This window comes from Paenibacillus mobilis (genome assembly GCF_058267595.1).
Map to the genome: position 1 here is coordinate 115,086 of NZ_JBZCMS010000007.1, position 57,671 is coordinate 172,756.

At 54.8% G+C, this 57,671-nt stretch carries 50 protein-coding genes and 1 pseudogene (2 of these 51 cut by a window edge); 35 read left to right on the forward strand and 16 right to left on the reverse strand.

The window, feature by feature from the left end; translation table 11 throughout:
* Both crcB and AC3ZPD_RS14495 read left to right on the forward strand, forming a co-directional pair.
* Nucleotides 1-188: the final stretch of a fluoride efflux transporter CrcB gene (gene crcB, locus AC3ZPD_RS14490; protein ID WP_490984991.1), read on the forward strand. Its footprint begins 211 nt before the window's first position; the window shows 188 of its 399 coding nt (coding positions 212-399); its start codon lies beyond the left edge, outside the window; it ends in the stop codon at nt 186-188.
* 1 nt (nt 189) lies between these two features.
* Nucleotides 190-552 (forward strand): fluoride efflux transporter FluC, encoded by a 363-nt coding sequence (locus AC3ZPD_RS14495; RefSeq protein ID WP_490984992.1) that lies wholly within the window; start codon nt 190-192, stop codon nt 550-552.
* 177 nt (nt 553-729) lie between these two features.
* Here AC3ZPD_RS14495 and AC3ZPD_RS14500 read toward each other — a convergent pair whose 3' ends face one another.
* The 4 genes and pseudogenes from AC3ZPD_RS14500 to AC3ZPD_RS14515 all read right to left on the reverse strand — a co-directional run bounded on the left by AC3ZPD_RS14500 (nt 730) and on the right by AC3ZPD_RS14515 (nt 7,057).
* A complete protein-coding gene (locus AC3ZPD_RS14500; RefSeq protein ID WP_490984993.1) occupies nt 730-3,954 on the reverse strand; it encodes a DEAD/DEAH box helicase in 3,225 nt (1,074 codons plus the stop codon).
* Nucleotides 3,951-5,831, reverse strand: a complete 1,881-nt coding sequence (locus tag AC3ZPD_RS14505; protein WP_490985165.1) for an SWIM zinc finger family protein — start codon at nt 5,829-5,831, stop codon at nt 3,951-3,953. The genes AC3ZPD_RS14500 and AC3ZPD_RS14505 overlap by 4 nt, the downstream gene beginning before the upstream one ends.
* Nucleotides 5,832-5,855: 24 nt before the next feature.
* A pseudogene (locus AC3ZPD_RS14510) lies at nt 5,856-6,228 on the reverse strand (MGMT family protein).
* A gap of 22 nt (nt 6,229-6,250) precedes the next feature.
* On the reverse strand, nt 6,251-7,057 hold the full coding sequence (locus AC3ZPD_RS14515; RefSeq protein ID WP_490984994.1) for a DUF6597 domain-containing transcriptional factor: 807 nt from the start codon (nt 7,055-7,057) through the stop codon (nt 6,251-6,253).
* Nucleotides 7,058-7,224: 167 nt separating this feature from the next.
* Here AC3ZPD_RS14515 and AC3ZPD_RS14520 point away from each other — a divergent pair, with 167 nt between their 5' ends.
* From AC3ZPD_RS14520 to AC3ZPD_RS14545, 6 genes are all read left to right on the forward strand, one after another.
* A complete protein-coding gene (locus tag AC3ZPD_RS14520; RefSeq protein WP_490984995.1) occupies nt 7,225-7,674 on the forward strand; it encodes an SRPBCC family protein in 450 nt (149 codons plus the stop codon).
* 250 nt (nt 7,675-7,924) lie between these two features.
* Nucleotides 7,925-8,599 carry a response regulator transcription factor gene (locus tag AC3ZPD_RS14525; protein WP_490984996.1) on the forward strand — a complete coding sequence of 225 codons (675 nt, stop codon included), beginning with the start codon at nt 7,925-7,927 and terminating at the stop codon, nt 8,597-8,599.
* Nucleotides 8,596-9,978 carry a sensor histidine kinase gene (locus tag AC3ZPD_RS14530; protein ID WP_490984997.1) on the forward strand — a complete coding sequence of 461 codons (1,383 nt, stop codon included), beginning with the start codon at nt 8,596-8,598 and terminating at the stop codon, nt 9,976-9,978. Before AC3ZPD_RS14525 ends, AC3ZPD_RS14530 begins: the two co-directional genes overlap by 4 nt.
* Nucleotides 9,979-10,178: 200 nt before the next feature.
* Entirely contained in the window at nt 10,179-10,658 is a 480-nt protein-coding gene (locus tag AC3ZPD_RS14535) for a MarR family winged helix-turn-helix transcriptional regulator (protein WP_490984998.1), read from the forward strand.
* A 168-nt stretch (nt 10,659-10,826) separates the two neighbouring features.
* Nucleotides 10,827-12,620 (forward strand): ABC transporter ATP-binding protein, encoded by a 1,794-nt coding sequence (locus AC3ZPD_RS14540; protein WP_490984999.1) that lies wholly within the window; start codon nt 10,827-10,829, stop codon nt 12,618-12,620.
* Nucleotides 12,617-14,524, forward strand: a complete 1,908-nt coding sequence (locus AC3ZPD_RS14545; protein ID WP_490985000.1) for an ABC transporter ATP-binding protein — start codon at nt 12,617-12,619, stop codon at nt 14,522-14,524. Before AC3ZPD_RS14540 ends, AC3ZPD_RS14545 begins: the two co-directional genes overlap by 4 nt.
* 91 nt (nt 14,525-14,615) lie before the next feature.
* Here the strand turns inward: AC3ZPD_RS14545 and AC3ZPD_RS14550 are convergent, their stop codons facing one another.
* From AC3ZPD_RS14550 to AC3ZPD_RS14560, 3 genes are all read right to left on the reverse strand, one after another.
* Nucleotides 14,616-15,320, reverse strand: coding sequence for a DNA-3-methyladenine glycosylase family protein (locus AC3ZPD_RS14550; protein WP_490985001.1), 705 nt, complete (start codon nt 15,318-15,320; stop codon nt 14,616-14,618).
* A gap of 14 nt (nt 15,321-15,334) precedes the next feature.
* Nucleotides 15,335-17,359: a ribosomal protection-like ABC-F family protein gene (abc-f, locus tag AC3ZPD_RS14555; RefSeq protein WP_490985002.1), complete on the reverse strand. Its 2,025-nt coding sequence runs from the start codon at nt 17,357-17,359 to the stop codon at nt 15,335-15,337.
* Between the two features lie 131 nt (nt 17,360-17,490).
* Nucleotides 17,491-17,640: an RAxF-45 family protein gene (locus AC3ZPD_RS14560; protein ID WP_490985003.1), complete on the reverse strand. Its 150-nt coding sequence runs from the start codon at nt 17,638-17,640 to the stop codon at nt 17,491-17,493.
* 269 nt (nt 17,641-17,909) lie between these two features.
* Between AC3ZPD_RS14560 and AC3ZPD_RS14565 the strand changes: the two genes are divergently transcribed.
* On the forward strand, nt 17,910-18,362 hold the full coding sequence (locus AC3ZPD_RS14565; RefSeq protein WP_490985004.1) for a hypothetical protein: 453 nt from the start codon (nt 17,910-17,912) through the stop codon (nt 18,360-18,362).
* A gap of 247 nt (nt 18,363-18,609) precedes the next feature.
* Here AC3ZPD_RS14565 and AC3ZPD_RS14570 read toward each other — a convergent pair whose 3' ends face one another.
* Nucleotides 18,610-20,166, reverse strand: coding sequence for an FAD-dependent oxidoreductase (locus AC3ZPD_RS14570; RefSeq protein WP_490985005.1), 1,557 nt, complete (start codon nt 20,164-20,166; stop codon nt 18,610-18,612).
* 198 nt (nt 20,167-20,364) lie between these two features.
* On the opposite strand from AC3ZPD_RS14570, the gene AC3ZPD_RS14575 reads away from it, so the two are divergent.
* The 11 genes from AC3ZPD_RS14575 (at nt 20,365) to AC3ZPD_RS14625 (ending at nt 30,787) form a co-directional block, all read left to right on the forward strand.
* The gene (locus AC3ZPD_RS14575; RefSeq protein WP_490985006.1) at nt 20,365-20,760 is read left to right on the forward strand and encodes a Fur family transcriptional regulator; all 396 of its coding nucleotides are present in this window, start codon (nt 20,365-20,367) and stop codon (nt 20,758-20,760) included.
* Nucleotides 20,736-21,509 carry a winged helix-turn-helix transcriptional regulator gene (locus tag AC3ZPD_RS14580; RefSeq protein ID WP_490985007.1) on the forward strand — a complete coding sequence of 258 codons (774 nt, stop codon included), beginning with the start codon at nt 20,736-20,738 and terminating at the stop codon, nt 21,507-21,509. Before AC3ZPD_RS14575 ends, AC3ZPD_RS14580 begins: the two co-directional genes overlap by 25 nt.
* Nucleotides 21,510-21,581: 72 nt before the next feature.
* Entirely contained in the window at nt 21,582-22,412 is an 831-nt protein-coding gene (locus AC3ZPD_RS14585; RefSeq protein ID WP_490985008.1) for a uroporphyrinogen-III synthase, read from the forward strand.
* Nucleotides 22,413-22,501: 89 nt separating this feature from the next.
* Complete coding sequence (locus AC3ZPD_RS14590) at nt 22,502-23,260, forward strand: cyclase family protein (RefSeq protein WP_490985009.1); 759 nt, start codon at nt 22,502-22,504, stop codon at nt 23,258-23,260.
* A gap of 241 nt (nt 23,261-23,501) precedes the next feature.
* Nucleotides 23,502-24,947 (forward strand): DEAD/DEAH box helicase, encoded by a 1,446-nt coding sequence (locus tag AC3ZPD_RS14595; RefSeq protein ID WP_490985010.1) that lies wholly within the window; start codon nt 23,502-23,504, stop codon nt 24,945-24,947.
* A 289-nt stretch (nt 24,948-25,236) separates the two neighbouring features.
* Nucleotides 25,237-26,196, forward strand: coding sequence for a M15 family metallopeptidase (locus AC3ZPD_RS14600; RefSeq protein WP_490985011.1), 960 nt, complete (start codon nt 25,237-25,239; stop codon nt 26,194-26,196).
* A 381-nt stretch (nt 26,197-26,577) separates the two neighbouring features.
* Nucleotides 26,578-26,862, forward strand: a complete 285-nt coding sequence (locus tag AC3ZPD_RS14605) for a YqxI family protein (protein WP_490985166.1) — start codon at nt 26,578-26,580, stop codon at nt 26,860-26,862.
* Between the two features lie 29 nt (nt 26,863-26,891).
* A complete protein-coding gene (locus tag AC3ZPD_RS14610; RefSeq protein ID WP_490985012.1) occupies nt 26,892-27,305 on the forward strand; it encodes a DUF1878 family protein in 414 nt (137 codons plus the stop codon).
* Between the two features lie 418 nt (nt 27,306-27,723).
* Nucleotides 27,724-28,062 (forward strand): DUF3243 domain-containing protein, encoded by a 339-nt coding sequence (locus AC3ZPD_RS14615; protein ID WP_490985013.1) that lies wholly within the window; start codon nt 27,724-27,726, stop codon nt 28,060-28,062.
* A 316-nt stretch (nt 28,063-28,378) separates the two neighbouring features.
* On the forward strand, nt 28,379-29,239 hold the full coding sequence (locus tag AC3ZPD_RS14620) for an ABC transporter ATP-binding protein (RefSeq protein ID WP_490985014.1): 861 nt from the start codon (nt 28,379-28,381) through the stop codon (nt 29,237-29,239).
* Nucleotides 29,240-29,527: 288 nt separating this feature from the next.
* Nucleotides 29,528-30,787, forward strand: coding sequence for a stalk domain-containing protein (locus AC3ZPD_RS14625; RefSeq protein WP_490985167.1), 1,260 nt, complete (start codon nt 29,528-29,530; stop codon nt 30,785-30,787).
* Nucleotides 30,788-30,844: 57 nt separating this feature from the next.
* Here AC3ZPD_RS14625 and AC3ZPD_RS14630 read toward each other — a convergent pair whose 3' ends face one another.
* Nucleotides 30,845-31,081 carry a DUF5316 family protein gene (locus AC3ZPD_RS14630; protein ID WP_490985015.1) on the reverse strand — a complete coding sequence of 79 codons (237 nt, stop codon included), beginning with the start codon at nt 31,079-31,081 and terminating at the stop codon, nt 30,845-30,847.
* A 361-nt stretch (nt 31,082-31,442) separates the two neighbouring features.
* Between AC3ZPD_RS14630 and AC3ZPD_RS14635 the strand changes: the two genes are divergently transcribed.
* The 10 genes from AC3ZPD_RS14635 to AC3ZPD_RS14680 all read left to right on the forward strand — a co-directional run bounded on the left by AC3ZPD_RS14635 (nt 31,443) and on the right by AC3ZPD_RS14680 (nt 42,782).
* A complete protein-coding gene (locus AC3ZPD_RS14635) occupies nt 31,443-32,801 on the forward strand; it encodes an FAD-dependent oxidoreductase (RefSeq protein ID WP_490985016.1) in 1,359 nt (452 codons plus the stop codon).
* Between the two features lie 139 nt (nt 32,802-32,940).
* Nucleotides 32,941-33,618, forward strand: coding sequence for a phosphatase PAP2 family protein (locus tag AC3ZPD_RS14640; protein WP_490985017.1), 678 nt, complete (start codon nt 32,941-32,943; stop codon nt 33,616-33,618).
* A 166-nt stretch (nt 33,619-33,784) separates the two neighbouring features.
* Nucleotides 33,785-34,609, forward strand: coding sequence for a formate/nitrite transporter family protein (locus AC3ZPD_RS14645; RefSeq protein ID WP_490985018.1), 825 nt, complete (start codon nt 33,785-33,787; stop codon nt 34,607-34,609).
* A 371-nt stretch (nt 34,610-34,980) separates the two neighbouring features.
* Nucleotides 34,981-37,053 (forward strand): molybdopterin-containing oxidoreductase family protein, encoded by a 2,073-nt coding sequence (locus AC3ZPD_RS14650; RefSeq protein ID WP_490985019.1) that lies wholly within the window; start codon nt 34,981-34,983, stop codon nt 37,051-37,053.
* 117 nt (nt 37,054-37,170) lie between these two features.
* On the forward strand, nt 37,171-38,391 hold the full coding sequence (locus AC3ZPD_RS14655; protein WP_490985020.1) for an MFS transporter: 1,221 nt from the start codon (nt 37,171-37,173) through the stop codon (nt 38,389-38,391).
* Between the two features lie 57 nt (nt 38,392-38,448).
* A complete protein-coding gene (locus AC3ZPD_RS14660) occupies nt 38,449-38,937 on the forward strand; it encodes a GNAT family N-acetyltransferase (RefSeq protein WP_490985021.1) in 489 nt (162 codons plus the stop codon).
* 50 nt (nt 38,938-38,987) lie between these two features.
* Nucleotides 38,988-39,779 (forward strand): SDR family oxidoreductase, encoded by a 792-nt coding sequence (locus AC3ZPD_RS14665; RefSeq protein ID WP_490985022.1) that lies wholly within the window; start codon nt 38,988-38,990, stop codon nt 39,777-39,779.
* Nucleotides 39,780-40,005: 226 nt separating this feature from the next.
* Nucleotides 40,006-41,700 carry a glutamine--tRNA ligase/YqeY domain fusion protein gene (locus tag AC3ZPD_RS14670; protein ID WP_490985023.1) on the forward strand — a complete coding sequence of 565 codons (1,695 nt, stop codon included), beginning with the start codon at nt 40,006-40,008 and terminating at the stop codon, nt 41,698-41,700.
* A gap of 37 nt (nt 41,701-41,737) precedes the next feature.
* A complete protein-coding gene (locus AC3ZPD_RS14675; protein ID WP_490985024.1) occupies nt 41,738-42,187 on the forward strand; it encodes a hypothetical protein in 450 nt (149 codons plus the stop codon).
* Nucleotides 42,188-42,272: 85 nt separating this feature from the next.
* Nucleotides 42,273-42,782 (forward strand): metallophosphoesterase family protein, encoded by a 510-nt coding sequence (locus AC3ZPD_RS14680; protein ID WP_490985025.1) that lies wholly within the window; start codon nt 42,273-42,275, stop codon nt 42,780-42,782.
* Between the two features lie 79 nt (nt 42,783-42,861).
* Here AC3ZPD_RS14680 and AC3ZPD_RS14685 read toward each other — a convergent pair whose 3' ends face one another.
* Nucleotides 42,862-44,076, reverse strand: coding sequence for an MFS transporter (locus tag AC3ZPD_RS14685; RefSeq protein WP_490985168.1), 1,215 nt, complete (start codon nt 44,074-44,076; stop codon nt 42,862-42,864).
* Nucleotides 44,077-44,226: 150 nt separating this feature from the next.
* Between AC3ZPD_RS14685 and mobA the strand changes: the two genes are divergently transcribed.
* On the forward strand, nt 44,227-44,856 hold the full coding sequence (gene mobA, locus AC3ZPD_RS14690; RefSeq protein WP_490985026.1) for a molybdenum cofactor guanylyltransferase: 630 nt from the start codon (nt 44,227-44,229) through the stop codon (nt 44,854-44,856).
* A 100-nt stretch (nt 44,857-44,956) separates the two neighbouring features.
* Here the strand turns inward: mobA and AC3ZPD_RS14695 are convergent, their stop codons facing one another.
* From AC3ZPD_RS14695 to AC3ZPD_RS14715, 5 genes are all read right to left on the reverse strand, one after another.
* Nucleotides 44,957-48,088, reverse strand: coding sequence for an efflux RND transporter permease subunit (locus AC3ZPD_RS14695; RefSeq protein ID WP_490985169.1), 3,132 nt, complete (start codon nt 48,086-48,088; stop codon nt 44,957-44,959).
* A 74-nt stretch (nt 48,089-48,162) separates the two neighbouring features.
* Complete coding sequence (locus AC3ZPD_RS14700) at nt 48,163-49,092, reverse strand: TetR/AcrR family transcriptional regulator (protein ID WP_490985027.1); 930 nt, start codon at nt 49,090-49,092, stop codon at nt 48,163-48,165.
* A 91-nt stretch (nt 49,093-49,183) separates the two neighbouring features.
* Nucleotides 49,184-49,498 (reverse strand): DMT family transporter, encoded by a 315-nt coding sequence (locus tag AC3ZPD_RS14705; protein ID WP_490985028.1) that lies wholly within the window; start codon nt 49,496-49,498, stop codon nt 49,184-49,186.
* On the reverse strand, nt 49,498-49,833 hold the full coding sequence (locus tag AC3ZPD_RS14710) for a DMT family transporter (RefSeq protein WP_490985029.1): 336 nt from the start codon (nt 49,831-49,833) through the stop codon (nt 49,498-49,500). The genes AC3ZPD_RS14705 and AC3ZPD_RS14710 overlap by 1 nt, the downstream gene beginning before the upstream one ends.
* Nucleotides 49,834-49,839: 6 nt before the next feature.
* Nucleotides 49,840-50,457, reverse strand: coding sequence for a TetR/AcrR family transcriptional regulator (locus AC3ZPD_RS14715; RefSeq protein ID WP_490985030.1), 618 nt, complete (start codon nt 50,455-50,457; stop codon nt 49,840-49,842).
* Nucleotides 50,458-50,654: 197 nt separating this feature from the next.
* On the opposite strand from AC3ZPD_RS14715, the gene cls reads away from it, so the two are divergent.
* Nucleotides 50,655-52,163 carry a cardiolipin synthase gene (gene cls / locus AC3ZPD_RS14720; protein WP_490985031.1) on the forward strand — a complete coding sequence of 503 codons (1,509 nt, stop codon included), beginning with the start codon at nt 50,655-50,657 and terminating at the stop codon, nt 52,161-52,163.
* A gap of 48 nt (nt 52,164-52,211) precedes the next feature.
* Here the strand turns inward: cls and AC3ZPD_RS14725 are convergent, their stop codons facing one another.
* Entirely contained in the window at nt 52,212-53,816 is a 1,605-nt protein-coding gene (locus AC3ZPD_RS14725) for a phospholipase D family protein (protein ID WP_490985032.1), read from the reverse strand.
* 348 nt (nt 53,817-54,164) lie between these two features.
* Between AC3ZPD_RS14725 and fni the strand changes: the two genes are divergently transcribed.
* The 3 genes from fni to AC3ZPD_RS14740 all read left to right on the forward strand — a co-directional run.
* Nucleotides 54,165-55,229 carry a type 2 isopentenyl-diphosphate Delta-isomerase gene (gene fni, locus AC3ZPD_RS14730; RefSeq protein WP_490985170.1) on the forward strand — a complete coding sequence of 355 codons (1,065 nt, stop codon included), beginning with the start codon at nt 54,165-54,167 and terminating at the stop codon, nt 55,227-55,229.
* 200 nt (nt 55,230-55,429) lie between these two features.
* The gene (gene ychF, locus AC3ZPD_RS14735) at nt 55,430-56,530 is read left to right on the forward strand and encodes a redox-regulated ATPase YchF (protein WP_490985033.1); all 1,101 of its coding nucleotides are present in this window, start codon (nt 55,430-55,432) and stop codon (nt 56,528-56,530) included.
* Nucleotides 56,531-56,722: 192 nt separating this feature from the next.
* Nucleotides 56,723-57,671: the 5' portion of a helix-turn-helix domain-containing protein gene (locus AC3ZPD_RS14740; protein ID WP_490985034.1), read on the forward strand. 491 nt of this gene lie beyond the right edge of the window; only the first 949 of its 1,440 coding nucleotides appear in the window; its start codon is at nt 56,723-56,725; its stop codon lies beyond the right edge, outside the window.

Consider the following 57,671-nt stretch of genomic DNA (forward strand, 5'->3'; position numbering starts at 1 on the left):
GGTTTATCGGCTCGTATACGACATTTTCGACGTTTTGCAAAGAAGCGGTCGTGTTGGCCAAAGACGGCCATATGGGCATCGTTCTGTCGTATATCGTGCTCAGTCTGGTCGGGGGTTATGCCTGTGCCTGGCTGGGCGTGCGGCTGGGAACCTTCAAATCGGCCCGAGCGGCAGGGGAGGGGAACTGATATGGCGGATTGGATTTGGGTAGGCATCGGAGGTTTTGCCGGGGCGATTTGCCGCTATGGTTCGGTAACTTATCTGGGAAAAAGATTTCCGAATCTCCTCATGCCCGTCGGAACGTTGTTTGTTAATCTGCTTGGCGCCTTCCTGCTGGGACTCCTGACCGGCGCGAATGCAAACGTGCAAATGATCCTGCTCATCGGCACGGGATTTATGGGCGCTTTTACGACCTTTTCGACTCTCCAGTATGAGCTCATACAGTTTAGTAAGCAGAAACGTTTCGGAGTTGCAAGCCGCTATTTGCTGTTAAGCCTGGTGCTGGGGCTGGGCTTGGCTTATGCGGGATTTGAGTTGGGGAGAATGATGTAGAAGATAAAAAATAGACCGCCCCGACGCAAGGGCACGGTCTATTTCGGATTACCATGTAAGCCGGCCGCTCTTATTGCGGATGTCACGATATATGAAAAACATATTGAGGGGGCCGTGTTGCAGCACGGTCCCTTATTTAGTTGAATAACTTCAACGCGGAAATGATCCCCGAGGCCCTTAACCGCCCCAATTCTTCCGCAGCGTAATCAAATCGCGGAGGTCCTCCGTGGACAACTCCGTAATCCAGCCTTCGGTGCTGGAGATCACATTGTCGCTGAGCTGCTGCTTGTTCTCGAGCATTTCGTCGATCCGCTCCTCCAGCGTGCCCAGACAGATGAATTTGTGCACTTGAACGTCTTTGGTTTGTCCCATCCGGTAGGCCCGGTCTGTCGCCTGATTCTCCACCGCCGGGTTCCACCAGCGGTCGAAATGAAAGACATGGTTGGCCGCCGTCAGGTTCAAGCCGACTCCACCCGCCTTCAGCGACAAAATAAACACGGCGGGGGATTTTGACCCGGAAGCTCCCGTGTCTGTATCCATCCCCGTATCTATATCCATCCCCGCAGGTTCCGCCGCATTCGGCAAAGCCGTGCCGTTCTGAAACTGCTCGACCATCCGGTCGCGCGCCGTTTTGGAGGTGCTGCCGTTCAAATACAGCACGGGCTCCTGAAGCTCGTGCTCCAGCACGGTTTTGAGCATGTTGCCCATGCCAATGTATTGCGTAAAGATCAGACAGCGCTCCCCTTCTTCGCGCAGCTCCTTCACCATCGCGAGCAGCCGCTCCAGCTTGGAGGAGCGTTCGACCAGCGCCGCAATGTCGGTATCTTCAACCGGTTCCCCGGCCATTCCGGGGTACGGTTCGCCGCTTGCCAGCAGCGGATGGTCGCACAGCTGCTTAAGCCCGGTCAGCGCGGACAAAATCGCCCCTTTGCGCTGGATGCCTTTGAGGTTGCCCATCTGTTTCATAAGCTGGTTAACGGCCTGATCGTACAAAGCGCCCTGCTCGGCCGTCAGATGGACGTAAGTTTTCATTTCGTTTTTCTCCGGCAGGGCCAGCTGGATGGCCGGGTCTTTTTTCTTCCGGCGCAGCAGGAACGGATGCACCAGCTTTTTGAGGTCGGAGGTGCGCCGTTCGTCATGCTCCTTCTCAATCGGAGTGGCAAACCGATGCTGGAACGATCTTGCCGAACCGAGATACCCCGGCGCGATGAAGTCATAGATCGACCAAAGCTCGGACAGGCGGTTTTCAATCGGCGTGCCCGTTAGCGCAATACGGTGTTTGGCCGGGAAACTCCGGACGGCGGACGACTGCTTCGTCTGCGCGTTTTTGATGTTCTGCGCTTCGTCGAGGCAGATGGATTCCCAGGTCACCGTCTGCAGCAGCTCCTGATCAAGCGCCGCCGTGGCATAGGAAGTCAGAACGACGTCCGCCTGCAGCGTTTCGATTTCGAAAGCTTCGCCGCTCAGCCGGCTGCTGCCGTAATGCAGCTTGACCGACAGGGAAGGCGCAAAGCGCTGCAGCTCCTTCTGCCAGTTGCCGAGCACGGATGTCGGACAGATGACCAGCGTCGGCGCATGTCGCCGGATCCGTCTGCCGGCAGGTCGCGCAGGCTCGCCGTTCCCCGGGGCCGAGATCGCCGCCGTCCCATTGCCGGACGCCGACCTGCTTTCCTTCACGAACAGCAGGTAAGCGATCAGCTGCACCGTTTTGCCGAGGCCCATGTCATCGGCCAAAATACCGCCAAGCCCATACCGGCGCAGAAACGCCAGCCAGGCAAAACCCTCGTGCTGATAGGTGCGCAGGGTGGCCTGCAAGGCCTGCGGCACGGGCTCCAGCGGCCAATCCTCCTTGCGGTTCAGCTGGCTGAACAGATGCGCCAGCTGGCCGTTCAGCTCTACCTCTATCCGGACGCGTTCCAAATCTTCCTCGTCCGCTTCGGCTTCCGCGCTGTCTGCATCGGCATCTTTATCGGCGCCTATGGCCTGAAGGCGCTCCTGCTTCCGCTGCTCCAGCAAATGCAGCTGCAGCACGTCCTGGAACGACAGCCCCTGCTCCGGGTCGATGCTTTCCATGGCCCGGCGAATTTGGGCGAGGAAGGCCGGATCGAGCGCCAGCCACTCTCCGCGAAAGCGGACAAGCCGCTCGTTCATGGCGATCAGCTCATGAAATTCGGTTTCGCTCAGATCGGCGTCCCCGATCGCGATCCGCCAGTCGAAATCGACGAGCGAATCAAAGCCGAAATAAGAAGGGCCGCGGGCGGCTTTCTCTTCCTCGGACGCCGCACGCACCTTGGCGCGCAGCCGAGGTTTGCGGCGGCTGGCGGATTCCCACCAGGCCGGGAGCAGCACCAGCCATCCGGCCTTCAAGAGCTGCTCGCTGTCCTGGCGCAGGAACTGCCAGGCCGCGTCGTTGTCCAGCGCGCGTCCCAGCACGTCCGGGCCCGGTATAAGCCGGCCCGGGGGCAGTCCAGCGCGCAGCCGGTCCAGCCAGCCGGCGCTGCGGTCGCGGACATGGGCCGTCCATTCGTCCGGCCACCGGCCCGCGGCTTCGCCGCTGTCCGAAAGCGTCACCGGATAAAGCGACGCCGCGTCGAGTTTATCCTGCAGATTAAGCTGAAGCCGCCACTCCGATTCAGCGTCTTCCGGCTCAAGCAGCTGGAGGATCGGCCGGAAAGGCGCCGTGTCGGCTTTCCAGCCCACGGCCACCAGCCAGGCCTGTTCGTTCATGCCCGCGAACCGGGCCGCTCCGCGCTCGAACAGCCGCGGGAACTCGCTGCGCAGATCGGCGGCTTCCTCTTCGGTGTTGTAGTAGCGCTGCGACACCGCCGCCGAAAAGGCCGCACGCAGCCCTTCCCGCAGATCGGCGTCCTCTTCCAGCGCCTCCAGCGCTTCGCGGATTTCGCCCGCTCGGACCTTCGCGGGGGCGTCCATGCTGCGCTTACGTGCTTCAGCGCCGCCGGTTTCTGCCTCCCCTTGCCCCGCGGCCATCGCCTGCTCCCTCAAAAAAGCTTCATCCCATACCCATTGCAGCTTTCCTTGCCGGAAAGCCTCCAGGCTCGGATGGAATTTCCGCTGATCGAGGCAGGCGGCAAGTCCTGACGCCAAAAGGAGGAGGGGGCGGTTTTCTTCGTCCCATGCCCATTCAACGTGCTGCAGCATGCCTGATGCGTCGGCCAGGTAAGGGATGACCTGCTCGGCAGGCAGCACGATGATGTCCGCTCCTTCGGCCTGCTGGATCTCCAGTTCGGTCCCGTAAAACGATTCCTCATGCCAGGCAAACAGCAGCTGTTTCAAATAAAGCCCCGGCTCATAGCCGTAGCCCTGCTTTTCCCCGAACAGCAGCGCATCCCCGTAAGGGGTGAGCCGCGCATGGACTTGTATGCTCTGTAGATGCTTGCTCATGAAATCAGATTTCCTTTCCGCAGCTCCTCCTGCAGCGCCCGCAGCCTGCTGTGGCGCGCCGCAAAAGCGCCCATAAACAATTCCCAGCGGTCCGTCTGCTTCTGCTTGACATACAGCTTGGCGAGCCGTTTCAGCAGCTTGACCGCTTTTTTATAGCTGTCGCGGTTTTTGTGCGTTATGTAACGCTCCACGGCCTGATGGTAGAAAGGGAGCAGCAGCCTCGGCTCCGCTTTCTCTAGCGTTTGCAGGTCCTTGACTTTGAAATCAAGCGGCTCCGCCCCTGCCGACAGCTGGTAATCCATCCATTCGCGCCACCGTCCGTGCTCAAACAGCTTTCGTTCATAGAAACGCTGGGCTGCAGGCAGCATTTCCTCCAGCGTCCGCCACATCAGCGATCCGGCAGCGGGATCATTCTCCGCAGCCGTTTCCCAATACCGGAAATACGGCTCCAGCTGATTGGTCCTGCTGTTCTGCAGCAGGGGAACCAGCTGCGTGAGCCAGGTGGTCAGCCGCGGCCAGTTGCCCGACTGCCGCACGGCAGCCAGCAGCAGATTCAGATCTTCCGGCCGCATTCCGGCCGCGGCAGGCTGCGAACTTCCGGCATCCAGCCATTCCCACGCCCGCTCGTCCTCGCCCAGCAGAACATGCATCCAGGTCAGAGACATCTTTAGCGCATAGGGCTGAACGCCTGGCGCCGTATTTCGAAGAGCGGAAACCGCTCCGGAGCCAGCCTCGTCCGCTGAGGTCTGTCCATTTGACGCCGGACCGTTCTCGTCCGTGTCCGGCTTTAGGATTAGCGTGACAGGATCCTGCCCTGCCCGGTCGGGATCCCGCCCGGTCGCCTGACCGCTTCCCGCTAAGGTCAGCTTTCTTATTTCCTCACGGCACAGCTCGTCTTTCGACGAAACCGGCACCAGCCAATCTCTTACGAACCGGTAATAATAATGTGTGAAATAATATCGTTCCTTGGGTTCGGCCAGCATTTCGCGGCGAATCCAGCCCAGGGACTCCAACAGCAGCGGCTTCACCGCCTCTATTTCTTCGCTCTGCATCCCGGAAAGGGAGTCATCCAGCGAAAGAAGAACGGCTTTGTCGATTTCCTGGACGGCAATATGCGTGAAGTAGCCGACATGGGAGGAATAAGCCGGCGTTGCCCCGGGTACCCGGACGGGCTGAAGCAGAGACTGCTGCACGAACAGATGGGCGTGCAGCCCGTAAAGCCGTTCAGCCGCCGGCGGCAGGCTGCGTTTCACCTGGAGAATCAGCTCCAGGGCTTTATCCGCATAGGCCGTGTTCCTTACTGCGTGGTCCAGATGAGCGACCGCTTTGACAAAACGCTTGTGCCATCCGGAGATGCCGTCACCGGGAGCGATAATTTCCCCGGCCGCGCTGTTTCTCCCGGTCTCGCCGGGGTCTCCGGGGGACGTAAAGCTGGCGGAGGCGGATGTCCCTTCCCTGACAAGGCCGCCCTCTGCGTTTTGTCCAGTCCGAATGAGTGGAGGGGCCGGTTTGGCGGCCGGTCTGGCGTTGGCCAGCATCTGTTTGGCTTTGGCGTTGGCCAGGCTGTTCACGGAACGCCCCTGTTCCTCAGCCAGCTTCATTAAAGAGGCCGCAATATGCTTGCACGGTTCATCCACCGGGCAGGTGCAGCTTGCCAGGGATAAGGTTTCGAGCGGAATTTCCACGGCATAAGGCTCGGCCGCGTGGCCCTTGACCAGAGCACGCACGGTGGCGGGATCGGGCATTTCCAGCTGCTCGACCCTTCCCTGCTTATAATAAAGAAACCCCCGGCTCAGCGTGACTTCGTCGAATTGACTGCCGGTATATTGGACCAGCCTGTTCCATGCGTCATCCTGGATCAGACCGTTTGGTTGCATCGTCACGATTCCGTCTCCCTTTTCCTAATCGGTATTGTCGTTAGGATTAGTATAACATTTCAGAAACGTTTGTTCCCCATTATGCCGAAAAATGTCCAGGTCAATCCGGTCCCCAAGCCCGAATTCGATCCCCTCCTGCTCCAGGTACATCCGCTGCATAAAGCGGGATTCGTCATCCTGCAGACCGATCTCTCCTTTGGCATTAACGACGCGGTGCCAGGGGAGCATATGCTTGCGGCTTGAGGAATGCAGAATCCGCACGACCTGCCGCGCGCCGCACGACCTGCCGCGCGGCGCGCGGACTTCCCGCCACGGCGGCGATTTGCCCGTAGGTCATGACCTTGCCTTCCGGGATCGCCTTAATGATAGCAATAACCCGCTCTGAAAAAGGCAGCATAACTGCGCTCCTTTCCTTGCTCTTATGTTTTGGAGCGGATATATTGCTCCGGCGTTACGCCGATTACCGCTTTGAAATCTTTAATAAAATGCGCCTGGTCATGGTAGCCGAGCTCCAAGGAGAGGTCCAGCAGACTGCGTTTTTGGCCGTCGTCCATCGCTTCGGCTGCGTTTTGCAGCCGGTACAGCCGGATCACCGTTTTGGGGCTGAGTCCGACGTATTGGCCGAACAACCGCTGCAGGGTCCGAATATTGATGTCAAATGAGGAGCAAAGCTGCTCAACCCGGGACAACTCCTGATGTTCGGCAATGTAAGCCACGATGCGGCCGATGAAACTGACCTGCGGATCTTCGGCCGGAAGCACGGACAGAAACAGCTTGTCCGCGGCTTCGATTTTTAGGTCATCCGGGTGTTCCGGATTCAGCAGCAAATGCTCCAGCTTCTGCCTGTCCAGGCCGAGAATGCCGGAAGGGGCAAGCGGCCGTCCTTGCAGCTCGGAAACGGGTCCGCGCAGAAACGGATAAAAACCTCCCGGATGGAACTTAACGCCAAACACCTGTCCCGAGCCTTCCAGATGGTGGGCATATTTTTGCGCGGACGGGCCATAGAAAAAGGTGTTTTCCCGCTCCACCACCAGGTTTACGCACGGGTTCGGCACGACCTCCTGATCGTAAGGGGCCAGCCCGTCTAAATTCCATTTCACGATCCAATAATGTTTAATGAAGGGCTGCAGCGCGGGGGCGGGCAATCTGCGGGCGAGACGGAATTTATCCGCTGCCTGCGCATGCCGCAGAATGCCCATCGCCGGCTTAATGGGTTCGTTGCTCATTGGCTTTCCTCCCGAACATTCGAATGGGTTAAGCTGTCGCCTTTTTACAATACATTCCACCCTGTAAGCTAATAAAATCATACTAGCATATTTGCTGTCCGGCATCATTCCGTTTGGTTGAACGGAGAGACGGGGGACAAGCCATTTTTTCGGAAGGAGCGAGCAGCATGGAATTGAAATATGAGTTTTATATCGGGGCGGAGCCGGAGCAGGTCTGGCAAACGCTGGTTTCGCCGGAGGGCACGAAGAACACTTTCTTTGGAAGCGTTTTAAATTCGGATTTAAAACCGGGAGCGTCTTTTGAATATGTAGGACCTGGCGCTGACGGAGACCGGACGGTGCACGTGTACGGCTCCATTTTGGCGGCCGAGGAAGGCAAAGTACTCAGCTATAAGGAGCATCCGGGCCCTTCCTACCGGGAGAATCATGCGGAGCTGGAATCGAGGGTTACTTTTACGATGGAAAAAGTGGGGGGCTGCACCAAGCTCACGCTGGTGAACGACGAGTGGACGCCCGGCCATCCGGCGCTTCAGCACACGGAAGGCCACTGGTGGATGATTTTAAGCAACATCAAGACCTACACAGAGACCGGAAAAACCCTGGATTTCGGCTGGTAATCCCGCCGTTTCCCCGGGCCGGAAATCCGGAGAGCCCGAACAGCCCGACTCGCCGACAGGCGGTTCGGGCTTTCGGGCGTTTGCCGGCTTCCTTATAACCTAAGTACATGATTTGTCATCCGAATAAGCAAGCTACCATTTATGGAGGATAGTGGTCGCAGGAGCCTCCTTTTTATCCAAGTTGTTCATATTCAGTTCATTTGGTTGATTTACAATAGGGATATACAGGCACGAGGGAAGGGGATCCGACATGACCCGAATTTTAATCGTCGACGACGATCCATATATTCAGGAGCTGATCAGCCATGTGCTGATTAAGGAAGGTTTTGAGGTTTCTGCGGCGGGGAACGGTTTGGAGGCGCTTGAGCTGCTTCAGGAAGTGAAGGCGGATCTGGTCATCCTGGATGTGATGATGCCGGAAATGGACGGCTGGGAGCTGTGCCGGGAGCTCGAGGCCCATTATGATATGCCGCTGCTTATGCTGACGGCTAAAGGGGATACCGCGCAAAAAGTAAAAGGCTTCGAGCTGGGCACGGACGATTACATGGTGAAGCCTTTTGAAGCGCCGGAGCTGATTGCCCGGGTCAAAGCGCTTCTGAAGCGCTATCGTATCGTGGCTTCGCAGCAGATCCAGCAGGGAGAGCTCCTGCTGGACCGTAAAACGTATGAATGCCGCGTCGGAGGCGAGGCCATATCGCTGCCGCTCAAGGAATTCGAGCTGCTATTTATGCTGGCCAGCTATCCGGGGCGTACGCTGCTGCGCGACCAGATCGTCGAGCAGGTATGGGGATACGATTATGAGGGCGACGAAAGGACGGTGGACGTGCATATCAAGCGGCTGCGGGAGCGGTTTCCCGAAGACCGCCATTCGTTTAAAATCGCCACCGTCCGCGGGCTGGGCTACCGGTTTGAGGTAACGGGATGACGGACAAACGTACGGGACCAAACGGAGATCAGCCGGACCGCAGGGGAGAACGGGGAGGCGTTCGGGGCATCGGGCCGTCCGCAGCCGATATCGAACGCCGGATCAACCGCCAGAAGGTGCATTTGGAGCGGCATCTGGAGCAAAGAAAACGTCAGGCGGAACGCGGGCAGGAACACGTGCGGCGTCATTTGGAGCATGTGCAGCGCCAGGTGGAGCGGAGGCAGGAGCATCTGGAGAAGCGCATGATCCGGAAACAGCGGCAGATGGACCTGAGGCAGCGACAGGCCGAACAACGCGGCAGGGAGCGGAGGGAGAGCACCTTCCGCGAAATCGTGGAGCGGCTGCTGGCTTTCGTCGGTATCACATTGCTGCTCACTTTATGCTGGATCGGAGCTTTTTACACGGCAGGTTATGCCTATGACTGGATCGGCTGGCATCCTCATCCTTTAGCCGGGCAGTTGATTGCTTCGGGGCTTGGCATGTTTTTCTGGGGAACTGTGATTTCGTTCATATCGAAGATCCCCAGAAAAAAGCAAAATGATTATTTCCTGCAGACGATCGAAGCCCTGCGCCAGATTTCGCGCGGGGATTTCCAGGTTGACTTGAGGAATTTGGGCGTCGGCTTCCGCAATCACCCGTTTAACGTGCTTGCCAACAGCGTTAACGAAATGGCCGCCAATCTGAAAAATACCGAGGAGATGCGCCAGGAGTTTATTTCCAACGTCTCCCATGAAATTCAGTCTCCGCTGACCTCGATTGCCGGATTCGCCCGCGTGCTGAAGCAGGAAGAAATGAGCCGGGAGCAAATGCTTCATTATCTGGATATCATCGAGTGGGAAAGCGCAAGGTTGTCCAAGCTGAGCGACAACATGCTCCGGCTTGCGTCCCTCGATTCCAAGCATTTAACGCTGCAGACCGAGCCTTTCAGGCTGGATAAACAGCTTCAGCTGCACATTTTATCCTGTGAACCGCAGTGGCTGGAGAAAAATCTGGAAATGGCCGCCGATCTTGAACCGGTGGAAATTGAAGCGGATCAGAATCTGCTGAGCCAGGTCTGGGTCAATCTCCTGCATAACGCCATTAAGTTCACCCCTCCGGAGGGAACCGTCCGGGTTTCCCTGGAGGTTTCCGATCATCAGGCCGTCGTTTCCGTCAAGGACACGGGCGTCGGCATTGCCAAGGAGGATGTACCCCATATCTTCGAGCGTTTCTACAAGGCGGACCGGGCCCGGGCCCGCAAGGACGGGGGAAACGGCCTGGGGCTGTCGATTTTGCATAAAATTGTGGAGCTGCACAAAGGAGAGGTGTCAGTCCGAAGCGAATTGGGCGAGGGCACGGAGTTTATCGTCCGCCTGCCGTTAAAGCAGCGGACTTCTTGACAGGGAAAATCGGGCTGTCTATAATAAATTTTGTGAATGTTTAGGTTATGCTAAATATTAAATGATTTAAAATTTAGGTAGGCGCACTTTATTTGGGTGTCAGGGATTTTAAGAAGTTGCTGTAGTGCTGCAAAATGCCTGAATGGGCTTAGAGCCGTGCCCCGCTTCGCGGGGGTATTTTTGGAGGGGGAGGAATTCGGTTGGAAATCCAGGATCAGTCCGCGGTGAGCAGACTGCTGGAGGTCATGAGGCAGTTCCGGAGAAGCCAGCTGCACAAGGTTGCTTTTGAAGGTTATAACGCAAGCATGCTCCGGGTATTGTTCATTTTGGGCAGGAGCTGCGGCAGACCCTCTAACGGCCTGACGGTATCGGAGATCAGCAGTTCGATGGAGGTCACGCCGCCGACCGTGACGCCGCTGATCAAAAGCCTGGAGGCCGACGGTCTCGTGCTTCGGGTCAACGACCAGGAAGACCGGCGTGTCGTCCGGGTGCTGCTCACGGACAAAGGACAGGCGCTCCGCAAAAGAGCGATGGAAATGAATTTGGCGCGGATGAAGCGGATCAGCGAGCGTTTAGGCGAAGAGAAAACCGAGCAGCTCGCCGATTTGCTGGAAGAAGTGCTGGAGTACATGAACGGCGGGGAAGAACAGGACCCGGCTCAACGGGATACAGACAGATAACGAAAGAGACGCACAAGAAAGAGGAGCACAAGAAAGAGACAAGAAGGGACCGCTTTCCCCGGAAAGGGCACGGGACAGGAACTCCGCACTGGCAGATTTCCGGACCGGCCGCGTCATTCCGCAGGAGCTCCTTTTGCAAGCATTTTATCTAGTGGAGATGATCGAGCGATGTTTAAGCTGTTCAGGCTCTTGAAGCCATACCGCATTCCCGTGATCATTACGCTGGCGCTGGTGTTTATCCAGTCCCTGGCGGAACTATATCTCCCTACCCTGATGTCGGATATCGTGGACAACGGGGTTGTTAAAGGGGATACGGCTTACATCTGGCGTTTTGGCTTCTACATGCTACTGGTGGCTTTAGGCAGCATGCTTTGTTCCATAACGGCCAGCTATTTTTCCTCCATGTCGGCTACCGGCTTCGGCAAGCTGCTTCGTGGAAAGGTTTTTAAGCATGTGACCAACTTCTCGCTGGAGGAGTTCGATAAAATTGGCACGGCTTCGCTTATTACGCGGACGACCAACGATATCAACCAGATTCAGCAGGTGCTGGTCATGATGCTCCGCATTATGGTCATGGCTCCGATGATGGCGATCGGCGGTCTGATCATGGCCTTGTCCAAGGACCGTGAGCTGACGCTTGTTTTTGTGGTGGTCATTCCGGTCATGGCGCTGGTGATTGCGGCTGTCGCAAGCCGCGGGGTGCCGCTGTTCAAAGCGATCCAGAAAAAAATCGACAAACTGAACCTGGTGCTGCGCGAAGGTTTGACGGGCATTCGGGTTATCCGTTCGTTTAACCGGATCGACTTCGAGAAGCAGAAATTCGAAGCCGCCAACCGGGATCTGACGGAGACCTCCATCAAGGTCAATAAAATTTTTGCGATCATGATGCCGGCCATGATGATTATCATGAACTTTACGCAAATCGCGATCGTCTGGTTCGGCGGTCATCGGATCGACGCGGGTGATATGCAGGTTGGCGATTTGATGGCCTTTATCCAATACGCGATGCAAATTATGTTTTCCATCCTGATGGTGACGATGATTTTCGTCATGATCCCGCGGGCTTCCGCTTCGGCGGAACGGATCAATGAGGTATTGAACATTGAACCGGTGATCAAGGACGGGGAAGAAACGTTGTCCGGGGTTAACCAAGACGGCTTGCTCACGGACGGTCAAGGTGATTCAAGCGAAGGACTTGCCGAAGAACGGCAGCCGATGCGCGGATATTTGGAATTCCGGAATGTGACCTTCAGTTATCCGGGAGCGGAGCAGCCGGCCATTCAGGACATTTCCTTTGCGGCCAAACCGGGGGAAATCACGGCCATCATCGGCGGGACGGGGGCCGGGAAAACCACCCTGGTCAGCCTGATTCCGCGTTTCTACGATGTGGAAAGCGGAGAGATTTTGCTGGACGGCGTCGATATCCGAAACATGACCCAGGCAGATCTCCGCAGCAAAATCGGCTTCGTGCCGCAGAAGGCGGTGCTCTTTACCGGCACGGTGGCCGACAATATCCGGTACGGCAAAAATGACGCCACGGACGAGGAAGTACGACAGGCCGCAAAGATTGCCCAGGCGGACGAATTTATTTCGAAGATGGAAGAGGGATACAACGCTCCGATTTCGCAGGGCGGCTCCAATGTCTCCGGCGGACAGAAGCAGCGTTTGTCCATCGCCCGCGCCCTTGTCCGGCGCGCCGAACTGCTCATCTTCGACGACAGCTTCTCCGCGCTTGATTTCAAGACGGATGCCAAGCTTCGGGCCGCGCTCAAGCAGGAGACCGCGGATACCACCATGCTTATCGTTGCCCAGCGGGTCAGCACCGTTATGGATGCGGACCGGATTATCGTGCTGAACGAAAGCAAAGTAGCGGGTATCGGTACGCATCGCGAGCTCATGGAAACTTGCGAGGTCTATCGCGAAATTGTTAGCTCCCAGCTGTCAGAGGAGGAGATCGCATGAGTCAGGCGAACGAAAACAGCAAACCGGGAGGCGGACCCCGCGGGCCTCGAGGCCCTATGGGGGGCCAACGCGGACCGGGTATGGGGATGAGCATGGGCATGCCTGTGCAGAAAGCCAAGGATTTCAAAGGGACGCTGCTCCGGCTGCTTCGGTATTTGAAGCCTTATCGCTTTAAGCTGTCCATTGTTATCATTACAGCCATTTTAAGTACAGTCTTCAGCATTTACGGCCCGAAAGTGCTCGGCCGGGCAACGACCAAGCTGTTTGAAGGACTGATAGCGAAAGCCCAGGGCGTTCCGGGCGCGCATATTGATTTTAACGGTATTTGGGCGATTGTTCTGGAACTGGTTAGCCTTTATGTTATTAGTGCCGTATTCGGCTATATTCAGCAGTATCTGATGGCGGGTGTCGCTCAGCGCACGGTTTACCAGCTGCGTAAAGACGTGAGTGAGAAGCTGAACAAACTGCCGCTGAAATATTTCGACTCCCGGACCAACGGGGAAATCCTCAGCCGGGTAACCAACGACGTGGATAACATCAGTACCACGCTTCAGCAGAGCTTGACGCAGCTGATCACGTCGGTTGTTACGATCATCGGCGTTTTGATCATGATGCTGACCATCAGCCCTTGGATGACGCTGATTGCGCTCGTAACGCTGCCGGTGAGCGTGCTTGCGATTACGCAGGTCGCCAAACGGTCGCAGAAACAGTTTGCCGAGCAGCAGAAGGAACTGGGGATGCTGAACGGTCACGTTGAAGAAATGTACACCGGCCACAAAATCGTGAAGGTGTTCGGCCGGGAGCAGGAGTCTTTGAACAAGTTTGATGAAGTGAACGAACGGTTGTTTCATGCCGGACGCAAAGCGCAGTTCCTGTCCGGTGTCATCATGCCGATCATGAACTTTATCGGAAATATCGGTTATGTGCTGATTTCGGTAGTCGGCGGCTTGTTCGTAACCAAAAACATGATTACGATCGGTGACGTTCAGGCCTTTATCCAGTACATGCGCCAGTTTACCCAGCCGATTACGCAAACCGCCAACATCGCCAATATTATTCAATCCACCGTGGCCTCCGCGGAACGGGTATTTGAAGTACTGGACGAGGAAGAAGAGGTGGCGGAAGCCGCCAGTCCGAAGAAATTGGCTTCTCCTCGGGGCAACGTATCCTTTGAACATGTAGAGTTTGGCTATGACGGCAAACCTACGCTGATCGAGGACATGAACATCGAAGCGAAGCAGGGGCAAACGATCGCGATCGTCGGGCCTACCGGCGCCGGCAAAACCACGCTGATCAACCTGCTGATGCGCTTCTACGAGCTGCGGGGCGGCCGGATCACCATCGACGGCCTGGATATCAAGGACATGAAACGAAGCGAGCTTCACAAGCTTTTTGGCATGGTCCTTCAGGATACTTGGCTGTTTAACGGCACGATCCGGGATAATATCGCTTACGGCCGGGAAGGAGCTTCGGAGGCGGACGTGGTGCGCGCCGCCAAAATGGCGCATGCCGACCACTTTATCCGCACGCTGCCTCATGGCTACGATACCGTGCTGAATGAAGAAGCCTCCAACATCTCGCAGGGACAGAAGCAGCTGCTGACCATCGCCCGCGCCATTTTGGCCGATCCGGCGATCCTGATTCTGGACGAAGCGACGAGCAGCGTCGATACGCGGACCGAGGTCTTCATCCAGAATGCGATGAACCAGCTCATGCAGGGCCGGACCAGCTTTGTAATCGCCCACAGATTGTCCACCATCAAGGGGGCCGATCTGATCCTGGTTATGAATCAGGGCACGGTCATCGAGCAGGGCACGCACGACGAGCTGATGGCCCAAAACGGCTTCTACGCCGATCTTTACAACAGCCAGTTCAGCGACGAGGCCGAGGAAAGCGCCGGATAAGGCGAATGCAGGCATTCCTGTTTAGAGAAATAGCATAAAAAAAGAAAGCCCTTTGCATCCGCAAAGGGCTTTTTTCTGCCTGCCGGGAACGTCAGCCGTTTGAACGGCCAGTTTCGTCGCTGTTCCGCACTGTCCCATATTCCTCCAGGCTTTGACCCGAATCCACCAGTCCCTGGTTGATCGCTTCCCACAGATACAAGGAAACGAACGAGCCGTAGGAAGGCCATTGGTGTGCCAGCTGCTGCAGGTATTTCTTATCCTTTCTCGGTTCAAGCCCGTATAGCCAGCGGGCCGCCCGCTGCAGGCCCGCATCGCCGAAGGAAATGACATTTTCACGCCCCAGCACGAAAATGAGAAACATCTCGGCCGTCCAGCGGCCGATGCCTTTGACCGACGTCAGGGCGGCGATGACCGCCTCGTCGTCCATGCCGGGGAACTGTGCAAAATCCAGTTCCCCCGACAGCACCCTGCCGCTCAGATCGCGCAGGTAGGCCGTTTTGGACGCCGATAGTCCGGCGCCCCGCAGAGCCTCGTCCTCCAGCGCATGAAGCGCCTCCGGGGTGAGCTCCCCCGCGAGCAGCCTTACGCGCTCGCGGATCGTAGCCGCAGCTTTCACGGAAATCTGCTGGCTGATGATGGAGCGGACCAGCGACTCGAACGGCTCCCGCTCCAGAGTGACCGTAAGCGCTCCAAGCTGCGCGATCAGCGCGCCCATCCGGGGATCAAGCCTGCAGAGCTTCTTGATCCTCGGTTCTTCCACATGCAGAATGAACTGTTTTTCCGTTTCGATGACCATCCAGCCTCCCCGTCTTATTCCTCAAGCATGGCAAAATAGTTGCCATATAAATCATCCAGCTTGCCCTGAAGCGGCTCCCGCTCCGCCTGCAGGCTCAGCAGCTTCCCGGCGTCACGGTTGTTTTCCGGCTCCGCCATCGCGGCATCCAGCCGGGCAAGTGCAGCCTCCGTCTCCCCGATGTCCCGCTCAAGCTTGGCAAGCGTAGCGGGATTGGCGTTTTTCCCGGTTCGCTGCCGGGAAGCTGAATCCGCCGTCGTTCCTGCGGCCGAATTCACCGCTGGACCAATCGCCGAACCTTTCGCTTTCACTGCACCTTTTACTAAGCTGTTTGTTGAATCGGCTGTGGCCATGGTACCGGCCACGTCTCCGGGCGCTTCTTTATCGGCGGTGATTCCGTCTTTCCCGGCCACGTCCCGTCTTTTGGCCCGCTGCTCCAAATAATCGTCGTAATTGCCGGCATAATCGTACAGTTGTCCGGCTTCAAGGCTCCAGATCCGCCCGGCGATCCGGTTGATGAAATAGCGGTCATGGGAGACCGCCAGCACCGAGCCGCCGAACTCCTCCAGAGCCTCCTCCAGCGCTTCGCGGGAGTCGATATCGAGGTGGTTCGTCGGTTCGTCGAGCAGCAGCAGGTTGGGCTGCTGCCGCATCAGGATGGCGAGCCGCAGCCGTGTCCACTCGCCGCCGGACAGATCGCCGACTCGCTTAAAAACGTCGGCGCCATAGAACAGGAAACGCGCCAGCTGGCCGCGCGCTTCCCCGGTCTCCATCCCGGCTTCGCGCCGGTAATAGTCGAGCACCGTGTCTTTGCCCGCGGCCGGCGCGCTTTCCTGGGCGAGATATCCAAGCTCCGCCCGGGAGCCGAGGCGGAGCTCACCTTCGTCCAACGTTTCCTGGGCGACCGCGCACTTCAGCAGGGTGCTTTTGCCGGTTCCGTTGCCGCCGATCAGGACGGCGCAGTCGCCGTACATCAGGGTCGCGTTCAAATCCGCGAACAGCCGGCGTCCGCCGTAGCTTTTTCCGGCCTGCTCGAGGATCAGCGCCCGCTGGCCGGAGCGGTCCTGCTGCGTCAGCTGCAGGTCGATCGCTTTGCGCTCCAGGATCGGCCGCTTCAGCTTGACCATGCGGTCCAGCGCCTTCTGCATGGAGGCTGCCCGCCGGTGAAAGCCGGCATTCGGCGGATTCGAGCGGTTGCCCCATTCGATCAGCTGCTTAATCGTTTCCTGCATCTTTTTGATCTTTTTCTGCTGCTCCTGATAATCGGCGAACTGCCGCAGCAGCCGTGCTTCTTTTTCCGTTTTGTAATAGCTGTAATTACCGGGATAAGTGAAGGCTTCCCCGTCTTCAAGCTCGAGGATCCGGGCGGTCACGGCGTCCAGAAAATAACGGTCATGAGAGATGACGATAACGGCAGCGCGAAGGGAGCGGAGGTATTCCTCCAGCCAAAGCACGGCCTCAAGATCCAGATGGTTAGTCGGCTCATCGAGGATCAGCAGGTCGGGATTCCTCAGCAAAATGACGGCCAGGCCGATTTTTGTTTTTTCGCCGCCGGACAGCGATGCGAACGGCCGCTCCAGCTGTTCCTCAGGAATGCCCAGCCCCCGCGTGACCCGTTCTATGCGGGCTTCCATCTCATAGCCGCCGCCCGCTTCAAAACGTTCCAGCAGCTGCCCGTATTTGGCCAGTGCGGCTTCGTGTGCGGCGCCTTCGCTTCCGCCAAGCTCCAAAGCCAGACGCTCCATTTCGGCCTGACAGTCCAGCAGTTCCTCAAAGGCCTCCTGAAGTTTGCCGTACACCGTCTGGCCTTCAAGACCCTGCGGAATTTGCGCCAGCACGCCGATCCGCGTGCCTTTCTGGACGGCCAGCTGGCCGCCGTCCGGTTTCTCGAAACCGGACAAGACGCGCAGCAGCGTCGTTTTGCCGGCTCCGTTGCGGCCGATCAGGCCGACTTTGTCTCCGGCGCCGATCTCCAGCGAGACGTCGCTAAGCACCAGCTCGGCTCCGTAATATTTTTGTAGATGTTGACCTTGAAGGATCATGATTAAAGTTCTCCTCGTTCCCATGCCGTTTCTCTGGCCCTGACACACCTCCAGAAGAACATAAAAAGAGGCCGCAGGAAATCCTGCAGCCTCTTAACCCTGAAACATCATCCGGTCATTTGTCCGAGAGGTTAAGGTAGGAGCGGCATTTCGCAATTTTGGCGGTACATGAGATTGTTAAAAAAGGGCAGACGAATCCCGTTCAACGAACCTCTGTAAAAAATGCCGGACAAAATCATAGGAAGCTGATTAATCCGGCTCCACGCCAGCTTGCGGTCCATAACCTACCTTCACCTCCTTTGCTTAAGATAATTCCATTTTATACAAAAGGGGCTGCGGATGGCAAGCCCGAAGCCTGAAACCCGGAACAAAGCCCCGCTTAACGCCGAAAACCCGCGCCGGGCAAGCAACCGAGCGTTATGAACTTTTTGTGCCGAAGGGGTGATTTGTGATTATTTTTTGCGGGTAATAAACAAGTTTGGGTTTAAATGCCAGAACCGATCGGCTATAATGGGATTTAGACTAAAAACAGAAATCAGGGGATTACATCTTGAATAAGACAGCAGCACGACTTGTCATTGATCCGTTGCTGGAGCGTTCGGGCAGCAGTGTTTCGCTTAAGCTGAAATCGCGTTTTCCCGGCGGCCGCAACGTGGGCGGCAAATATACGATGGATGAACATTCGGTGACGTTATACTTGGAAGAGATCGGCATTCAGGCCCGGCGCATTTTTGGTACGGATGAATATGCCGAAGAGGTTTTGAAGATCGTGGCCGCCCATGAGCTTGGGCATGCCGAAGATAAAGATCTGCCGCTGCTATCGGCCCGGCTGGACGAATGCCAGTCGGAGCTGGAGCGCAGCCGGCTTGCTTTGCGCATTGAGGAGAATGCTTGGGATTTTGCCAGGGGAATTTTACCGGATGTGGATTCGGGCCTCTTGGACACCATGATTTATTTCTCCCTTCAGTCATACCGGGAAGCGGTAGCGGAGGGCATTGCTTGAACTGAGGAATTACGTCGTTTACGTCATGCTCCAACTAACAAGAATAAGCCGCGCAGGCGTTCGCCATCTGCGGCTCCAACCGAAACCCGCCGGAATGTCCCGGCGGGTTTCGCTCTTTTTCACGGGAGCCTGATCGAATATAACTGCTGCCGGAGTCCTTTTCGTCTTGCGGCAACGAAAAGAACCCCGGTCTTGGCCTATTCTGGCCAGCCGGGGGTTCGTTGGCTTTCTATTTTTTCGAAAAGAATCAGGCTTCGTTTTGTGTAAGCGGCGTAAGCGGCTGCGTGGCCGGTCCTTCGATGACCTCGCCTCTGTAATTAAACCGCGAGCCGTGGCATGGGCAGTCCCAGGAGCGCTCGCCTTCGTTCCAATCCACCTCGCAGCCCATATGGGTGCAGGTTGTGTCTACCAGATAAAGATGGCCCTGGAGGTCCTTGTAGGCCCCGGCCCGCTTGCCGAGGTGTTTGACGATCGCGCCTTCGTCCGGCTCCAGTTCCTCCGCTTTGCGGTGAACGAGGCCCACTTTGCCCGCCACGAGATCCTTGGCGACCTCCGCATTCTGGACGATGAAGTTTTTGATGCCCGGATCGGCCTTGAACCGCTGCGGGGTAAAAACCTCCTCGTAACGGTTATTCCTTTTCATAATCCTGTCCCGGATCAAGCAGGCGGCAAGCGTCCCGGTGGACATGCCCCATTTGGCAAAACCCGTGGCGATGAGGATATGCGGATCGTCGTTGGTGGCTTGCCCGATATATGGAACCTGGTCGAGCGTAATCAAATCCTGGGCAGACCAGCGGAAAGGGATGCCTTTGGCGCCGAAGACCGATGCGCCGTAGAGCTCCAGCGTCTCATAATTCCGGATGGAGCAGAGCGCTTTGCCCGTTTTGTGGCCTTCGCCTCCGACAAGCACCAGCGTTTTGCCGTTCCATTCGGCGGCCCGGAAAGAACGTTTCGGGCTGCCGCAGTTAATGTACATCCCGCCCGGAAAAGAAGTTTCGGGCTCAATCGCCACTACATAAGAGCGCTCCGCATGTAGACGCGAAAAATACATGGCTCCCCCGTCGTAGAACGGAAAATGCGAGGCGGATACGGCAAAGTTGCAAGTGATGGAGGCTCCCTGCTCGGTATGCAGCTTCAGCCGCCCGTTTACTTTGTCCACCTTTTCGGCGACGGTTGTATGCTCATAAATGGCGGCTCCGCCCTCCTGAAGCTTCCGAACCATGAAGCTCAGATATTGAAGGGGATGGAAGCGGGCCTGGCCGGCCATCTTGATGGCTCCTTTGACGCTGAACGGCAGCGGCAGCGTTTCCCGCCATTCCCCCGGAATTCCGAGCTTTTGGTAGGCCTCCCATTCTTTTTCGAGTTTCTTCAGCTCTTCGTCGGTTTCGGCGAACAGATAAGCGTCTTCTTCGGTCATTCCGCAGTCTATGCCGTGTTCTTCGGCAAAACGGCGCATGAACCGAACGGCCTCCTCGTTGGCTTCATAATATAATTTGGCTTTTTCTTCCCCGAAATGTCCTGTCAGCTGATCATAAATGAGCCCGTGCTGGGCCGTAATTTTTGCAGTCGTATGCCCGGTTGTCCCGTGCAGAAGGCCGCCCATTTCAATGAGGGCGACCTGAAGCCCTTCCTTCATCAGCAGATAAGCGGTCGTCAGGCCGGTAATCCCTCCACCGACAACCACGATGTCTGCGTTGCTTTCTCCCTGAAGTCTCGGGAATCTTGGCAATTCAGTGGTATGCTCCCATAAGGATTCGGGAAATTGGGGCAGTTCGCTGGTCCGTGGAATTTCGCTGCTAGCCATACCGCATCTTCCTCCTCGAATTAAAATCGTATGTGAATCCAAGCTCTCGGCTAACTCCGTTGTCATCATTTCAATTATTACCACCAGTTTCGCAAAAGAAACGACCCTCCGCTGCGCCGTTTTCCCGGAACGAAAAATTGACGTATTTCGGAATAGGATTTATACTTATTCTAAAATCAAATTGAAGGATGAAACGTTATGAAATCCCTGAATTTAACGACCCAGCGTAAAGCCGTTTATGATATTGTAAGAAACTCGGAAGACCACCCAACCGCCGCCGAGGTGATGAACCGGCTCGTGGAGCAGGGCTACAACTTTGCTTACGGTACGGTTTATAATTCTTTGCGTTACTTGACGGATAAGGAAATGATCCGCGAATTAAAGCTGGGAGAAGCCGCAAGCCGGTATGACGCCAAAATGGATGAACACCAGCATATTATTTGCGAGTCCTGCGGCCGGGTGGATGAAGTGATGACGTCGGTTCCGGAGGATTGGAAGAAGGAAGTGGCTATAGAAACTGGTTACGATGTGCATCATGCACACGTAGTCTTCGGAGGGATGTGTCCGCAGTGTTTGAAGAAGAAAAACAGCTGATGAACGGAATGTTGGCCGAAGACGAGGCGGTGCCGTTTGTGGAAGCCTGTCCGGTGACCCAGCGGGTCATCATTATCAGTCCATTTCCAGGCGGCATCTACGAGCTGGTCCGGGATTTGTCGGAGGGCTGCTTTGACGTGATGGTGTTCCATCACCGAGAGGAAGGGATCCGCAACGCCTTATCGGCCGATTTGCTGATCTTTGACCTGACCCGCTACCGGGAACAGGATGCCGCTATCGTGCGTTCGCTCGGTTCCGTAGATACGGGCGGCGTGCCGATTTTGTACCTGATTAAAGAGGATATGCTCGGCCGGATGGATGAAGATTACAAACGCAAGGAGCTTCTTGTGTGGCCATGCCGTCCTCAGGAGCTCGTGTACCATGCCCAGCGGATTATCCGCAGCTCGGAGGGCAAACGTCCCGTAGCTTCCCGGCTGCTGGCGGGAACTTCCCCGGCTATTTTTAAAGACCTGTGGATCGACCGCAAGAAAATGGCGGTTTACCGCCAAGGCGAGCAGATCGACCTGACCAAAACGGAATACGATCTGTTCATTCAGCTGCTGGAAAGCGAAGGCAGCGTCATGACCCGCGAAGACCTGCTGTCGGCGGTATGGGGAACGACGTTCCTGGGCGGAAGCAATGTCGTTGACGTGCATATTAAAAGTCTGCGCAAAAAACTCGGCGACCGCGCGGCTTCGCCCGACTATATCGCTACTGTTCGGGGCGTCGGGTACCGCTTGGCCGACTGACGGCGGGATAGGGCAAAACTTATAAGTTTAGCATGCGTGTGGCTCACGCAGAACTGGAGGAGAGAGCGGGGTATGGCAGAAAGGACGGGAAGGCTTGCAGGCAAGCGGGTAGCGCTAACGGGACCGAGACGGTCCGAGGAGCAGGCCAAGCTGGTGGAAAATATGGGGGGAACAGCCCTGCTGCGTCCCGCTCAGGGAACGGTTTTTCTCGACGACGAGTCCCTGAAGGAAGGGATCCGGCAATGGCTCTCCAGCCGGCCTGAATGGGCGGTATTCACGACGGGAATGGGGCTGGAAGCCCTGTTCGCGGCGGCGGAGGAAATCGGGGTGCATGACGACATGCAGCGGCTTTTGGAGCAGACTCAAATCGCGGCCCGCGGCTACAAGACGGCGAATATGCTTCGAAAAAGAAAGCTCGTGCCCGTCGTTCGCGACGATGACGGAAGCACGGAAGGACTGGTGCGTTCCTGGGCGGCATTGGGCCAACCTCTCGCCGGCAAAGGGGTCATGCTCCAGCTGCATGGCGACGCCGCACCGCGTTTGGCGGACTGGCTGAAGCAGGAGGGGGCGGAAGTCGCTACGCTGCTGCCGTACCGCCATATTGCTCCGCCGGAGCAGCAGCTGGAGCTGCTCCTGAACGACGTGCTAACCGGCGAGGTGGACGCCGTTACCTTTACCAGTGCGCCGCAGGTGCGTTTTCTGCTGGACTATGCAGGCAGAACGGGGCGTTCGGAAGCGCTGCTTGCCGCCTTTGAAGGACCTGTCGTAGCGGTATCGGTTGGAAAAGTTACGGCGCAGGGCTTAAAGGAAGCCGGATTAAGCCGGGTTATTGCCCCCGAAGAGGAACGCATGGGCAGCATGATGGTGGAGCTGGCCAAGTTTTATGCGGATGCGAGTCTTTAAATTTTTAGGCCGAGTCCGTAACCTTTGAAAGATTTTGAGCGTTTTTCTTATAGAGCTAAATAACTTTCTACTTAAAGGAGTACTCTCTCATGAAGTTTATTGATTTAAGCGTACCTATCAGTCCAAAGATCAAAGAACCTTTGCCCGCAAAGATTGACTATCATTCCCATGAGGACGGTGCACGGCAGGGAGCCGCTATCCTGGGGCTGCAGCCGGAATTTTTCCCGGAGAGCAAAGCCTGGGCCACGGAAACGGTCACGCTGAATACGCATGCGGGGACCCATGTGGATGCGCCTTACCACTACTGGCCAACCTCGGAGGGCAAACCGGCCCGGACGATTGACGAACTGCCGCTGGAATGGTTTTTCTCGGACGGCGTGCTGCTGGACTTCAGCTCCAAACCTCCAGGCTACGAGATTTCGAAGGAAGACCTGCAGGCTGAACTGGACCGGATTGGCTACACGCTGAAACCGCTCGATATCGTATTGATCCGCAGCGATGCCGATAAACGTTTATACCAGGACCATTATGCGTTTCTGCATGCCGGGGTTTCGGCTGCAGCGACGGAATGGCTGGTAGACCAGGGCATCAAGGTGGTTGGAACGGACGGCTGGGGCTGGGACATTCCGCTGAACCTCCAGGCGGAGGACTATAAGAAAAATCCGAGAGAAGGCGTGCTTTGGGCCGCCCATTATCTGGGCAAAGAGAAGGAATACTGCCAGATCGAAAAGCTGGCTAACCTGGAGCAGATTCCTAGGCCGTTCGGCTTTAAGATTTCCTGCTTCCCGGTGAAGGTGGAGAAGGCCAGCGGAGGCTGGGCCCGCCCGGTAGCTATTATCGAGGATTAAAGATCTCTAATGTTAAAAATAAGGAGCCAGTCCGGATCGTGTCCGGGCCGGCTTTTTTGATGTTGAAACAAGAAAGCATCTGCAAAAACATAAAGTTTTACAACTTGGAAACAAGTCGAAGCAGCTTCGAAACAACCGTGTGTTAGATTAGTTATGTCAGACCTGTCCTTTTGATTTATGGCATTCCTTGTTACAATGTGCGTACGGACCTGAAGGTCCAGTCCACAATGAGGTGAAGGTATTGACTAATTTTGAACAGTTCGGGCTGTCGCCCGAAATGAATGAGATATTGAAAGGGCAGGGAATCGTGGTTCCCACCCCGGTGCAGGAGCAAGCGCTGCCGCTGCTGCTGGCTGGAGAAGACGTAATCGCCCAGGCGCAGACGGGTACGGGAAAAACGCTGGCTTTTCTGCTGCCCATCATGGAAAAGATCGACCCGCGCAAAAATCATCCGCAAGCCCTGGTCATTCTGCCGACCCGCGAGCTTGCGATTCAGGTAACCGCTGAAGCCCGCAAGCTGGCCGCGGCCAAGCCGGGCATCAACCTGCTTGCCGCCTACGGCGGACAGGACGTGGAGCGCCAGCTGCGCAAGCTGGAAGGCGGAACCCATCTCGTCATCGGGACCCCGGGCAGGCTGCTGGATCATATGCGCCGCGAATCGCTGTCGCTTGGCGGAGTCACGATGCTGGTGCTGGATGAAGCCGACCAGATGCTGCATATGGGTTTTCTGCAGGAGGTGGAAGCGATCATCCGCTCGATTCCGCGCAGACGGCAGAGCATGCTGTTTTCGGCAACAATGCCGGACGGCGTGCGCCGCTTGGCCAAAAATATGATGAACAGCCCCCGCGACATCCGTATTTCGTCCGACAGGGATATTCCGATCGACAATATCCGCCAGCTGGCCGTGGAATGCACGGACCGCTCGAAGCAGGATGCTTTGGTGGCGATGATCGAGCGGGACCGCCCTTATCTGGCGGTAGTTTTCTGCCGGACGAAGCGGCGTGCGAAGACGTTGAACGAAGCGCTGCAGGAGCGGGGTTACGCTTCGGACGAGCTGCATGGCGATTTGTCCCAGGCAAAACGTGAGCAGGTCATGAAATCCTTCCGCAGCGCGAAGCTGCAGCTGCTGGTCGCGACCGACGTTGCGGCGCGCGGGATCGACGTGGAAGGCGTCACCCATGTTTATAACTACGATATTCCGCAGGAAGTGGAATATTATATCCACCGGATCGGCCGGACGGGCCGCGCAGGCGGCAAAGGCCTGGCCATCACGTTTGTCGCGCCAAAGGATCTGCCGGAGCTGCGCGATATCGAGCGCACTTTGGGCATCCGCCTGCCGCGCGAGCGCTACGAGGCCTCATCGGGCCTCGTGGATAAGGCCGCTGGCGCGGCCGGGGGCCAAGCCGGCGAAACCGGGCGCGGAGCACGCGCCGAGAGCCGCCCTGGAAGAGGCGGCTCGGGGGCTCGCTCCGCGAAGCCGGGCGGCCGCCGCGGGGACGGCGGCCCGGGCAAAGGCGCCGGCCGCGGCAGCAGCGCCGGCGGAAGCGCCAGCCGCAGCGGCGGCAAGCGCGGCGGCGAAGGCAGACCGTCCGCCGGCGGTCGCGGCGGACGGCAGGATTCCCGCGGCGGCTCCAAAGGAGGCCGCGGTTCGTCTTCCGGCGGCCGCAGAGGTGGCCGCCAGCGCTAATCGCGCGGCCCTGCTTGGCCCGCCGTGCAGCGCATCCGGCGGCACGGCCTAACCGGCCGCGCCGCCGGGCCCGCATGGTCCACGGCCCGCTACTTCAAAGCCGCGCGGCCCTCGGCCCGCGTAGCGCCCCGGTCGGCCATGTCGGCCGCCGGCGAAACTTTTTCACACCCTTAACCGTGATGTTTAAGGATAAAAATGCCACAATGTCGGACAATAGAAGCGGCAAGGCTTAACGTACAGTCAGCCGGATACAACGATTAAGGTTTAGGCTTGGAGGAGGAACATAAAGATGAAATCAACGGGGTTAAAAAAGGTAACGGCAGCGGCAGCGGTGCTGCTGCTGGGGTCTATTTTGCTGACAGCCTGCGGAGGCGGAAATAGCAACGCAGATAGCGGGAATGCGGGAACCAACCAGGGCGGTATTACAGATCCTGCTACAGCTTCGGGTAACGATGCTGGTGCATCATCGGATAATTCGGCGGATCAGAGTGCAAACGCACCGGCTTCCACGGACCCCTCAGGCGATGGAAGCGGCAGCTCTGCCGGTAATTCCGGTACGACGGAACCCGATGTAGCCAGCGCCGACCCTTCCGGAGACAGCGGTTCCGGTCAGCCCGAGCAGCCCACCACAGGGTCGGGCGGCAATGCCGACCAATCCGTGGTTGCCAATCCGGACAGCGTAGCCGTACTCGTCAACAAGCAGTTTGGCCTGCCGGACGATTATGAACCGAGCGATCTTGTTTATCCGGATGTGCCTTTTACGTTTAAAGAGAAAATCGAGAAACGGAAAATGCGCAAGGTGGCCGCAGATGCGCTCGAGGAGATGTTTGCCGGAGCGAAGAAAGACGGCATCTATCTGGCCGGGGTTTCGGCTTATCGCTCCTATGACCGGCAGAAGACTATTTTTGAGAACTACGTGAAAAGAGACGGCGAAGAGAAAGCCAGAACCTACAGCGCTTATCCAGGCTACAGCGAACACGAAACCGGACTGGCGATCGACGTATCCGGCAGTGACGGCAAATGTGCGGCCGAGGATTGCTTCGGAGGCACGCCGGAAGCGGACTGGATCGCCAAACATGCACCAGAGTATGGCTTTATCGTTCGTTATCCCGAAGGTAAGGAAGACATCACCGGCTACAAATATGAGCCATGGCATATTCGTTATGTCGGCAAGGACATCGCTCAGGAAGTTGCCGAGCGCGGCATCACCCTTGAGGAATATTACAATGCGATTCCGGTCAGCAAATAAAACCGGCTTTCGCCATAAGCTGTGCTGGCTAGAAGGGCTTCCATATTGAAGTCATTAAGCCATCGCATTAGCCGTATATTCGGGCAGCAGTCCCGGATGTGCGGCTTTTTTATTGCCTCCGTTTATTCCTCATGAAATAGATAAAAATTTCAATATAATTACATTCAAGTTACTACTTTAGAATATTGAAACGTTAATAGCTGCAATACGAGAAAGAGTTAAAGGAGCAATCAATGAACACTTACTCTTGTAACTGGTTCTTTACTTCTGGGTGGCTCAGTAAGTGCGTTTGCCTCGGGTATCAATACTAATAACACAACTCAGAATCATGGCACCTTAGATATTAGGCCTACAGCCGATACTAACGTACAACCACAGGGCATAAAGAAATGGATCACTGTACAAGCAATGAAGGCTGTTGCAAAGGCATTACGATCAGGTGGAAAACTTATTGATAATATTGCAGAAGAACTTGGTGGTAAGGAGGCAACCTATTTTACAAAACATACTGATACTATTGCCGATGCATTAGATGATCTAATTGAGCGTGGCGATGTTGTCGAAGATGCTATAATAGATACTATATCAACTGCACTTATTTCTGCTGGAGTACCGAATGGAACTGCACGTACTATTGCTAGTGTATTTACTTTTTTTGCTTTCTAAATGACAACAAGGAAGTGGAGATGATATAGTTGGCCAATGAAACACTGGAAGAGAAGGTAGACAGATTAGAGTATTATATTCACCAACTTAGAGATTACATAGTTGCACCTGATCGGTTCGCTTTATGGGATTGGTCGATGTCTCATCGTCTGAATCAAGCTGAAACCCGAGGTCTTATCTCCTTAGCTAAAGAGTTCAATGCAAAAATGAAAGAGGACGATTATTATCCTACTTTAGATGAGTTTTCATCACGAATAGAAGAAATTGTGTATAAAGGTGAAAGAGAAGGTTTCACTATTGTCGTCAATAAGCTATTTTTAAAAAGTTTCTTGGAAGGGTTAGTGAAAATGGGTCCTTTCAAGGTTCTGACGGGACACTACCTGGAGCTCTTAAAAAAAGAAGACCGATCTATCCCTACAAATACAGACTCTGAGACGGAATGAAAATAGGCCGCGCTCGACGGAATAAGCCGATCTTCTGCTTACATCACTCCTTGCAGCTTTACCCATAAGCAGCCGTATATTCGGGCAGCAGTCCCGATGTGCGGCTTTTTTATTGCCTCCGTTTATTCCTCATGGTGTGAGTACAAAATTTCTGAGAACGAGATAAAGCCCTTCTATCTGCTGATGAAAAAGAAATCCGTAGCCGTGCATAAGCGCTTCTTCTTCGAGCAGCTGCCGGTCTGGATGAAGAGGCTAATGAGATCCGCAAACGTTAACCGCTCGAACATTTACCGGACCTTCGGTTCTTGAAAACTCTTTAGTTTACGCCGCCTCGATGCAGGGTAAGGAACATATGGAGCCGTACCGGGCTGCAGGGTGCCGGACTCCCTGACGTTCCATACTCGAGGAGGTAATTTCCATGTCCGAACATAATCATGTAGTGAACAAGGAAGGCGAAGTGGCTCTGAATAAAGTGGATGATGCACTGAACCGGATCGATGAAGGGCGTAAGGATGAAATCCTGAGCAGCTTTAATGAATTCAAAACCTATTTGAGCAAAAGAATCGAGCTTGCGCAAAATATCGGCTTAAACGATGAAGCCATCGCCGTTGCGGCCGAGAAAGTGGCCCGTTATTTAGCCGAGCAGGAACAGCCCCGCAACGCCGAAGAAAAACTGCTGCGCGAGCTCTGGAACGCGGGGAACAAGGAGCAGCAGCATGCGCTCGCGCATATGCTGGTAGGCATGGCTAAGGCTTAAGCGGCCGAGTCTCTTAATGCCAAAGAGATAACCAAAACCTTCGGGTGTACGGAAAGTTCCTTTCCCTCATCCGAAGGTTTTTTTGTGGAGCAAGCAAGGACGTCTTGTCCCGTGTCCCCGTTTGACCCAAAAATCATCAAATCTTCATAAAATCATCATCAAAAAGGAAAAATGTATTGACACTGATAATTATTATCAGTATGGTTATACATATAAATTGATAATCATTATCAACGGATGCTTCAAACGAATTTTATGAACGAACGTCAACGGATGATCTTATAAATTATTTTTTAGCGGAAAGGATGTTATCGCCATGGTATCTTTGCAAACAGCTCATTTGGACATTGCTTATGAGGAACGGCTAATCGTCGAGGATTTGAACATTAAAATTCCCGACGGTAAAATTACGGCGCTTGTAGGAGCCAACGGCTCCGGCAAGTCTACCATCCTCAAAACCATGGCCCGCATTCACGGACCTAAGAACGGAAGCGTGCTGCTGAACGGCAAATCGATACATAAGCAGTCTACGCGCGAAGTGGCGAAGCAGCTCGCGATTCTGCCGCAAAATCCGACGGCTCCGGACGGTTTGACGGTTTATGAGCTTGTCTCCTATGGCCGCTTTCCTTATCAAAAAGGGTTCGGCAGCATGAGCGCCGAGGACCGTCGCGTCATCGAATGGGCTATCGAAGTAACGGGCATGTCCACCTTTGCGGAACGTCCGATCGAGCAGCTTTCCGGCGGACAACGCCAGCGTGCCTGGATTGCCATGGCGCTGGCCCAGGAGACGGGCATTCTTTTCCTGGATGAACCGACAACTTTCCTGGATATGGCCCACCAGCTGGAAGTGCTGGAGCTGCTTGAAGAGCTGAATGCCGAGCAGAACCGGACGATCGTAATGGTTGTGCATGATTTGAACCATGCGTCCCGCTATGCGCAGCATATGATTGCGATTAAATCCGGCAAAGCGGTTGCGGAAGGCGCCCCTACTGAAGTCATGACACCTGAAGTGCTGCAGGAGGTATTCGGGATCGAAGCCGATATCATCCTGGATCCGCGTTCGGGCGTACCTCTTTGCCTGCCATACGGATTGTGCGGCCGCAAGCCTTCGCCGCGCGTGCAAACCGCCGAGAAGGAAGTTGCTCCTGCTGCACAGATGGCAGCGGCTTTCCGTTAATACCCGATCACGGATAAGTTCATACCGAATACGATAAGTCAGTTAAAGTAAGCAGTCTCTCTTTGCGGGAGGCTGCTTTTTTTGCTGCCAACCTTGCGAACCCATGCGCTTATTTCGTTTGTCCCCAGAGTTAGAGACTAAATTTGGAATTGAATCCTGAATTAAGTATACTAGGAACTGTTGAATAGATTCATAGGTTATAGCTTTATAGTTTTATAGATTTAGTTCAGATAGCCAGACTGATTTTGAAAAGGGGAGTTCGCTTTGAGATCTTATCCATTCAAAAAAATGATTCTGTCGTCTATGGCTGCCTCTCTGTTAGGGGCGGGGCTGGCCCCCGGTGCCGTAATTGCACCCGCCTCTGCGGCGGCCGCCCAAACGGCTGTTTCTCCCGCTATTTTGCTTGACGGGTACAACCTTCCTTTCCCGGTGCCGCCGGCCGTCAAATCCGGCACCACGATGGTGCCGTTCCGAGCGGTTGCCGAAGCCCTGCACATTACGGTTTTGTGGGACGCCAAAGCCGGAACGGTAACGGCTACTAAGAAAATGAACACCGGCGTTACGCGCAAAGTGGTGCTGAAGCAGGGCAGCAAACAGGCTGCAGTGGATGGCAAAGAGGTGGCGCTGGCTGTCGCGCCCTATTCGCAAAACGGCAGCGTGCTGGTTCCGCTCAGCTTTTTCAGCAGCCAGTTCGGCGCCGCGGTAAGCTGGAACGGGGCAAGCAAAACCGTCTTGATCCAATCTCCTGCCGAAGATCTGTACACAACCGTGTTTTACGCGCTGAATTCGTTTGCCAAACGAAGTTATATGCCTCTTTTTGACGGCGTCTCCTTTGGTTGGGCACGAATCGGGGAAGACGGCAAGTTGACGTTGGACGGGCAGGATTATTACTGGCCGGAAGCCGCCGGAGACATCACGCCGGAGTCGATTGTTGAAGGTGCGGCTGCAGCCGGGCAAGATGCCCAGCTGATGGTCGTAGGCACCGACGGCAAAGGGGAATTGACAAAGCTGCTGGAAGATCCGTCGCTGCGGGCTTCGGGTGTTTCCGATATCGTGAAGCTGGCGTCGGACAAGCATTTTTCGGGGATCACCCTGGATTTTGAAGGGCTTGGCCTTACGGGGGATGCGGCGTCGGCGGCGCAGTCTCTCAATTCGTTTGTAAAAGCATTGTCCGCAGTGGCGCATCAGGCCGGTCTTAAGCTGTCTTTGGCTTTGCACCCGTTAAACGGATCTTATAAAGGTTATGATTATAAAACGCTGGGCACTTATGCTGATGAACTGATTATCATGGCTTATGATTTTAAAAACGAATCCGGTCCCGAACCGCTGGGCAGCATCGATACGGCGATCAAGCTGGCGCTGCTGCAGGTGGACAAAAGCAAGCTGGTGCTCGGCATTTCCCTGGGCAGCGAAACGGCGGATTCCCTGCGCGGCCCCGTAGGACTGGCGAAACGGTACGGCTTGAAGGGCATTGCCTTGTGGCGGCTGACTTTGGTCAGTGATGCCGATATCCAGGCGCTTGAAAAAAGCGTCGTTTTGAACCCATAAAACATAAAACCGCAGGCTTAAAAAAATAACCCGTATACTCTACGGGTTATTTTTTGTTTATTGCACTGTTTTATGCAAAATAAATGCGGTAGCAAGGACGAGAACGGCTGCCAGGAACAGCCATCCTGTCCATTTGAGCCTTGTTTTCCTTTCATTGCCGTCCTGGTCATTAAGCCGTTCATTCGCGTTATTGGCGCGCATGCGATCTCCGCTGACCGCAGAACCGCTTAGCAGGATGGCGATGATCAGCAGAGCATAACCCGCATAAGAAAGCCATCGAATAAAAGGGTCCATGATTGCCTCCCTTTGTCTGAAGAATCATCCCCCTATTTTACCTTATTTTGGGTTCCAATGCCTGTTCTAACCTTTCCACAAAAGACCTTTGGAGGGAGGAAAGTTGATCTTTTTACCGGGATAATGGGGCCGCGCCGGGGAAAACTAAAGTATATCTTCCTGTGCAATCCACGTACATCCCAAATTTAAAATGTGAACAAAAAACGAAAGTGAAAAAAATCACTTGATATGTGAAAAAAGTCACACTATAATAAAAACATAAACAAGGTGAACACTTTCACAAATAAAATGAAACCCAGTCCCTTTCGTTTGAAAAGTCCGTTTTTATAAATTTTTAAACCCCTTGAGGAGGAATTGCAAGATGAAAATCGCAGTTATCGGATGTACCCATGCAGGCACGGCAGCTATCGTGAATACCGCAAAATTGTATCCTGAAGCCCAAATTACCGTATACGAACGGAATGACAATATTTCTTTTTTGTCCTGCGGCATCGCTCTTTACGTAGGCGGAATGGTCAAAGATCCGGCCGGTCTGTTTTATTCCTCTCCTGAGCAGCTTAAGGAGCTTGGCGTGAAGACCCTTATGCAGCATGAAGTGACCTCTGTAGATGCCAAAGGAAAAACGTTAACCGCACGCAACCTGCAAACCGGGGAAATGCTGAGCGATACGTTTGATAAATTGATTGTCACTACCGGATCATGGCCGATCGTCCCTAAATTCGAAGGCGGAGACTTGGACAATATCCTGCTGTCGAAGAACTACAACCACTCCAACACCATCATTGAAAAATCGCAAAAGGCCACCAGCATTGTGGTTGTCGGAGCCGGCTATATCGGGGTTGAGCTTGTGGAAGCCTTCCAGTTAAACGGCAAACAGGTTACTTTGATTGATGCCGAAGACCGGATCCTGAGCAAATATCTGGACGCCGAATACACGGACAAAATCGAAGCCTCCCTGCAGGAGCATGGCATCCAGCTGGCGCTTGGCGAGAAGGTGACCCGATTTGAGGGCGCGGACGGAAAAGTGAGCACGGTCATTACGGATAAAGGCAGTTATGAAGCGGATATGGTCATTTTGTGCATCGGGTTCCGCCCGAATACGGAGCTGCTGAAAGGCCAGGTGGATATGCTCAAGAACGGGGCAATCATCGTGGACAATTATATGCAAACCAGCTGCCCGGATGTTTATGCGGCCGGGGACAGCTGTGCAGTATACTACAACCCGACCCGCAAACATGCTTATATTCCGCTGGCTACCAACGCTGTCCGGATGGGGACGCTGATTGCCCGCAATCTTATTAAACCGACCGTCTCTTATATGGGTACCCAAGGCACGTCCGGCATCAAAATTTATGAAGACAACATTGCGGCTACGGGTTTGACCGAAATTTCCGCTAAGGAAGCCGGTTTGGACGTAGAAAGCGTAACGATCCATGAAAATTACCGTCCGGAATTTATGCCTACCCACGAAGAAGTGATGCTGAAGGTGGTTTTTGAAAAACAAACCCGCCGCATCGTAGGTGCGCAGCTGATGTCCAAAGCCAACCTTACGCAGTCCATCAATACCCTTTCAGTCTGCATTCAAAGCCATATGACGATGGAAGAGCTCGCCTTTGTCGACTTCTTCTTCCAGCCGCACTACAACAAACCTTGGAACTTCCTGAACACGGCGGGGCTGGCGGCTCTGCCCGAGGTTCCTTCCGTAGAGTTATCCCGCTAATTTAAAAAAATACAAAGGCGGTGCATGGCCGGACAAAAAGTCCTGCCGTGCACCGCCTTTATTTTTTTCGTTGCCACAGCTTTAAAATCACGCTAAAGTGGACAATGTATGTTTACATAGATAGAGGTGTTGCAGAGAAATGAAAGATGAGAAATTGAAAAAAGGTTTATCCTTGGCATTTCTTCTCAGCGTGCTGTGTGCTATTCTGTTTGGTGTGATTGCATGGTCGATCCGAAGAGAATGGATCGCATCTTTCGACCAGACGCTTATACAGCAGGTACAAAGCTGGGAATCGCCCGGCTTGACCCGGTTCATGGAGACGCTCAGCTGGATCGGAACAGCCAAAGTGGTTGTAGCTCTGATTGTGGTTATTATGCTGCTGTTATATTTCGTTCTTGGCCACAGGAAAGAGCTGATTTTTCTTGCAGCCGTAAGTTTGGGAGCTTACCTGCTGAATAATCTGATCAAAGCGGTCTTCAAACGTGAACGTCCCGATCTGCACCGTATCATTGAAGAAACCGGATACAGCTTTCCTAGCGGGCATTCCATGGTTTCCTTCGCCTTGTACGGTTCGCTGGCGTATTTGCTGTGGAGGCATGTTTCTTCTTGGATCGGACGGGTTATTTTACTGGTGCTGAGCGGTTTGATGATTGCAGGTATAGGTTTAAGCCGGATTTATCTTGGCGTTCATTATCCAAGCGACGTCCTTGGCGGATATCTGGCCAGCGGCTGTTGGCTGACGCTGGCGATTTGGCTGGGCGGCAAATGGATCGGCGGCAGCCGGACAAGATCTGCTGAAGGGATAGCCAATCCCTAAAAGTACGAAGCTAATGTTAGTAATATAGGTTCTATTAGGGAACAGAGCTGTGACCAACTTCACAACAGATGTAAGCGGTGCCGTGATGAATGTTACTTTTTGGTTGTAGGAGCAAGGGTACAATAAAAACAAATTTTCCAGAATGGAAACAAAAGGAGATTTTGAAATGGCTTATTACAAACCGAATGAAATTGCTGACCTCGTCGTGGATGTCGGCGTCAAGAAAGCGCGCCTTGGCCTTCTCGCCATGCTGATCTTGGGATTCCTCGGAGGTGCTTTTATCTCGCTGGGTTTCCTGCTTGATATCCGGGTTACCGCCGGAATGCCGAAAGACTGGGGCGGTCTCTCGAGCTTTATCGGGGCTGCGGTATTCCCGATCGGTCTTATTTTGGTTGTTATCGCGGGAGCCGAGCTGTTGACGGGCAACATGATGGCTGTGCCGATTGCCCGTTTTGCCAGCAAGATCAAAACAAGCGAACTCATCGGAAATCTAGTACTTATTACGCTTTCCAACTTTGTAGGTGCCATTTTTATTGCTTACTTTTTTGGGCATGTCGTGGGTTTGACGCATAGCGGCGTTTACCTGGATAAACTGGTCGATTTGGCGGGCCATAAGCTGGACGAAAGTTTTGCCCAGGCTTTCTTCTCGGGCATCGGCTGTAACTGGCTCGTAGCGCTCGCGATTTGGGGAGCCTACAGCACTGATAACACCAGCGGTAAAATTCTCGCTGTCTGGTTTCCGGTTATGGCGTTTGTTGCCATCGGCTTCCAGCACGTTGTGGCCAACATGTTCCTGATTCCGGCCGCCATCTTTGAAGGACACTTCACTTGGGGCCAATATTTCGAGAACTTCGTGCCGGTTTGGCTGGGCAATCTGGTTGGCGGCGCGATCTTCGTAGCCATGGCTTATTACCTGTCTTACCTCAAGCAGGCTCCGGTTTCGGCCAAAGCGACTACAAAACCAGCGGCCTCTAAAGGGACGCGTAAATAAACGCGTAAATAAACGCTAATAAATATCGGCTTACAAAAAAGCTTCGCGCGGGAAAACCGGGCGAAGCTTTTTTGTGTCCATTTTCAGGTAGTACATAAACAAAAAAAGAGCAGAAACCTTTCCGCAGTTCATGCGTCGTTTCTGCCTGTGCCGGGTGCACAAAAGTAGCCATGAATATCGCTTAAGGGGAAGTCACAAGATTCACGGGTTTGCTATCCAACTATCTTTTACCCGTCCAATCCAGGATTGAAACACAAAATGAATCAAGCAATAATAGAATTATAAAATTTTTTATTTTTTATCGAGACAGAGAATCGAGGGGAACCATGCAATCGGAGCCAAGGAACAATACACGAACATCGCTTAGGAAAATGACGGAGCAGGAAAATGGCGTTTTTCCCGCGGTTTGTCCTCTGGATTGCCCGGATACCTGCGGTCTGCTGCTGCACAAGCAAAACGGCAAAATTATAAAAATCGAAGGCGATCCGGCGCATCCGATTACAGCCGGCGCGATCTGCAACAAGGTCCGGAGCATGACGGAACGGGTTTATCATAAACAACGGGTTTTATACCCGCTTAGACGGATCGGCCCGAAAGGGGAAGGACGGTTTGAGCGGATCACCTGGGAAGAAGCGCTTGCCGAAATTGCCGGCAGGTACAAGCAGCTTGTTCAAGAGCACGGGGCTGAATCGATCTTGCCCTATAACTTTTACGGAAATATGGGTTATTTGAGCGTTCAGGGCATGGACCGCAGATTTTTTAACCGGCTTGGGGCTTCCAAACTGCAGAGAAGCATCTGCAATTCGGCCGGAACGGTCGGCTGGAATTACACGATGGGGTTTGGCGGCGGCGTCGGTCCGGAGGATGCGGCAAAAGCGAAGCTGTTTATCGTGTGGGGCGGCAATATCGTCAGCACCTCGATGCATAAATTCATGCTGATCGAGAAAGCGCGCAAGCAGGGAGCCAAGCTGGTCGTGATCGATGTCCACAAAAACAAAACGGGCGACCGCGCCGACTGGTTCATTCCGGTACATCCCGGCACGGACACGGCGCTGGCGCTGGGTCTGATGCACGTGCTTTTTGCCCGGGGATTAACGGATGAGGCATTTCTGGCGGCCAACACGGTGGGGCATGAAGAGCTGTGCGAGCATGTGAAGGCCTACCCGCCGGAGCTGGTCTCCGAAATCACGGGCGTACCTGCTGATGACATCGTCAAGCTGGCGCTGCTGTATGCGGAAACCTCCCCGGCCTACATCCACATCGGCAACGGGCTGCAGCATCATGACAACGGCGGCATGGCCGTTCGTACGATCGCCTGCTTGCCAGCTTTGACTGGGGCATGGAAGGTCGCGGGCGGCGGGGCTTTCAAATCCAATGCGGCTTATGCCGCCGTAAACGGGGATGCGCTTGAACAGTCGCAGCTCCGGGAAAACAAGCAGGTACGGACCGTCAATATGGTCCGGATCGGGGAAGCGCTGCTGGAGCTGACGCCGAAGATCCGCTCCTTGTTCGTATACTGCGCCAATCCGGCCGTGGTGGCGCCGGATACCGAAAAGGTGCAGGCCGGGCTGCGGCGGGAGGATTTGTTTACGGTCGTGCACGACCTGTTTCTGACGGATACGGCGAAATATGCCGATCTCGTGCTGCCGGCCACCTCTACTTTTGAAAATACCGATTTGTACAGCTCCTATTGGCATCCCTACATGCAGCTGCAGGAGCCCGTTATTCCGGCTGAAGGGGAAAGCAAAAGCAACTTTGAGCTGTTTAAGCTGCTGGCCGAGGCGATGGGGTTTGAAGAGCCGGCTTTCCGGGAAACGGAGGAGGATCTGATCCGTCAGGCCCTGGATTACGCGCCAAATCCTTATTTGGACGGCGTAACGCTGGACAAGCTGCAAGAGCGGCGTTTCGTGAAACTCAAGATGGAGCCGCAGAGCCGTTATCTGGAGCAGCTGACCACGCCTTCCGGCAAAATCGAGCTGTACTCGCAGCGCATGGAGGAAGCGGGGCTGCCGCCTCTGCCTGTCTATATGCCGCTGACGGAAGGATTTGACGGAAGCCGGCGTCCGGGAAGCGGCGATTTGTATCCGCTGATGTTCATCAGCCCGCCGAACCACAGCTTTCTGAATTCGACCTTCTCCAATGTGGAGAAGCTGGCAACCCTGGAGAAGGAGCCCGTGCTGCAGATTCACCCGGAGGATGCGGAGGAAAGATCCATACGGGATGGAGACCGGGTAGTGATCTGGAACGACCGGGGCGGCTTTGAGGCGGCAGCTTCTGTCACGGAGCGGATGCTGCCGGGGACAGTGGTCAGCCAAGGACTCTGGTGGGGCGAGGACGGAAAACGGACGCGCGCCAACGCTTTAACCTCGGACCGGCTGGCCGATATGGGGGGCGGAGCGACCTTTTTTTCAACAGTGGTCGAAATCAAGCTTAAGGCCCTTTAGAAACCGGGAAGATTTGCTTGCCGCTGCAGGATATTTGCGCCATACTGAAAGCTGGATGACATTGGAATCCGGAACCAGCTATAACGATTACAACGAGAATATAGGAGCTTTATGCAGATGAAATGGTTGCAGAATTATCCGCGGGAAGTCAAAGTCTTCCTGGTGGCAAGCCTGATTAATTCGGCCGGCGGCTCGCTGATGTGGCCGCTGATTACGATGTTTATCTTCAAGGAACTGGGCCGGAGCATGACGGATGCGGGGCTTGTTATTCTGGTGCAGAATATCGGCGGCATTGCGGGACAGATTCTCGGGGGTGCGCTGTATCACCGGGTCGGCGTGAAACGCCTGATCGTGGGATCGCTTGTTTTTAACGCGGCGGGCCTGCTTATTTTGCCTTACGGGGCAGCGTCAAACTGGTATTTATTTATGGTTCTTATGCTGATTATCGGCTTTACCAACGCGATGTCCATGCCGGCCATTCAGGCGTTTATCGGCTTCCGCTTTACGGAGCAAAGAGCCGAGCTGTTTAACGTCGTTTATGTGGCGAATAATATCGGGGTGGCCCTGGGGACTGCTTTGAGTGGCGTGCTTGCTAGGATTTCCTATAATTTGAGCTTTATGGCCAACGGGGTTACTTCCCTGGTGTTTGCTTTTTTCTTCCTGGTGTATTTATCCCGGGTAGAGCATGAACAGGGCGATCTCAAGGTCGGAAAACGCCGAAAATCGACCGGTGGTCACCGCCCGCTTGAACTGCTTTCGGATTACCGGATTTATTTGTTTATGGGGATGGGCTCGCTGTTTCTATGGCTGGCCAACAGCATTTGGAACAACGGCGTATCGCCCTATACGATTTCGATGGGGATGCCGGAGTGGAGATACAGCATTTTGTGGACGTTAAACGGGATATTGATCTTTGCGGCTCAGCCGCTTGTTTCGTGGATTCGCCGCTTTTGCGCCGGAACGCCGCAGCGCCAGATGCTGGCGAGCGGTTTTTTCTACCTGCTGGCTTATGTCTGCATACTGGCGTTCCACAGCTATTCGGCCATGGCGTTTGCGATGGTGTTGGCCACGCTTGGCGAAATGCTGATTTCGCCGGCCATTCCTGCGTTCATTTCGGAGCATACCGGAAGGACGGCCCCTTTTTACCTTGGATTCGTTGGCGGGATGGGGTTTGCGGGACGGGTAATCGGCCCTTATGCGATGGGCGTTTTGTATGACTGGGACGGACTCACGCCTGTGGCCTGGCTTGCGGTGCTGATTGCCGTGCTGTCGATCGCGGGTTTTGCCGTTCATGCGGCCATAAACCGGGACAAAAAGGCGTTATATGAGCCGGGCTGAAGAACGGGCGATAAGGTAAAGATTTAGAAGATCAGAAGGTTTTGGAGGCGAAGAAAAGTGTCAGAGGAAATAGGAATCCGGTTGTCCGAGCTTAGGGATGCCGGGGATCTGATAGACATTGATGAGCGGGTGTGGTCTCCGGTGATTACGCCGGGTCCGAAAGTTAGAAAAACGAAAGAGCAGTATTTGCGGCAGTGCCCGCCGGGCAGCCAGCTTGTAGCATATATCGGCGAAAAAGCGGTCGGGTACCTCGGTTTCCACCACCCAACGGGTTTGGAGAGCAACCGGCATGTTTATGAAATGGATATCGCGATCCATCCGGATTACCAGAAACGCGGCATCGGTCAAAAGCTGATCGAAGCGTTGAAGCAGAAAGCCAAGGAAGACGGCGTAAGGAAAATCTCCCTGCGCGTGCTGAGCACCAACACTTCGGCTATGGCTTTCTATGAGCGCTGCGGATTCCGCGTACAAGGCGTGCTGACGGAGGAGTTTTGGCTGGACGGCAGGTTTGTAGACGATATTTTGATGTGGTGTCCGGTTTCTTAAGGCGGGTTGCCTAGTCAAATGGAACTTAAGAATGAAGGGAGAGGCACGGAATGGATCTTGGATTACGCGGAAAAAAAGCGCTCGTCGTCGCCTCCAGCCGCGGCCTTGGCAAAGCCATCGCCAAGCAGCTGGTGCTGGAAGGCGCGGACGTTATGCTGACAAGCCGCAGCGAAGAAAAGCTGCTCGAGGTGCAGAAGGAGCTGAGCGGGCTGGGCACGGGCAGCCGGGTGGAATTTTGCACGGCCGACGTGACGGATAAAGCCGATATCGACCGGTTAATTACCCGTACGTCGGAAGCTTTCGGCGGCCGGCTGGACGTGCTGGTCAACAATGCGGGCGGCCCGCCTCCGGCCTCCTTTGAGGAGCTGGACGATGAAGCCTGGCTGCAGGCTTTCCAACTGAATCTGCTGAGCTACGTCCGCCTTATCCGCACGGCCCTGCCGCTGATGAAGCCTGCGGGCGGCCGGATCGCCAACCTGACCTCGAGTTCGATCAAGCAGCCGATTCCGGGGCTGATTTTATCCAACACGATGAGGATGGGCGTGCTCGGCATGACCAAAACGTTATCCAAAGAGCTGGCGCCTTACGGGATATTGATTAATACGGTTGCACCGGGAAAAATAGAAACCGACCGGATTCTGCAGCTGAACCGGAAACGCGCGGACCGGAGCGGCATTCCTGAAGAAGAGTGGGCCAGGAGGGAACAGGAACAAATTCCGCTCGGTCGTTACGGGACGCCGGAGGAATTTGCGAAAGCGGTCGTTTTTCTGCTTTCCGGCGCCAATACGTATATCACCGGTACGATTCAGGTGATTGACGGAGGGGTTATGGACGCCCTGTAGGTATATCCGAATAGTCAGGTAACAGGTGCAGTCATGAACCTGCAGTACAAACGGCAGCATGGGGATCTTCCGGAGGAGGAAGCTGTGCTGCCCGCTTTTTTTGGGGAGGCCTCGCTAAGGCGTTCGGACAGGGCCGTCAAAGGCCCGGGGCATTGAACTCTTGGCCGGATATCGGTATATTTATATAAACGAAACGGATCTTATTCGGACAGAAAGGTTGATTCGCGTGACACACGGCACAACGCCTCCAAATTTCATTAAAAATATTATTACGGAAGACCTGAAGACAGGCAAAGTAAATAAAGTTGTTACCCGTTTTCCGCCTGAGCCGAACGGCTATCTGCATATCGGCCATGCCAAAGCGATCTGGGTCAATTTCACGCTTGCGGACGAGTTCGGCGGACGGACAAACCTCCGGTTTGACGACACCAACCCGCTGAAAGAAGACGTGGAATACGTTAATTCCATCAAGGAAGACGTGAAATGGCTCGGATTCGAATGGGAGGAGCTGCATTATGCCTCCGATTATTTTGAAGAGATGTATAACCGCGCCGTGCTGCTGATCAAAAAAGGCAAAGCCTATGTGGATGATCAAACTGCCGACCAAATCCGCGAAACCCGCGGTACGCTGACGGAGCCGGGCAAAAATAGCCCGTTCCGCGACCGTTCGGTCGAAGAAAATCTCGACTTGTTCACGCGCATGAGAGCGGGGGAATTTAAAAACGGGGAAAAGGTGCTGCGCGCCAAAATCGACATGGCCTCCCCGAACATCAATCTGAGGGATCCGGTAATCTACCGGATTTCCCATGCTTCGCACCATAACACGGGAGATACCTGGTGCATTTATCCGATGTATGCTTTCGCTCACCCGCTGGAAGATGCCATCGAAGGCGTGACGCACTCCTTGTGTACGATCGAATTTGAAGACCAACGTCCCTTCTATGATTGGGTAATCGCTGAGACCGAAATGTCGGCAGAGCCGCATCAATACGAATTCGGCCGGCTGAACGTGGAATCGATGGTGACCTCCAAACGGAAGCTGAAGCTGCTCGTGGACGAAGGGTACGTGGACGGCTGGGACGATCCTCGGATGCCTACAATTTCGGGGCTGCGCCGCAGAGGTTATACGCCGGAAGCTATCAAGAACTTTGTCTTCGAAGCGGGAATATCCAAAGCGCAAGGTACGGTCGATCTGGCGATGCTGGAGCATTTTATCCGTGAGGATTTGAAAATGAAAGCTCCGCGCACCATGGCCGTGCTGGATCCGCTGAAGGTGGTTATCACCAACTATCCGGAGGGTCAAACGGAAATGCTGGAAGCCGAAAACAACTCTGAAAATCCGGAGATGGGCAACCGCCAAATTCCGTTCTCCCGCGAAATCTACATTGAGCGCGAAGACTTCATGGAGAACCCGCCGAGCAAATATTTCCGGTTGTTCCCGGGCAACGAAGTTCGCTTGAAGCACGCTTATTTCATCAAATGCAACGATGTGATCAAGGATGAGGAAGGCAACGTAACCGAGATTCACTGCACGTACGATCCGGAAACGAAAAGCGGCACCGGCTTTACCGGCCGAAAAGTAAAAGGCACCATCCACTGGGTGGATGCCGGAAGCGCCGTTCCGGCCGAATTCCGCTTGTACGAGCCGCTGATTTCCTCCGCGGACGAAGAAGAAGAGCTGGACGGGGAAGAAACGGCGAAGGTGGAAGCTAAAACCTTTCTGGATCAAGTGAACCCCGATTCGCTGCAAATCGTCAAAGGTTTTGTGGAGCCTGAACTGGCGGAAGCGAAGCCGCACGATAAGTTCCAATTTTTCCGCCATGGCTATTTCAACGTGGATCCTAAAGTTTCCCGGCCGGGGGCCCCGGTATTTAACCGGATCGTCTCGCTGAAGAGCTCCTTTCAGCTTCCTAAACAATAATCACGACAGAGATAACAGATAAGGGGGATGGAGTGAAATGCAGAAGTTGGAGATTCGATTGCCTCAACCGGTTGGAATCAAGACGGAGCTGGCCAAAGCGCTTGGCCGGACGACCGAAGAACTGATTTCTATAGTAGAGCAGCAAAAATGGCAGGAGCTCCCGGATTTGCCTGAAGGCCGTGGAACCTGGGAGGGCTGGATCGACTATGCGAAGAGCCAGCCGGATATGCTGCTGGCTGCTTTAAAGGAAGGTTACCGGATCAATTATGCCACGATCGGCGGTGTAAGGACGCTGCTGGAGATCAAGTGGGGTCTTATGGTCGGGCAGGATTATCAGGACGGGGGAGAATCGGCGGAAAAGGTCCCCCTTCCGGACGATGCCGTCCGTGAACTGAGCCGGCTGGTGACTGTGCCTTGGGAGCTTGCCGCTACCGGGGAAACGTCCCCTTCCGGAGTGCCGCTTTACCGGATTGCCCACCGGGTCTGACGGGAGCAGCGCAACAGTTGGTTTTAAAACGCGGGTGGATATAAACCCGCGTTTTTTTAATTCCAAACTCAAAGGAGGAACTGTGATGAAAATTGGCGTGGTTTCGGATACGCACCAGCGTGAGGGAAAAGTCAAATTGCCCTCCAGGCTGATCGAGGAATTTAAAACGGTGGATTACATTCTCCATCTGGGCGATTGGATGACCCTGGAGGTTTACGACGAGCTGGCCCGCTTGGCACCCGTGAACGGAATCACCGGAAATAATGACGGGTATGAAATCCTTAACCGCTTTGGCGAGAAAAAAGTAATCACCCTGGATGGCGTCCATATCGGACTGGTCCACGGCCACGAACCGTATTCCTTGAGGCTGACCACCCCTCAAAAGGCCTTCAGGGCCTTTGAAGGAGAGGCGGTATCGTGCATTCTCTTTGGACACTCCCATCAGCCTTATCTGGAGATGGTGAACGGGGTGCTGTTGTTTAATCCCGGTTCCGCCACGGACAAACGGCGGGAGAAGCTGTATTCGTTTGGCCTGCTCGAAATCAGCGGCGGTAAAATATCCGCCCGGCATGTTTTTTATGAGAATAAGAGCTAGATTAAGAGCACAGCCGGATATAAAAAAGCGGCCCGAAACCGGGCCGTTTGATGGAAGGAGCCCGGATCAACCGGACCGTTCAGGAATAAAATTTGTTCGGTGCATAACCGTTGCGATGGATATAAGCCCAAAGCAGTCCGAGGCCGATGGAGCCGCACAGGCTCATGGAGACGAGCGTTTTGTATAAAACGACGGAGCCGAAGTTTTGAAACAGCCAGCCGCCCACCAGTCCGGCCAGGACGGTCGAAATGCCGCTCCAGCAGAGGACATACAGGGTTTGTCCCGCCGACCGGAAAGGCTTAGGCAGGAACAGCGACGTAAGCCGGGTGCCGACAAAATAAAATCCGCCCAGCGTCGCGGCGTTCAGCAGCCCGATCAAAATGACGTGCACCGGAAGCGTGGCGCTCGCCATCAGATTCCAGCGCAAAGCCGAAAGCAGGGCGGTCAGGGCGAGCAGCAGCAGCAGGCGCGACATTTTCCGTTTAACCGATTTGGTTAGCAAATAAAACACAAAAGCTTCGAAGATAAAAGAGATAAAAACGGCCAGAGTGACATCAAAAACACTCCCGCCCAGATCGGTCATAAACAGCGGCATAAAGAGCTGATTCACGGAAAAAGGAATGGTGACCAGCATGCCGAGCAGCAGAAAAGCCACAAAGTATTTGTTCAGAAGCACTCCGGTCACTTCCCTTCCGGTTAGCGGCGGAGTCGGATCCGGTTTCCGCAGGGAAGGGAATGACAAGCAGCATACGATGGCTGCAGCCGCAAGCAGGGTAACCACAATGGTGATAGGCAGTCGGTGAAACACGCCGTCGTTGAAGGTGAAACTGAACGAAACCGGAATAATCGCCCAGCCCAGGGAGGCCCATAAGCGATTTTTCGGGTAATGCCTTTTAAGCTGGGACGAAGATTCATCCATATTTTCAAGTGTAAAAGTATGATTCATAGTCAATAACGGAGACAGGAAGAAAAACAAGACCAGGCTGCCCCATGCAATGTAGCGGTAGGTCCCTACCCACAGCAGCAGTTGAACGGACAATAAGATCCCCAAAAGCAGCAGAACAAGGGCGTTCCGGGTGCTAAGCTGCTTACTGCGCCAGTAATTCCAGAAAGGATAGGCCGCGACGGACACAAGCGGGCCGGCGGCAAGGAGTTCCCCGATCTGGAGCTTGTCCATTCCTGCGGACAGGTAATAGAGCTGGAGATAGGACGTAAAGATCGAAGCGATCCCATAGGTGAAAAAGTTTAGCAGATGCAAGGAATGCGAGGCGTTTCTTCCGGAATCTTTTTGCACCAATCTGCGCCAGTCCTTTCTTTATAGGTAGAAACAACGCCTTTTTCACGGTAAAGGAGGCGTTTGCATAAATGTATCATGGCTTTTCGGTTGTTACAAACCATTTTTTTCTATATAAAGTGCATTATAGAGAAACAACGGGGTGAAAGAATGAACAGGCTCGGAGTTATTCTGGCAGGAGGCCAATCCTCACGGATGGGCCAAAACAAAGCGCTTCTGCAGGTGGAAGGCAGGTCCGTCATCAGCGCGATTATTGAAGCGATGTCTCCAGTGTGCGGACAGATTGTCATTTCCTCCATGCACCAGGAACTGTATGCCTTTACGGGCCTTCCTGTTCTACCAGACAGGTTTGAAGGAGCAGGGCCGTTAGCCGGCATTCATGCCGCTCTAGCTTATTCTGAGCAAAAATGGAATCTGGTATGCTCCTGCGACCATCCCTTTGCCAGCCGGCTGTTATTCGCCTCACTTATGGATGAGGCCGAGCAGTCGGATGAAACCGTCGACGCGGTAGTTCCGGTTCATGACGGACGGCTGCAGCCGCTGGTCGCCGCCTATCGGCGGAGCGCACGGCCCCAGCTGGAATACTGCCTTCAGCACGGCGAACGCCGGGTGATGGACTGGCTCGGCCGTTTGAATGTGAGAACGGTCCATGTTGCGGATTTGCCGGGCCGGCGCGGCAGCGAAGCGGGTCTGGCCATGTTTAATATGAACCGGCCGGAGGATTACGCCGAAGCGCTCAGGCTAGCGGCGGAACGAAGAGACAAATCGGACTCGCGTTAAAATAAAAAAAGGGAAGCGCCAAAGCGGTTAAGCTTTGGGCTTCCCTTTTTTGCTATAAGCATTAACGAAGGAAGGAATCGAAGCCGGACAGGCCCGGCTGTTAATCCTCCTGCTCGGCCAGGCTGTTCCGGCGGAACTTGGCCAGGAACTCGTAAACTACCGGCACGATGACCAAGGTCAGCAGCGTGGAGCTGATAAGGCCGCCGATAACGGTAACGCCCAGACCTTTGGAGATGACGCCGGCGCTGTTTTCCCAGCCAAACACGAGCGGCAGCAAAGCGCCGATCGTGGCGATGGCCGTCATCAGGATCGGACGAAGACGTGTAGCTCCGGCTTCAAGCAGGGCTTCGCGCGTCGACAATCCTTCGCGTTCTTTGTGAATGACGCGGTCGATCAGTACGATCGCGTTTGTTACGACGATACCGATCAGCATCAGCGCCCCCATCAGGGAGGATACGTTGAGGGTATCGCCTGAAATCAACAGCGCCACGAGTGCGCCGATTACCGTAAACGGCAGGGAGAACAGGATCGCAAACGGCGCAAGCGCACCATGGAAGGTGACGACGAGTACGAAATAGACGATCGCAATCGCAGCGGCCATCGCGAGGCCGAGCTGGGTGAACGTATCGTTGATTTGTTCGGTTACCCCGCCAAACTTGACGGTTACGCCGTCCGGTTTGGATAAATCATCGACTTTGGTCTGCAAATTTTTTGAAACGCCGCTGACATCGGCAGCAAGGATATTGGCCGTGACTTGAACCACGGTTTTGCCGTCGATGCTGGAAATGGAGTCCGGAGACGTCCCTTTCACGACTTGGGCTACGTCTTTAATCGGCACCTGCACGCCCAGAGGCGAGGTCAGCGTTTCATTTTCAATATCGTTAATGCTGCCGTACGTTTTGTTGTCGGTCTTGACGTGAACTTCGTATTGCTTGCCGTCAATGTCCACGTCCGTGAGGACAGGCTCGGTGGTTGTCGGAGCCAAGGCCATGGCCAGCTGTCCGGCTGTCAGGCCCAGCGAACTGAGCTTCGCTTGATCCGCAAGCAGCGTATATTGATCGTAAGCGGTAGACAAGCTGGATTCGGCTTTTTCGAAGTTGGTTTTATCGTCTTGTACAAGCTTCAGCACCTGGTCAGCAAAAGGTTTGATCTGATCTACGCTGTCCCCGAAAATCTGCACGGTCAGCTGGCTGCCGCCGAGGCCGCCGCCGGAAGCGCCGCTCAGCTCGGACCAAGTTCCGTAAGGGACTTTTTTCGTAAGCTCGGCAATCAAATCTTCTTTGACCTGATCAAAGTTTTTGGTGTCGCTCTTATAGTTGGCGAAGAACAAGCCGGATTTGGACGGCCCAGGGCTAAGCGGGTTGCTGCCGCCGACGGAATACTGCATGTTCTCGATATCCGGCTGGGCGAGAAGGATTTTTTCCGCCGCGAGAGCGTGTTCCTTCACTTCTTCCAGCGTATCTCCCGGTTCAGGGGAGAAGGTGATCATCACGGACTTGTCTTCCTGGTCCGGCAGGAAGCTGCTGCCGATAAACGGCGTCAGGAACAAACTTCCGATCAGCAGGATCAAGGCAAGGCCGAAGGTGATCAGCTTATGGGACAGGGACCAGCGCAAAATCTTTTTGTACCCGCCTGCAAGGGCTCCCGGTTTCTCTTCGTGATTATGCGTTTGTTTGAGGCCCTTGCGGAACAAGGAGTGGGCCAGCGCCGGCACAAGCGTAACCGCTACGAGCAGGGAGGCCAGCAGCGCGAACACCATGGTCAGCGCAAACGGCATGAACAGCTCGCCGACCATGCCGCTGACGAAAGCAAGCGGCAGGAACACCGCGATCGTAACGATTGTCGAAGAGAAGATCGGAATGAACATTTCCCGCGTGGCTTCCAGGATCAGCTTGCGTCCTTTCAGCTTCTCGCCGGTCAGCGACATGCGCCGGTAAATATTTTCGATTACGACGATCGAGTCGTCCACGACCCGCCCGATGGCTACGGTCATGGCCCCGAGAGACATCATATTCAGCGTAATATTCATCTGGCGCAGCGCCAAAATGGCGATGAGCAGCGACAGCGGAATAGAGATGATGGCGATGATCGTCGAGCGGACGTTGCGCAGGAAGATCAGAATGATCAGCACGGCGAACAGGGCGCCGAACAAGGCCTTGAACAGCATCGTATTCACCGAATCCTCAATCGGTTTGCCCTGGTCCAGCAAAACGGTCAAATCGAGATCCGGGTAATCCTTTTTCAATTGATTTACGGTATCTTTCACTTCGTTGACGACGTCAACCGTGTTGGCATCGTTCGATTTAACGATTTGAATGCCCAGCGACTCTTTCCCGTTTGTGCGGGAAACGGATTCGGCCTGGCCGGTTACTTCGATTTTGGCGATCTGATCGAGGCGGACGGTTGGCAATCCTGCCGCAAGCCCGGCCTGACCTGAAGCGCCCGCTCCGGCTCCGGCGCCTGCTGCGGCATCGGCACTTGCGGAAGGCACAAGCGGGATTTCAAGCTTTTTCAAATCGTCGAGGGTCGTAATATTTCCATCCACCACAACGGCTTTCTGGGATTTGTCCAATTCGAACAGCCCCAGAGGCGCCCTGACGGAGGAAGCCTGGATAATCTGCTTCACGGAGTCTTCCGTCAGGCCAAGCTCAGCCATTTTGGCTTTATCATAAGTAAGCTCCACGTTTTGGGTATACTGCCCCGCTACCTGTACGGAAGCGACGCCGTCCAAATCCTCGAGCATCGGCTGAATGTCATTTTCGGCCAGCCGCGTCAGCTTCTCCAGGTCATTGGCGCCGTTGGAGGCCAAACTCAGGGAGATGACAGGCAGAGAGCTCAGACTGAATCTGGAAATCTGCGGTTTCTGGACTTCGTCCGGCAGCGTAACGCTCGTAAGAGCTTCGCGCAGCGCGGCGGAGGCGTTATCCAGGTCTGCTCCGTAGTCATATTCGACCTGAATGGAGGAAACGTTCTCCATGGAGTTTGACGTAATGGTTTTTACGCCCTCCAGGTTGCGCAGCTTCTGCTCCAGCGGGATGGTGACGTCGTTTTGCACGCCTTCGGGGGCTGCGCCCGGATATACGGTGGTGACCGTCAGAAACGGGATGTTGATATTGGGGATCGTCTCCTGCTTCATGGTCAAGCCGCTGTACAAACCGCCGGCCACCACGATAATCGTGAGGAACCAGATCGCGAATTTGTTTCTCAGCGAGAAATTGATAATGCCTTTCATAGCGGGTTTCTTCACTCCTTGTTTTTCTCTTGGGTTGCAAAGCTGTCAGGATGAGGCCCTTGATCTGGATACCCTTATTCGGAGGTGTCCGGCAGGCCTAAAGCCGAATGAACAAGCTGTTTCAGCTCCAGATAGCCGTTTCGGACCGAATCGGTATCTTCGTCTTCCAAATAGGCCAGATTATAAAGCATGCCGGTTAAAATGGCCTTCCGGGGCTCTAGACTAAGGAATTCCTCTTCCAGTATGGATAAGGTTTCATACGTGCCTGCCTGTACATGGGTTTCAGCTTTTAGTCCGGCCAGTTCCTGCCGCAGCTCTTTAATGACCATTAAGGGATGGCGGGGCATCTCGGGGATTGCCGACATTCCTTTTCCGATCCAGACCTCCAGCTCCTTCGGGGAGATCAAGGGATCGCCGCCTTTATTCATGTAAAGATTAGCGGTGTTATCGACCAGTTCAAGCAGGTGCGAAGCCACTTTTTCAATGGAAAAAGGCAATACGGGAAACAGGAACATGAGCTGGATGCACGAACCGAGCATGCCGTTGATCATCAGCAGCATATCCCCTGCGTAAGGCGTGATTTCCGGCCCGTAAATTTCCGTCATTTTGCTCTTCAACAGCAGCAGCAGTTTTAGGTTATATTCATGCTCAACCGGCAGTTTGTCCCGTCCCGAATAATCCATGAACTGCGTCCAGAAATATTCCCGGAGCTCGACGATCTGCCGGAGCAGAACGAGAATTTGCTTGTACAGCCTGTCTCTCGGGGACAAGTCCTGCTCGTGTTCGAGCAGCAGCATCTGGTCTTCGATCGTTTTGAAGCAGTAGCTGTAAATGGCGCTCTCCAGCTCCTCTTTGGACTTAAAATGGAGATAAAGGCTTCCTTTGGAAATGCCGCAAGCGTCGGCAATATCCTGCATGGAGGTAGTGCGGGCGCCTTGGGCCGAAAAAAGCTTTAAAGCCGTCTTTAGAATAAGCTGTTTCTTATCCGTCGATTTATCGGACAAAGACTTTGAGCACTCCCCTCTGACTTGTCGGTTCTTTAAATGACTTAATAGTCAAAGTGATTATAGTATAAAAAAAAGCCCATTACAAATTTCATGTAATGAGCTTTAAACCTATCGCTGAAGCCAATATTACGATAATGCACAGCAGGCGGGTCCACGTCTTCGATTCCCCGTACAAAAGCATGCCCAGCAGGGCGCTGCCCACGGTGCCGATGCCGGTCCAAACGGCGTAGGCGGTCCCCATCGGGAGCGAGCCCATGGCGTAAGTCAGCAGTGAAAAGCTGCCGGCAAAAGCGCCGAATAAAACAAGGAAGGACTTAAACGATCTCCGCCGGGTCACCATGTTCATGCCGATAAATCCGAGAACTTCAAAACCTCCTGCAAATACCAGAGCAATCCATGCCATCAGCTTTCCGCCTCCTCTTGCCGGTCAGTGATCAGCTTGAGCCCGATAACGCCGCACAGCAGGACGCCGATTAAGGTGATCTTGAGCGGATTTACGGGTTCATGGAAAAAGAGCATCTCGGCAGCGACGGTTCCCGCCGTGCCGAGACCGGTAAAAACGGCGTAAACCGTCCCGACCGGCAGACGTCTGGCCGCCTTCAGGATCAGATAGAAGCTGAAGGCGAGGGCAAGGCCGGTTCCCAGCCATTCCCACCAGACATCGGCATATTTAAGACCGGAAACCCATACGACTTCAATCAGGCCTCCGATCCATACATACAACCAATTGCGATTCATGATGCTTCAAACTCCTTTGTTTGTATCAGGCTTAGGATAAGGACGATGCTCCAGATGAATTCCGCGCCAATAAACCGGCCATGACAGCTCCAGCCTGCGTCTCGAACGTTCGGGATAATCGTAGAGCATATCCACGAGGACGCCGTCGGCCAGCGTCATGTAAGCGGCGGCGGCCTGTTCGGGAGGAATCCGGACCAAACGGTCCTCATCCGCCCCGCAGATCCGGGCAAGCCCGGATTCCATTTCATCTAGTAAAGGATAGCCGATCTCGAGCACCTCGCGATGCAGGGATTGCGGCGGGAAATAGCAGGTCCGAAGCAGGAATTTCATATCCTGGTTATGGCGGTACTGCTCCAGCAGCAGATTCAGCAGTCCTTTAAGACGCTCCTCCAGCGGTTGCTGGCGGTTTTCAATGAAATGTCTCCTGATGCTGCGCCGCGCCTGCTTGACCGAGCGCTTCAGCACCTGAAGGAACAGATCCTCTTTGCCCTGAAAATGCGCGTAAATCGAAGGCTTCTTGATGCCGCAAAGCTCGGCGATATCGCGCAGGGAGGCCCCGTCGAAGCCATGGGCGGCAAAGCAGTCGCGGGAAGCGTCCAACAGTTTGATTTTTCCGCTGCTCATTTGGAATCCCTCCTCCAGAAAAAACTAACTAACGATCGTTAGGTATATTCTTTCACGGAACCCTGGTAATGTCAACCGTTTGAAAAACCTGACATCCTTTGATGAATTTTGTTAGGAAGAATTTGTTTGTTCGTGTAATATAGACTAAGACAAACCTTAAGCCAATTTTTTAAAGCAGACAGACCAAGGGGAATGAGATGAGAAAAGGGATACAGATATTTTTCATAACGGTCATATTAATTATTTTCTACTTGTTCGGATTCAACTATTTCGGGAAATACGGCGGTACGCTGCTCAGTATTTTTCAAACGCTTACCGTCATTACGATCGGACTGGCCATCTTTATGGAGAACCGCAACCCGTCCAGCACGCTGGCCTGGATTCTGGTGCTTGCGCTGCTCCCTGTCGTCGGCCTGGTCTTGTATTTCCTGATCGGACAAAACTATTTCCGCAGAAAAAAATATGACAAAAAAGCCCTGGAGGACCAGGAGGCCTACGAACGGATCGACCACAACGGGCTGGTCATCAAAGGCGAGGACACCCGGTTCTCTCACGACCAGCAGAAGCTGCTCCGCCTTTCGCAGAAAATGGCCCGGACCCCGGTTTCGCTGGCCAGCCGCACCTGGGTGCTGACGAACGGGGAGGAGACCTTTTCCTCGCTCCTGCAGGAGCTTAAGAAAGCTACCCATCATATCCATATGGAGTATTACATTTACCGTGCGGACGATATCGGCAGGGAAATCCAGCAGACGCTGATCGAGAAAGCGAAAGAAGGCGTAGAGGTCCGGTTTATGTATGATGCCGTGGGGAGCATCGGCCTGTCGAAGTCCTTTTTGAAGGAGATGCGGGACGCCGGCGTTGAGATCGGCATTTTCGGCGCCGTGCGGTTTCTGGCTTTGTCCAGCCGGGTGAATTACCGGAACCACCGGAAAATCGTCGTTATCGACGGGAAAACGGCCTTTATGGGCGGACTGAACGTCGGAGACGAATATTTGAGCCGCAGCAAAACCTACGGTTTCTGGCGCGATACCCATATGCTGGTCAAAGGCGAAGCCGTGCGGACGCTGCAGATCGTCTTTTTGCAGGACTGGAAATATGTGACGGGTCAAACCCTGATGGGCCTGGAGTATTTGTCGCCGGAGCTGGAGCGCAACTGCAGCGGTGCGGTACAAATTATTCCCAACGGTCCGGATAATGAAAACGACTCGCTCAAAAATATTATCTTCAGCATGATCGTGTCCGCCGAGAAATCGGTTTGGCTGGCCACGCCGTATTTTATCCCGGATGACGACATTTTGACGGCGCTGCAGGTGGCGGCTCTCGCCGGACTCGACGTGCGGATCCTTTTCCCGGCCAAACCGGATAAATGGCTGCCGTTTCTGGCTTCCCACTCTTATTTCCCTTCGCTGCTTGGGGCGGGGGTCAAAATCTATGAATATGAAAAAGGTTTCCTTCACTCCAAGCTGCTGATCGCGGACGGGAAGATCGCGACGGTCGGCACGGCTAACATGGACATGCGCAGCTTCCATCTGAACTTCGAGGTGAACGCGCTGCTCGTCGGCACGGAAAGCGTGAACAAAATGGTGGCGGATTTCGAACGCGATTTGCTGTCCACTCACCTGATCGAACTGAACTCCTTTATGAAGAAAAAGATTGTGGTACGGCTTATGGAATCAGCCGCCCGGCTGATGTCTCCGCTGCTGTAATCGACAACGACAAACCCCTCCGGCACAGGCCGGAGGGGTTATTTTTATTTAAAAAGTAGTGAAGCCAAGCGCATTTTGCAAGTCAAATAGGATTTCTTTGAACCAGACGTTTTTTTGCCGGTAGGCGCTGTACTCCAAGCTGTAAATGGCCCCTTCGTTGTTCCAGAGCCTTTGAAAATACCGATCGACCGAACGGACGATTCCGCTCGTCTGCGGACCTTCTATCCAAAGTGCGTTCTCCAGGTTGTAGTCCCGCAAAATTCGAGGAGTCAGGTTAGCCGATCCGCCCAAAATGAGACTGTCCCCGGACTGTTTGTCCGCGTACACCAGTTTGGAGTGATACTGCTCATTGGTGGTGTTGTACCACCTGACCTGAATTTTCCCGTCCGAACCGGTGATCAGCTTCTCCGCAGCCGGACGGTTCGGAATGCCTGTCTTATCCCGGCCGAACGCATTTTCATTCGGGTCAAGCAGCAGCCTGATCTCCGCTCCCCGGCCTGAAGCCTTCAGGAGGGCTTTGACGACTTTGGGATCCCCCAGATAAAACATGCCCATCCACAGGGTATCGCCTTGGCCCATACCTTCGATGAGCGATAGGGTCCGGCTGTCGATTTTCCCTTCCGTCAGATAACGGAGGCGAACGTTGTCCGGATTTGGAGGGGCGGCAGGGGAGCGGGAAGACGATTCGGCGGCGGAGGCAGGAGCATCCGGCGGCTGTTCCGAACCCGAAGAAAAAGTGTTCAGGCCCGGAAGCGAGCCGCCGCCCGAGAAGCGGAGCACGGACTGCTCGGTTTGCAAAATATTTTCGGTAAGCACGCCCCCGTCCACCTCAAAGGCGATATTGGAGTGGTAGGCGCTCGCATTATGGACATTGCCGGAGGAAACGAGAGCTCCGTTTTCGGTCACCAGCACTTTCCGGTGGTTGGCCTTTACATTAAGCAATTTTAAATAAGACCGTGCGGTGATATCCGGCCCGTCCGAAGCCATCAGGTTCGGAATCCAGCCATGTCCGGACTGTCCGAACCACTGGATGAAGGTTCGCCAGAAAGCCGAATAGGCCGGAGTCGAATCGCGAAGCGGATTTACATCCGTAACGGCGACGCGGATGCCGGCCTGCTTCAGCTGCTCGAACCGCTTATTCGGAGCCGAGCCGTAATTGGTATTGATTTCATCGGTGATCACAATGGCCTGAAGATCGGGATATTTCTTTTTCTGCTCGATAAGTCTGCGTACCAGTTCTCCGCTGACATCGGGGAATACGGCGCCTTTATGTACATAATCATTAAACAGAAACATGTCCAGGACGATATATTGTTTGGCTTCGCCGACCATGCCGTACATGCGGTCCACGATGCTCCGCTCCTGCCTGATCCCGCCTTGTCCGTCGGGGTAAGTCAGATCGTAAAGAAAATGGACGTCCGAAACGGTGTATTCGGGACTCTCATAAGACAAGCCCTTGGGAAGCGGTTTGTGAGTCTGATAAATCATGACGCCGGCCAGCCACAGGATCAGAAGGATAACAAGCCCGACCAGGGAAAAAACTGTCAGGCGTTTGCGCCGGGCGGGCGTTTTTGTTGACTGCCGTTCCGCTCTCTGCTCCGGCCCTTGCTCCAACCGCTCCGTCTGCTGCTTCGGATACTTGCTGCTGTTCATGCTCCCTCTCCTCCTCCGGCTAAGCTTTTGGAATCCGTTCCATTAATATACCTTGAAGCGGGAATTTTGAAGCAAATCGGTTCTAATTCGGCATATTCACCGGGAGTCGTGAAACGGCAACAGATGCTGGCGTCCTTATAATGCCCTTGCATTCAGAGCCGAAAATGATTACTGTTTACCCTATGACAGCCTGTGCCGGGACGCACTGGACCGGCGGACAGGCAGCGAACGTTAAGCGGAAGAAAGGAAGAAGATAAGGTGAAGCAGCGGCAGCGGTACGGGAACAGACAACAACGGCGGGGACGGAGCGGCGTCCGCAAGGATCGGGATTATGCCGCCGAAGCGGGATTGTCCAAAGCCATAGGCCTATTGGGAGCATCGGATTCGGCGGATATTTCGGGGCGGAAGACGGAACACATCCGCATTTGCCTGGAGGAAGACGTGGAGGGAGCCGGAGTGACGAACGGGTTCGAAAAATACCGCTTCCGGCACAATGCCCTGCCGGAGCTTGATTTTGACGCCATCTCGCTCGAGACGGCGTTCCTCGGCCGCAAGCTGCGAGCGCCGCTGCTGATCAGCTCCATGACCGGCGGCAGCGCGGCGGGCGGCTCGATCAACGAGCGGCTCGCCGAAGCCGCCGAACGCCGGGGCTGGGCGATGGGCGTCGGCTCGGTGCGGGCCGCGGTGGAGCGGTCGGAGCTGGCGCCGACCTTTGCCGTGCGCCGGTTTGCGCCGAGTATTCCGGTTATCGCCAATCTTGGCGCCGTGCAGCTCAACTATGGCTTCGGTGCGGATGATGCGCGCCGGGCGGTCGAGATTGCGCAGGCGGACATGCTGGTGCTGCATCTGAACAGCCTGCAGGAGGTGTTCCAGCCGGAGGGGAACACGGCCTTCGGCGGTTTGCTGAAGCGGATCGGGCAGCTTTGCCGGGAGCTCGAGGTGCCCGTCGGCGTCAAGGAGGTCGGCTGGGGCATCGACGGCGAAACCGCGCAGCGCCTCCATGCGGCCGGGGTGGCGTTTATCGACGTGGCGGGTGCGGGCGGCACCTCCTGGAGCCAGGTGGAAAAATACCGCAGCGCGGACAGGCTCCGCCGCATGGCCGCGGAAACCTTCGCCGGCTGGGGCAATCCGACCGCGGAATGCGTCCGCGAGGTGCGCGGACTGCTGCCGGGCGCGGCCCTCATCGCCAGCGGCGGCCTGACGAGCGGCCTGGACGCGGCGAAGGCGATCGCGCTGGGTGCCGACCTGGCCGGTTTCGGTCGGGCGCTGCTCGGCCCGGCCGTGGCGTCGGAGGCGCTGGTGGACGAACGGCTCGCCCGCACGGAGCTGGAGCTGCGCGTGGCCATGTTCGGCATCGGCGCCTGCTCGATCGAAGAGCTGCGGGAGACGCAGCGGCTGGTCCGGCTGCCCTAAGCTATGGGCACCGAATGGGCACGGGCGCATTCCATCCGCCCGTTAAGCGGGGCGGCAGCGATTCTTTTTACACCAGCAATACGCAGGGTTTACAGCCTTGCCCCCGTATTTGATCTAATATATAATAAGTAGGATTGTTTGAAAGCAGGTTTAGAGAAGACCGGAATCCATCTTACTTATTATGAGGAGTTGTCATATAAATGGCTTTGAAAGCAGGAATCGTGGGTCTGCCGAACGTAGGGAAGTCCACGCTGTTTAACGCAATTACGCAAGCGGGGGCGGAATCGGCCAACTATCCGTTTTGTACGATCGATCCGAACGTAGGGGTCGTGGAAGTTCCGGACGAACGTCTGGACAAACTGACGGAATTGGTTGTGCCGAACAAAACTGTTCCTACCGCTTTTGAATTTGTCGATATCGCCGGTCTGGTACGCGGGGCAAGCAAAGGCGAAGGCCTGGGCAACAAGTTTCTGGCCCACATCCGCGAGGTGGACGCGATCGTGCACGTGGTCCGCTGCTTCGAAGATGAAAACATTACGCACGTCGACGGGAAAGTGAACCCGGTCAGCGACATCCAGACGATTAACCTGGAGCTGATTTTGGCCGACCTGGAGAGCGTGGACAAACGGATTGACCGCGCCAAGAAAAACATGAAAGGCGGCAACAAGCAGTACGCGCAGGAAGTCGAAGTGCTGGAACGCCTGAAAGAAGCGCTGTACAACGATCAGGCTGCGCGCAGCGTGGAGTTGTCCGACGAAGAAAAGCTTCTGATCCGCGATCTTCATCTATTGACCATGAAGCCGGTGCTGTACGCAGCGAATGTCAGTGAAGACGGCGTTGCCACCGCCGATTCGAATCCTTACGTCCAGCAGGTCCGCGATTTCGCGGCTGCGGAAAATGCCGCGGTGGTGCCGATCAGCGCCAAAGTTGAAGCGGAAATCGCCGAGCTGGAAGGCGAAGACAAAGCAATGTTCCTGGAAGAGCTTGGCCTGCAGGAATCCGGCCTGAACCGCCTGATCAAAGCGGCGTACAGCCTGCTTGGCTTGTACACCTACTTTACGGCAGGGGTGCAGGAGGTTCGCGCCTGGACCATCCGCAAGGGAACCAAAGCGCCCGGCGCAGCCGGCGTGATTCACAGCGATTTCGAACGCGGTTTTATCCGCGCCGAAGTCGTATCTTATGAGGATCTTGTAGCCGCAGGTTCGATGAACGCCGCTAAAGAGCGCGGACAGCTTCGCCTGGAAGGCAAGGATTACGTAGTTCAGGACGGCGACGTGATGCATTTCCGGTTTAACGTATAAATGTATATGATGTACTTGTGAAAAAGTGAAAGGCCGGCAGGGCTGAACCCTGCCAAGCTTGTTTAAGCAGGTTGCAGAAAGTCCCGCAGGTTGAACTGTGCGGGACTTTTTTTGACGCCGCAGAATTCTTGACCATTTTTTTAATTGTGAATACGATGGAGCTACAAAACTCGCGGGACTGGAGGGGCTGGGATGGCAGCAAAAACGATTCAGGCAGCAATCGAAGATCATCTGAGAACCCGTAAGTTGTCGGTCACCCAGTTCTCCGAACTCACCGGACTTAATACCGGCACGCTCAGCAATATCCTGAACGGTCACCGTTCTTTGTCCGTCGGTCAGCTGGACCGGATTACGGCTGCCATGGGACTGCCCGAAGGGAATTTCTACGACCGTTATGCCGCAGAGTGTCTCCGGTCCGCTCCGGATTGGCGGCGGTTTTCCCCTTTTCTGAGGCGCTGCGCCGAGCTTGGAAGAACGGAGATCATGGAGCCGGTGGTCCGGCTGATGCTGGAGAATCTGTCTTACGGTCCGCTGCTGTTTGAAATGGCGGAGCAGTTTTTGGCGGAAGGGCGACTTGAGGCTGCCAGACTGATGTATCGGAACGTCTCGGAAAGCGAAAAATATCAGCATTCGGAGCGGCTCGCTTTATGCCGTTACCGGCTTTTTCAAATTGACAGGGAGGGTACGGCGCGTACGGCGGAGAAAGGAGCTTTACTGAGGGCGGCGGCGAAATTCGAAGGTTACCTGGAACGGCTTGACGAAGCCGATCAGGTAGAAGCGCTGCTCGATTTGGCGGAGGCTTATGCCGCACTGGAGCAGTGGGGCAAGGTAGAGCAACTGGCCGAGCGGTTGGAACGGAAGGCCTCCGCGCAATATGCTCTGCTGCATAAAGAAGCGAAAAAGCTGTCCAAACCGGAAGCCAGGGCGGCTGAACGGGAACGAAGGCTCCCCTCCAAACCGTTGTTCAGCTATCTTATGCACAGTTACCGCCTGAGGGCGGCCGTTTATGAGCAGCGGGGCCAATATGAGATGGCGATGGATTATTTGGCTTTATGTAAGGACGCAAGCTGGGTGAAAGAGGACGGTGAAACCTCGGCGGGTCTGCTCGAGCAGTTTGAAGATTGGGCATACGAAGAAACGC

What these genes read in the sequence shown, in the direction of transcription:
- AC3ZPD_RS14495 (WP_490984992.1), top strand. Translation starts at nt 190, where the DNA reads ATGGCGGATTGGATTTGGGTAGGCATCGGAGGTTTTGCCGGGGCGATT.
- AC3ZPD_RS14500 (WP_490984993.1), bottom strand. Translation starts at nt 3,954, where the DNA reads ATGAGCAAGCATCTACAGAGCATACAAGTCCATGCGCGGCTCACCCCT.
- AC3ZPD_RS14505 (WP_490985165.1), bottom strand. Translation starts at nt 5,831, where the DNA reads ATGCAACCAAACGGTCTGATCCAGGATGACGCATGGAACAGGCTGGTC.
- AC3ZPD_RS14515 (WP_490984994.1), bottom strand. Translation starts at nt 7,057, where the DNA reads ATGAGCAACGAACCCATTAAGCCGGCGATGGGCATTCTGCGGCATGCG.
- AC3ZPD_RS14520 (WP_490984995.1), top strand. Translation starts at nt 7,225, where the DNA reads ATGGAATTGAAATATGAGTTTTATATCGGGGCGGAGCCGGAGCAGGTC.
- AC3ZPD_RS14525 (WP_490984996.1), top strand. Translation starts at nt 7,925, where the DNA reads ATGACCCGAATTTTAATCGTCGACGACGATCCATATATTCAGGAGCTG.
- AC3ZPD_RS14530 (WP_490984997.1), top strand. Translation starts at nt 8,596, where the DNA reads ATGACGGACAAACGTACGGGACCAAACGGAGATCAGCCGGACCGCAGG.
- AC3ZPD_RS14540 (WP_490984999.1), top strand. Translation starts at nt 10,827, where the DNA reads ATGTTTAAGCTGTTCAGGCTCTTGAAGCCATACCGCATTCCCGTGATC.
- AC3ZPD_RS14545 (WP_490985000.1), top strand. Translation starts at nt 12,617, where the DNA reads ATGAGTCAGGCGAACGAAAACAGCAAACCGGGAGGCGGACCCCGCGGG.
- AC3ZPD_RS14550 (WP_490985001.1), bottom strand. Translation starts at nt 15,320, where the DNA reads ATGGTCATCGAAACGGAAAAACAGTTCATTCTGCATGTGGAAGAACCG.
- abc-f (WP_490985002.1), bottom strand. Translation starts at nt 17,359, where the DNA reads ATGATCCTTCAAGGTCAACATCTACAAAAATATTACGGAGCCGAGCTG.
- AC3ZPD_RS14560 (WP_490985003.1), bottom strand. Translation starts at nt 17,640, where the DNA reads ATGGACCGCAAGCTGGCGTGGAGCCGGATTAATCAGCTTCCTATGATT.
- AC3ZPD_RS14570 (WP_490985005.1), bottom strand. Translation starts at nt 20,166, where the DNA reads ATGGCTAGCAGCGAAATTCCACGGACCAGCGAACTGCCCCAATTTCCC.
- AC3ZPD_RS14575 (WP_490985006.1), top strand. Translation starts at nt 20,365, where the DNA reads ATGAAATCCCTGAATTTAACGACCCAGCGTAAAGCCGTTTATGATATT.
- AC3ZPD_RS14585 (WP_490985008.1), top strand. Translation starts at nt 21,582, where the DNA reads ATGGCAGAAAGGACGGGAAGGCTTGCAGGCAAGCGGGTAGCGCTAACG.
- AC3ZPD_RS14590 (WP_490985009.1), top strand. Translation starts at nt 22,502, where the DNA reads ATGAAGTTTATTGATTTAAGCGTACCTATCAGTCCAAAGATCAAAGAA.
- AC3ZPD_RS14600 (WP_490985011.1), top strand. Translation starts at nt 25,237, where the DNA reads ATGAAATCAACGGGGTTAAAAAAGGTAACGGCAGCGGCAGCGGTGCTG.
- AC3ZPD_RS14615 (WP_490985013.1), top strand. Translation starts at nt 27,724, where the DNA reads ATGTCCGAACATAATCATGTAGTGAACAAGGAAGGCGAAGTGGCTCTG.
- AC3ZPD_RS14620 (WP_490985014.1), top strand. Translation starts at nt 28,379, where the DNA reads ATGGTATCTTTGCAAACAGCTCATTTGGACATTGCTTATGAGGAACGG.
- AC3ZPD_RS14625 (WP_490985167.1), top strand. Translation starts at nt 29,528, where the DNA reads ATGATTCTGTCGTCTATGGCTGCCTCTCTGTTAGGGGCGGGGCTGGCC.
- AC3ZPD_RS14630 (WP_490985015.1), bottom strand. Translation starts at nt 31,081, where the DNA reads ATGGACCCTTTTATTCGATGGCTTTCTTATGCGGGTTATGCTCTGCTG.
- AC3ZPD_RS14635 (WP_490985016.1), top strand. Translation starts at nt 31,443, where the DNA reads ATGAAAATCGCAGTTATCGGATGTACCCATGCAGGCACGGCAGCTATC.
- AC3ZPD_RS14640 (WP_490985017.1), top strand. Translation starts at nt 32,941, where the DNA reads ATGAAAGATGAGAAATTGAAAAAAGGTTTATCCTTGGCATTTCTTCTC.
- AC3ZPD_RS14645 (WP_490985018.1), top strand. Translation starts at nt 33,785, where the DNA reads ATGGCTTATTACAAACCGAATGAAATTGCTGACCTCGTCGTGGATGTC.
- AC3ZPD_RS14650 (WP_490985019.1), top strand. Translation starts at nt 34,981, where the DNA reads ATGACGGAGCAGGAAAATGGCGTTTTTCCCGCGGTTTGTCCTCTGGAT.
- AC3ZPD_RS14655 (WP_490985020.1), top strand. Translation starts at nt 37,171, where the DNA reads ATGAAATGGTTGCAGAATTATCCGCGGGAAGTCAAAGTCTTCCTGGTG.
- AC3ZPD_RS14665 (WP_490985022.1), top strand. Translation starts at nt 38,988, where the DNA reads ATGGATCTTGGATTACGCGGAAAAAAAGCGCTCGTCGTCGCCTCCAGC.
- AC3ZPD_RS14675 (WP_490985024.1), top strand. Translation starts at nt 41,738, where the DNA reads ATGCAGAAGTTGGAGATTCGATTGCCTCAACCGGTTGGAATCAAGACG.
- AC3ZPD_RS14680 (WP_490985025.1), top strand. Translation starts at nt 42,273, where the DNA reads ATGAAAATTGGCGTGGTTTCGGATACGCACCAGCGTGAGGGAAAAGTC.
- mobA (WP_490985026.1), top strand. Translation starts at nt 44,227, where the DNA reads ATGAACAGGCTCGGAGTTATTCTGGCAGGAGGCCAATCCTCACGGATG.
- AC3ZPD_RS14695 (WP_490985169.1), bottom strand. Translation starts at nt 48,088, where the DNA reads ATGAAAGGCATTATCAATTTCTCGCTGAGAAACAAATTCGCGATCTGG.
- AC3ZPD_RS14705 (WP_490985028.1), bottom strand. Translation starts at nt 49,498, where the DNA reads ATGGCATGGATTGCTCTGGTATTTGCAGGAGGTTTTGAAGTTCTCGGA.
- AC3ZPD_RS14710 (WP_490985029.1), bottom strand. Translation starts at nt 49,833, where the DNA reads ATGAATCGCAATTGGTTGTATGTATGGATCGGAGGCCTGATTGAAGTC.
- AC3ZPD_RS14715 (WP_490985030.1), bottom strand. Translation starts at nt 50,457, where the DNA reads ATGAGCAGCGGAAAAATCAAACTGTTGGACGCTTCCCGCGACTGCTTT.
- cls (WP_490985031.1), top strand. Translation starts at nt 50,655, where the DNA reads ATGAGAAAAGGGATACAGATATTTTTCATAACGGTCATATTAATTATT.
- AC3ZPD_RS14725 (WP_490985032.1), bottom strand. Translation starts at nt 53,816, where the DNA reads ATGAACAGCAGCAAGTATCCGAAGCAGCAGACGGAGCGGTTGGAGCAA.
- ychF (WP_490985033.1), top strand. Translation starts at nt 55,430, where the DNA reads ATGGCTTTGAAAGCAGGAATCGTGGGTCTGCCGAACGTAGGGAAGTCC.